The 57,671-nt window shown below is 42.2% G+C and carries 41 protein-coding genes and 1 pseudogene (1 of these 42 running past the window's edge); 24 read left to right on the top strand and 18 right to left on the bottom strand.

Annotation, left to right across the window (positions count from 1 at the left end):
- Nucleotides 1–66 precede the first annotated feature (66 nt).
- Entirely contained in the window at nucleotides 67–1,254 is a 1,188-nt protein-coding gene (locus Q9G97_RS04365; protein ID WP_371747909.1) for an ammonium transporter, read from the bottom strand.
- A gap of 616 nt (nucleotides 1,255–1,870) precedes the next feature.
- Between Q9G97_RS04365 and Q9G97_RS04360 the strand changes: the two genes are divergently transcribed.
- Nucleotides 1,871–2,860, top strand: a complete 990-nt coding sequence (locus Q9G97_RS04360; protein WP_305899863.1) for a D-cysteine desulfhydrase family protein — start codon at nucleotides 1,871–1,873, stop codon at nucleotides 2,858–2,860.
- Between the two features lie 139 nt (nucleotides 2,861–2,999).
- Here the strand turns inward: Q9G97_RS04360 and Q9G97_RS04355 are convergent, their stop codons facing one another.
- The gene (locus Q9G97_RS04355; protein ID WP_305899862.1) at nucleotides 3,000–8,054 is read right to left on the bottom strand and encodes a hypothetical protein; all 5,055 of its coding nucleotides are present in this window, start codon (nucleotides 8,052–8,054) and stop codon (nucleotides 3,000–3,002) included.
- Nucleotides 8,055–8,224: 170 nt separating this feature from the next.
- On the opposite strand from Q9G97_RS04355, the gene dinB reads away from it, so the two are divergent.
- The 7 genes from dinB (at nucleotide 8,225) to infA (ending at nucleotide 17,194) form a co-directional block, all read left to right on the top strand.
- Nucleotides 8,225–9,334: a DNA polymerase IV gene (gene dinB, locus Q9G97_RS04350; RefSeq protein WP_305899861.1), complete on the top strand. Its 1,110-nt coding sequence runs from the start codon at nucleotides 8,225–8,227 to the stop codon at nucleotides 9,332–9,334.
- A 134-nt stretch (nucleotides 9,335–9,468) separates the two neighbouring features.
- Nucleotides 9,469–10,692, top strand: coding sequence for a tRNA preQ1(34) S-adenosylmethionine ribosyltransferase-isomerase QueA (gene queA / locus Q9G97_RS04345; protein WP_305899860.1), 1,224 nt, complete (start codon nucleotides 9,469–9,471; stop codon nucleotides 10,690–10,692).
- Between the two features lie 190 nt (nucleotides 10,693–10,882).
- Complete coding sequence (locus Q9G97_RS04340; RefSeq protein WP_305899859.1) at nucleotides 10,883–12,889, top strand: FimV family protein; 2,007 nt, start codon at nucleotides 10,883–10,885, stop codon at nucleotides 12,887–12,889.
- A 120-nt stretch (nucleotides 12,890–13,009) separates the two neighbouring features.
- Nucleotides 13,010–14,710 (top strand): FimV/HubP family polar landmark protein, encoded by a 1,701-nt coding sequence (locus Q9G97_RS04335; protein WP_305899858.1) that lies wholly within the window; start codon nucleotides 13,010–13,012, stop codon nucleotides 14,708–14,710.
- 99 nt (nucleotides 14,711–14,809) lie between these two features.
- On the top strand, nucleotides 14,810–15,922 hold the full coding sequence (locus tag Q9G97_RS04330) for an asparaginase (protein WP_305899857.1): 1,113 nt from the start codon (nucleotides 14,810–14,812) through the stop codon (nucleotides 15,920–15,922).
- Nucleotides 15,923–15,969: 47 nt separating this feature from the next.
- Nucleotides 15,970–16,815, top strand: coding sequence for a tRNA pseudouridine(38-40) synthase TruA (truA, locus tag Q9G97_RS04325; RefSeq protein ID WP_371747908.1), 846 nt, complete (start codon nucleotides 15,970–15,972; stop codon nucleotides 16,813–16,815).
- Nucleotides 16,816–16,969: 154 nt separating this feature from the next.
- Nucleotides 16,970–17,194, top strand: a complete 225-nt coding sequence (gene infA, locus Q9G97_RS04320; RefSeq protein ID WP_007395612.1) for a translation initiation factor IF-1 — start codon at nucleotides 16,970–16,972, stop codon at nucleotides 17,192–17,194.
- Between the two features lie 252 nt (nucleotides 17,195–17,446).
- Here the strand turns inward: infA and Q9G97_RS04315 are convergent, their stop codons facing one another.
- The 5 genes from Q9G97_RS04315 to leuC all read right to left on the bottom strand — a co-directional run bounded on the left by Q9G97_RS04315 (nucleotide 17,447) and on the right by leuC (nucleotide 23,184).
- Complete coding sequence (locus Q9G97_RS04315; RefSeq protein ID WP_305899855.1) at nucleotides 17,447–18,541, bottom strand: L,D-transpeptidase family protein; 1,095 nt, start codon at nucleotides 18,539–18,541, stop codon at nucleotides 17,447–17,449.
- Between the two features lie 397 nt (nucleotides 18,542–18,938).
- Nucleotides 18,939–20,042: a 3-isopropylmalate dehydrogenase gene (leuB, locus tag Q9G97_RS04310; RefSeq protein ID WP_305899854.1), complete on the bottom strand. Its 1,104-nt coding sequence runs from the start codon at nucleotides 20,040–20,042 to the stop codon at nucleotides 18,939–18,941.
- A gap of 62 nt (nucleotides 20,043–20,104) precedes the next feature.
- Entirely contained in the window at nucleotides 20,105–20,893 is a 789-nt protein-coding gene (locus Q9G97_RS04305; protein ID WP_305899853.1) for a hypothetical protein, read from the bottom strand.
- 114 nt (nucleotides 20,894–21,007) lie between these two features.
- The gene (leuD, locus tag Q9G97_RS04300; protein ID WP_201572610.1) at nucleotides 21,008–21,670 is read right to left on the bottom strand and encodes a 3-isopropylmalate dehydratase small subunit; all 663 of its coding nucleotides are present in this window, start codon (nucleotides 21,668–21,670) and stop codon (nucleotides 21,008–21,010) included.
- Between the two features lie 95 nt (nucleotides 21,671–21,765).
- Nucleotides 21,766–23,184 carry a 3-isopropylmalate dehydratase large subunit gene (gene leuC, locus Q9G97_RS04295; RefSeq protein WP_305899852.1) on the bottom strand — a complete coding sequence of 473 codons (1,419 nt, stop codon included), beginning with the start codon at nucleotides 23,182–23,184 and terminating at the stop codon, nucleotides 21,766–21,768.
- 344 nt (nucleotides 23,185–23,528) lie between these two features.
- Here leuC and Q9G97_RS04290 point away from each other — a divergent pair, with 344 nt between their 5' ends.
- Complete coding sequence (locus Q9G97_RS04290) at nucleotides 23,529–24,401, top strand: LysR family transcriptional regulator (protein ID WP_305899851.1); 873 nt, start codon at nucleotides 23,529–23,531, stop codon at nucleotides 24,399–24,401.
- A gap of 551 nt (nucleotides 24,402–24,952) precedes the next feature.
- Nucleotides 24,953–26,452 carry a sodium/proline symporter PutP gene (gene putP, locus Q9G97_RS04285; RefSeq protein ID WP_305899850.1) on the top strand — a complete coding sequence of 500 codons (1,500 nt, stop codon included), beginning with the start codon at nucleotides 24,953–24,955 and terminating at the stop codon, nucleotides 26,450–26,452.
- A gap of 457 nt (nucleotides 26,453–26,909) precedes the next feature.
- Here the strand turns inward: putP and Q9G97_RS04280 are convergent, their stop codons facing one another.
- The 3 genes from Q9G97_RS04280 to Q9G97_RS04270 all read right to left on the bottom strand — a co-directional run bounded on the left by Q9G97_RS04280 (nucleotide 26,910) and on the right by Q9G97_RS04270 (nucleotide 30,461).
- On the bottom strand, nucleotides 26,910–28,355 hold the full coding sequence (locus tag Q9G97_RS04280) for an outer membrane protein transport protein (protein WP_305899849.1): 1,446 nt from the start codon (nucleotides 28,353–28,355) through the stop codon (nucleotides 26,910–26,912).
- A 324-nt stretch (nucleotides 28,356–28,679) separates the two neighbouring features.
- The gene (locus tag Q9G97_RS04275) at nucleotides 28,680–29,921 is read right to left on the bottom strand and encodes an OmpP1/FadL family transporter (protein ID WP_305900264.1); all 1,242 of its coding nucleotides are present in this window, start codon (nucleotides 29,919–29,921) and stop codon (nucleotides 28,680–28,682) included.
- Nucleotides 29,922–30,188: 267 nt separating this feature from the next.
- Nucleotides 30,189–30,461 (bottom strand): SlyX family protein, encoded by a 273-nt coding sequence (locus tag Q9G97_RS04270; RefSeq protein WP_201572600.1) that lies wholly within the window; start codon nucleotides 30,459–30,461, stop codon nucleotides 30,189–30,191.
- A 262-nt stretch (nucleotides 30,462–30,723) separates the two neighbouring features.
- Here Q9G97_RS04270 and Q9G97_RS04265 point away from each other — a divergent pair, with 262 nt between their 5' ends.
- The 6 genes from Q9G97_RS04265 (at nucleotide 30,724) to Q9G97_RS04240 (ending at nucleotide 37,072) form a co-directional block, all read left to right on the top strand.
- The gene (locus Q9G97_RS04265) at nucleotides 30,724–32,664 is read left to right on the top strand and encodes an ATP-binding cassette domain-containing protein (RefSeq protein ID WP_305899848.1); all 1,941 of its coding nucleotides are present in this window, start codon (nucleotides 30,724–30,726) and stop codon (nucleotides 32,662–32,664) included.
- A 560-nt stretch (nucleotides 32,665–33,224) separates the two neighbouring features.
- The gene (petA, locus tag Q9G97_RS04260) at nucleotides 33,225–33,809 is read left to right on the top strand and encodes a ubiquinol-cytochrome c reductase iron-sulfur subunit (RefSeq protein ID WP_305899847.1); all 585 of its coding nucleotides are present in this window, start codon (nucleotides 33,225–33,227) and stop codon (nucleotides 33,807–33,809) included.
- 22 nt (nucleotides 33,810–33,831) lie between these two features.
- Nucleotides 33,832–35,037: a cytochrome bc complex cytochrome b subunit gene (locus Q9G97_RS04255; protein ID WP_201573744.1), complete on the top strand. Its 1,206-nt coding sequence runs from the start codon at nucleotides 33,832–33,834 to the stop codon at nucleotides 35,035–35,037.
- Nucleotides 35,037–35,753 carry a cytochrome c1 gene (locus Q9G97_RS04250; protein ID WP_305899846.1) on the top strand — a complete coding sequence of 239 codons (717 nt, stop codon included), beginning with the start codon at nucleotides 35,037–35,039 and terminating at the stop codon, nucleotides 35,751–35,753. The genes Q9G97_RS04255 and Q9G97_RS04250 overlap by 1 nt, the downstream gene beginning before the upstream one ends.
- Nucleotides 35,754–35,956: 203 nt before the next feature.
- Nucleotides 35,957–36,571 (top strand): glutathione S-transferase N-terminal domain-containing protein, encoded by a 615-nt coding sequence (locus Q9G97_RS04245; protein WP_305899845.1) that lies wholly within the window; start codon nucleotides 35,957–35,959, stop codon nucleotides 36,569–36,571.
- Between the two features lie 63 nt (nucleotides 36,572–36,634).
- The gene (locus Q9G97_RS04240) at nucleotides 36,635–37,072 is read left to right on the top strand and encodes a ClpXP protease specificity-enhancing factor (RefSeq protein ID WP_201572591.1); all 438 of its coding nucleotides are present in this window, start codon (nucleotides 36,635–36,637) and stop codon (nucleotides 37,070–37,072) included.
- Nucleotides 37,073–37,162: 90 nt separating this feature from the next.
- Here Q9G97_RS04240 and dcd read toward each other — a convergent pair whose 3' ends face one another.
- The 8 genes and pseudogenes from dcd to Q9G97_RS04200 all read right to left on the bottom strand — a co-directional run bounded on the left by dcd (nucleotide 37,163) and on the right by Q9G97_RS04200 (nucleotide 45,407).
- Nucleotides 37,163–37,738, bottom strand: a complete 576-nt coding sequence (gene dcd / locus Q9G97_RS04235; RefSeq protein ID WP_201572589.1) for a dCTP deaminase — start codon at nucleotides 37,736–37,738, stop codon at nucleotides 37,163–37,165.
- A gap of 138 nt (nucleotides 37,739–37,876) precedes the next feature.
- Nucleotides 37,877–38,959 (bottom strand): DUF2804 domain-containing protein, encoded by a 1,083-nt coding sequence (locus Q9G97_RS04230; protein ID WP_305899844.1) that lies wholly within the window; start codon nucleotides 38,957–38,959, stop codon nucleotides 37,877–37,879.
- A 21-nt stretch (nucleotides 38,960–38,980) separates the two neighbouring features.
- Complete coding sequence (apbC, locus tag Q9G97_RS04225; protein WP_305899843.1) at nucleotides 38,981–40,219, bottom strand: iron-sulfur cluster carrier protein ApbC; 1,239 nt, start codon at nucleotides 40,217–40,219, stop codon at nucleotides 38,981–38,983.
- A gap of 125 nt (nucleotides 40,220–40,344) precedes the next feature.
- A pseudogene (locus tag Q9G97_RS04220) lies at nucleotides 40,345–41,085 on the bottom strand (magnesium transporter); the annotation flags it as partial.
- 324 nt (nucleotides 41,086–41,409) lie between these two features.
- Nucleotides 41,410–42,210: a 3-hydroxybutyrate dehydrogenase gene (locus Q9G97_RS04215; RefSeq protein ID WP_305899842.1), complete on the bottom strand. Its 801-nt coding sequence runs from the start codon at nucleotides 42,208–42,210 to the stop codon at nucleotides 41,410–41,412.
- 938 nt (nucleotides 42,211–43,148) lie between these two features.
- Nucleotides 43,149–43,949: a 3-hydroxybutyrate dehydrogenase gene (locus Q9G97_RS04210; protein WP_305899841.1), complete on the bottom strand. Its 801-nt coding sequence runs from the start codon at nucleotides 43,947–43,949 to the stop codon at nucleotides 43,149–43,151.
- 44 nt (nucleotides 43,950–43,993) lie between these two features.
- Nucleotides 43,994–44,623 carry a CoA transferase subunit B gene (locus Q9G97_RS04205; RefSeq protein WP_305899840.1) on the bottom strand — a complete coding sequence of 210 codons (630 nt, stop codon included), beginning with the start codon at nucleotides 44,621–44,623 and terminating at the stop codon, nucleotides 43,994–43,996.
- A gap of 70 nt (nucleotides 44,624–44,693) precedes the next feature.
- Nucleotides 44,694–45,407, bottom strand: coding sequence for a CoA transferase subunit A (locus Q9G97_RS04200; RefSeq protein ID WP_305899839.1), 714 nt, complete (start codon nucleotides 45,405–45,407; stop codon nucleotides 44,694–44,696).
- Nucleotides 45,408–45,736: 329 nt separating this feature from the next.
- On the opposite strand from Q9G97_RS04200, the gene Q9G97_RS04195 reads away from it, so the two are divergent.
- From Q9G97_RS04195 to Q9G97_RS04160, 8 genes are all read left to right on the top strand, one after another.
- On the top strand, nucleotides 45,737–47,215 hold the full coding sequence (locus Q9G97_RS04195; RefSeq protein WP_305899838.1) for a GntP family permease: 1,479 nt from the start codon (nucleotides 45,737–45,739) through the stop codon (nucleotides 47,213–47,215).
- 251 nt (nucleotides 47,216–47,466) lie between these two features.
- Complete coding sequence (gene metG, locus Q9G97_RS04190) at nucleotides 47,467–49,578, top strand: methionine--tRNA ligase (protein WP_371747907.1); 2,112 nt, start codon at nucleotides 47,467–47,469, stop codon at nucleotides 49,576–49,578.
- A gap of 37 nt (nucleotides 49,579–49,615) precedes the next feature.
- Nucleotides 49,616–49,906 carry a hypothetical protein gene (locus Q9G97_RS04185; protein WP_305899836.1) on the top strand — a complete coding sequence of 97 codons (291 nt, stop codon included), beginning with the start codon at nucleotides 49,616–49,618 and terminating at the stop codon, nucleotides 49,904–49,906.
- Nucleotides 49,907–50,085: 179 nt separating this feature from the next.
- Nucleotides 50,086–51,144 carry an ABC transporter substrate-binding protein gene (locus tag Q9G97_RS04180; protein WP_305899835.1) on the top strand — a complete coding sequence of 353 codons (1,059 nt, stop codon included), beginning with the start codon at nucleotides 50,086–50,088 and terminating at the stop codon, nucleotides 51,142–51,144.
- 114 nt (nucleotides 51,145–51,258) lie between these two features.
- A complete protein-coding gene (locus Q9G97_RS04175) occupies nucleotides 51,259–52,296 on the top strand; it encodes an ABC transporter substrate-binding protein (protein ID WP_305899834.1) in 1,038 nt (345 codons plus the stop codon).
- 371 nt (nucleotides 52,297–52,667) lie between these two features.
- Nucleotides 52,668–53,567, top strand: coding sequence for an ABC transporter permease (locus Q9G97_RS04170; protein ID WP_201572571.1), 900 nt, complete (start codon nucleotides 52,668–52,670; stop codon nucleotides 53,565–53,567).
- A gap of 168 nt (nucleotides 53,568–53,735) precedes the next feature.
- A complete protein-coding gene (locus Q9G97_RS04165; protein ID WP_305899833.1) occupies nucleotides 53,736–54,530 on the top strand; it encodes an ABC transporter ATP-binding protein in 795 nt (264 codons plus the stop codon).
- Nucleotides 54,531–55,150: 620 nt separating this feature from the next.
- Nucleotides 55,151–57,671, top strand: the 5' end (the start) of a protein-coding gene (locus Q9G97_RS04160; protein WP_305899832.1) for an ESPR-type extended signal peptide-containing protein. 19,856 nt of this gene lie beyond the right edge of the window; 2,521 of the gene's 22,377 nt are visible here — the first part of the coding sequence; its start codon is at nucleotides 55,151–55,153; its stop codon lies off the right edge, out of view.

Raw genomic sequence — 57,671 nt, 5'->3', positions numbered from 1 at the left:
AAAATAAAAAAAGCTAAATATAGATTTGCATCTATATCTAGCTAAGTCTCTAAAACGCTTAACGATCTAAAACCCGTTCTTACTATAAGTCGCTGATACTTTATGAATAGATAAATCGGCACCATCGAACTCTTCTTCTTCACTTAAGCGAATGCCGATTGAGTGCTTTAAAATCCCATAAACGATCAACCCACCAATGGTCGCAAAGAGCATACCTGCGACACTACCTATGATTTGCGAGATAAAACTAACGCCGCCAAGGCCGCCAAGTGCGACGCTACCGAAAATGCCAGCTGAGATACCGCCCCAAATTCCGCAGATACCATGCAAAGGCCAAACACCAAGGACATCGTCAATTTTAAGTTTGTTTTGCGTAATCGTAAACATATAGACGAATATCGCGCCTGATACCGCACCGATAGCCAGCGCCCCAAGTGGATGTACGATATCGGAGCCAGCACAGATTGCCACTAGACCTGCCAGCGCCCCATTATGCATAAACCCTGGATCGTTCTTACCTATGACAGTCGCAGCTAGCGTGCCACCTGCCATTGCCATTAGTGAATTGAGCGCGACTAGGCCTGAGATACCCTCAATACGCTGTGCGCTCATGACATTGAAGCCAAACCAGCCAACGATCAGTATCCAAGAACCCAGTGCCAAAAAAGGAATCGATGATGGCGGATGGGCATTGATACGACCATCCTTATAGCGTCCGCGCCGTGCACCTAGGAGTAGTACAGCGCTCAGCGCAATCCAGCCACCCATACCATGGACAACGACTGACCCTGCAAAATCATGAAAAGGCGCACCAAAGCTAGTCTCAAGCCAGTCCTGAAAACCAAAGTTGCCATTCCAAATGATGCCCTCAAAGGTCGGATAAACTATGGCGACAATGACAAAAGTGGCGATAAATTGTGGCCAAAGCTTGGCACGCTCAGCGATACCACCTGAGATGATAGCGGGAATCGCTGCTGCAAAGGTCAGCAAAAAGAAGAACTTGACTAGCTCATAGCCATTGAACTCGACTAATTCGCTGGCACTGACAAAAAAGCTCACGTCATAAGCGATATAGTAGCCAATAAAAAAATAGGCCATCGTTGATATGGCAAAATCACCCAAAATTTTGCTTAATGCATTGACTTGGTTTTTTTCGCGTACTGTACCCACTTCTAAAAAAGCAAAGCCTGCGTGCATCGCCAAAATCATAATAGCGCCAAGTAGGATAAACAATACATCGGTTGGGGTAATCATGAAAAGCCTTATGTGTCGATGATTTGAGGGTGATTAAGTATAATGTATAAAGGGTAATAGGCAGTTATTCTGACAGCATGACTTGCTTTTTTAATGATCTATCACACGTATCAAAAATACTGCCGATAAAATACTGCGCTAATTTTGCCTGAAATTAAAAGTTTTAACAAATCTAAAATAAACAGCAGCAGATAATTAACAATAAAATCATAATGTCTTAGGACGTGTCCTCATTTTGAAAATGGAGATAAAAACGAGATAAATAGCAGTCAAACAAGCAAAGTCGTACCGATAATATCGAGATATTAACAAGCAACTTGACGCCGTTTGGCAGAGATTTAGCCGTTTTTAGCCCATTTAACGGTCAAGGTTCAGATTGAGGACATGCCCTAGTATAAATGCGATGACTTTTAGTATTGGATGAGTGCCATCAGAGTATAATTATAGTGTCCTATTAAGATATACAACAGCCGTACTATAGTCGAACCACTCTTAAAGTGTGACAGCGTTAGACTCGCAAAGCCTACTGCTGTAGTACTTGCGCGCTGGCCTTATGCCACTTTTAAGTTTGATTGACTGTATCAAAATAAAAATTGAAGACTACAAAGAGCAATTTATGAATAAAGATCTGCCAAGACAATCACTAGGGTTTTTTCCAACACCGCTGATTGCGTTGACTCGACTGAGTAAAGCGCTCGGCGGGCCACAAATATATATGAAAAGAGATGACCAGACGGGTTTGGCACTCGGTGGCAACAAGACCCGTAAGCTTGAGTACATCATGGGTGACGCGTTAGCTCAAGGCGCTGATACGGTGATTACCGCAGGCGCTATTCAGTCCAATCACTGCCGGCAAACCGCCGGCGCTGCTGCACGTTTAGGCCTTGAGTGTCATCTGGTTTTAGGCGGCTCAGAGCCTGAGCAAGTCCAAGGCAATTTGCTATTGGATAAGATATTTGGCTGTCATATACACTGGTCAGGAGATAATCGCAAGGGTGAGGATATTCCTGCTTTGGTTAAGCAACTAAAAGCTGACGGCAAAAAGCCCTACGTCATTCCTTATGGCGGCTCAAATGAGCTGGGCGCTATCGCTTTTGTAGAGGCATTTAAAGAGCTTGAATCGCAGCGCCTAAGTATGGATATCTCATTGACACATATCGTCTTTGCCTCCAGCTCCGGCGCGACCCAAGCAGGTATGATGCTTGGCAATAAGATATTGGGTACAGGCTATCAAATCATTGGTATCAATATCGACAAGGGTGAGATGGATAACGTATCTTTTGATCAGCATATCGTTGCCTTGGCTAATAGTACGGCAAAACTGCTTGACACTCATCATGAGTTTTCAGCTAGCGATTTGATACTAAATGCTGATTACGTTGGCGATGGTTACGGTGTGGTTGGCGCTTTAGAGAATGAAGCTATCGAGATGACCGCGCAGACTGAGGGTATATTGTTAGATCCTGTCTATACAGGACGCGCGATGGGCGGACTGATAGATATGATACGTACGGGTCAAATTAAGCAAAGCGATAGCGTGTTGTTTTGGCATACAGGCGGCGCGCCTGCCCTATTTGCTTACGCTGGGGATTTGGATGTTGGGTAGGAGTGTTGATTGATTATTTTTAGTTAGCTAACTGAGATTTTTAGCTGACTAAAAATTTCAGTTAGCTATTAAGTTTTCGTAAAAATATTAACAGCGATCATGCAATACTTAGATAAGTAATTAATAGACTTTCATAATACTATTCATGATACGCTTTGTCCCAATCTGGATGAGTATCAGGTGCTAATATCTGTATAGTATTATCTGAAGTCGTGACTTTATTATATAAATACTTCCAAGCTTTACCTTGTATTGAAGAAACATTTGTAAAACTATCATCCGTATAACTAATAGTAGCATCGTCGAAGAATTGTAGAACACCTATTTTAAATATCTTATTATCCTTCAAGGAATATAGGTAAGTGCGGTCAAAGCTAGTAATAGCAATGCTATTACTAGCTGAACTTCGGTCGATATCAAAAACCCTTAAACTCTTATCAATCTGATTTAAACATATAATATCGTCGGTTATTTGCCATAGAATTACACCGCTATGACCTGCAGTTATTATTTGAGAGCCATCAAGACTAAAATTGCAGCTCGTAATAACTTCTTCTTCAAGAAAATGGCGTAAACGGCTGATGTTATTATCGTCGGTTATTTGCCATAGAATTACACCGCTATAGCCTGCAGTTACTAGTTGAGAGCCATCAGGACTAAATTGACAGCTCGTAACATTTTCTTCATCAGAGAATTTATGCAAGCAGCTGATATTATCGTCGGTTATTTGCCATAGAGCTACACCGCTATGACCTGCAGTTACTAGTTGAGAGCCATCAGGACTAAATTGACAGCTCGCAACATTTTCTTCATCAGAAAATTTATGCAAGCAGCTGATATTATCGTCGGTTATTTGCCATAGAGCTACACCGTTATGACCTGCTGTTACTAGTTGAGAGCCATCAGGACTAAATTTGCAGCTCGTAATAACTTCTTCTTCAAGAAAATGACGTAAACGGCTGATGTTATTATGGTTGGTTATTTGCCAAAGACTTGCACCTCGATATCCTCCTATCACTAGTTGAGAGCCATCAGGACTAAATTGACAAGTTTCAGTACCATATTCATCAGAAAGTTTATGTAAACAGATGATATCATTTTCGACTATTTGCCAGAGAATTACGCTGCTATGACCTCCTATCACTAGTTGAGAGCCATCAGGACTAAATTCGCAACTTCTGATAAAGAATTCATCAGAAAATTTATGCAAGCAGCTGATATTATCGTCGGTTATTTGCCATAGAGCTACACCGTTAAGACCTGCTGTTACTAGTTTAGAGCCATCAGGACTAAATTTGCAGCTCGTAATAGGTTGTTCGTCAGAGAATTTATGTAAACAGATGATATTATTGTCGTCAGTTATTTGCCAGAGACTTGCTCCTCTATGAGATCCTAGTGTTATACATAAACCATCACAACCAAAATCGCAGTTTTCAATACCATATTCATCAGAAAATTTATGCAGGCAGCTGATATTATCGTCGGTTATTTGCCATAGAATAGCACCGCTATGACCTGCAGTTATTATTTGAGAACCGTCAGGATTAAATTTGCAGCTTCTGATAAAAAATTCATCAGAAAATTTATGCAAGCAGCTGATATTATCGTCGGTTATTTCCCAAAGACTGGCTCCGCCATGACCTGCAGTTACTAGTTGAGAGCCATTAGGACTGAATTGACAGCTTCTAGTTAATCTCTCATCAGAAAATTTATGCAAGCAGCTGATACTATCGTCGGTTATTTGCCATAGAATGGAGCCGCTATGACCTACAGTTACTAATTGAGAGCCATCAGGACTAAATTTACAGCTCGCAATAACTTCTTCAAGAAAATGCTGTAAACAGATGACGTTATCATTGGTTATTTGCCAGAGACTTCCTCCTCTATGACCTGCAGTTATTATTTGAGAGCCATCAGGACTGAATTCGCAGCTCGAAACAACCTCTTCAAGAAAATGCTGTAAACAGATGACGTTATCGTCAGTTATTTGCCATAGAGCTACACCGCTATGACCTGCAGTTACTAATTGAGAGCCATCAGGACTAAATTTGCAGCTCGTAATAACTTCTTCTTCAAGAAAATGGTATAAACGGCTGATGTTATTATCGTCGGTTATTTGCCAGAGACTTGCTCCTCTATGACCTGCAGTCACTAGTTGAGAGCCATTAGGACTGAATTCGCAGCTCGTAACAACTTCTTCAAGAAAACGATGTAAACAGATGATGTTATTTTCGTCGGTTATTTGCCAGAGACTTGCTCCTCCCTCACCCCCTAGTATTATCTGTATACCATCAGGATGAAGGCAAGCTAAGTTTCCACTTGATTTTTCATGTATAAGTTGTTGTAAAATAAAAGAGTTATTTAATATCTTACTTCCATTAGAAGGAGTAACTAGATTTGAGTGCAGTAAGCTATAACTTTGCCATATGTTTGGAGTTAAACAATTATTGAATCTGTTTTCATGGAAAAGAGTTGTTTCATCTGTCCAGTCTTCAACCTTACATACGTCAAATTTATTTTGTCTAAAATAAGTATCAGTTAGATTCATTTTAGACAAGTCAGTAAAACTAAAACTACACTCTTCAATACTAGCATCAGATAAATTAATTTCACTTAAGTCTAAAATGTTATTTTCTAACTGTTTATCTAACTTAATATTAACTAACTTTAATCCTTGCCAGTTCGGTTTATCTAACACTGTAAATTCTTGATTTTCGCTATAAGCAAAATACCATATACCAAATGCTATCTGTCGACTATTAACATCACTGTCTACTTGCTGAAGCTGTTGCCAACGTTGATCAAACTTATCTTTTTCACTTTCTCGAATTGTTAAACGCCAATCTATAAGAAACTGAACAATCTCTTTACCAAGATTATCTCTATTAAAAATCAAATCAAATCCTTGCTCAGTATTATTACAATGAATGACACTATCGAATATACCTACAGCGACAAAAAACTCAAAAAATGAAGTGTGCGCAAAACGATATTCATCGTCATTGTCTCTTACTAACAAACTGGCGTTGTGTAAGTCTTGTAGTATTACTTCTGGGTCATACTGACCAGAGTTGAGTTTAATATTTAATTGCGGATAATCATTTCGATTATCTAACATCCAGTTATCTAAAGCATCTACATGTAGGGTTGTAATACCTTGTTGCCACAAATACAAAGCGAACCGTCCTAATAGTTTTCGTTTTTCATCTAAAGGTATTAAATGCTTCTCATTATCGCGGTAGCCAACTTTATCAAATAAAAGCTTATAAAGTGTTGACGCATTAATATGAGGATTGTTTTTAAATTCTTTTTGTAGCTCAGGTAATAAATCCCGAATAAGGTTCAGCATAAGCGGACGCTCGGACAGTCCTGATAAATCATGAACATTGTTTATAAATTTTAACGCCTTTTCTGCATCTGTCTTCCCAAGCCAATTAACAAGATAGCTTTGAATTTGTTCTTTCGTAAAGGGTAATAGGTAATAAATTTGGTAGTTTTTTATTTCACCTGCGCTGACACCTGCTTCATGACGATAATAAAGCTGGTGAAATGCATCTTGCTCCGCATAGTTTTTGAAAAAATGTGTTCGACAGCTGATCAAAATACGTGAATTAATTGGCACAGCGGACGATATTTTCTGACTGTTGTCTTGGTTTAAACGATTTAAATCTTGCTGATAGACACTTTTAGGAAATATTTCTAATAGTTTATTCAATAAGCCAGTTTGCTGCTGAGCATTCAGTTTTTGGCCTACCTCGTCAAAACCATCAAATATCAATAAACAAGGGTATTCATTAATAAACTGAATAATACTATCTCCCGATACTTTTTTAGTAACCCCAGTGCTACTAAGCATAGTTTCAAGCAGTGAATTGATAGGTTGAATAGCAATATCTCTCTGATTACTAAAAGCGTTAAGGAGCTTTTTTAAATCTAAATAGATAGGCAGGACAGGCGGACTGTCATAAATATCGTTTTTCGCTATCTTATCGTTATAATTATCCATTAGTTTTTTAGTTAACATCTGACAACTGGTTGATTTACCAGAGCCAAAATCACCTAATAAATAGAATAGACGAGTCTCCATATTTGCAGTATCTGTAGACCAGTTATACATGAGATCAACAATATCAATAGCTCCTTCATATTGATGTTGTTGAGTATTGCCTTTCAAATATTCTGGACTTTGAAAGGCTAAGTCTATGCTATTACCTGTATCTCGCAATGTATTTTTGACATCATAGTGTTTATCAAATTTAGGTGGGGTTGGATTTTTATTAAACCAATTGTATATATTTTCAACCAACTGGCCTACTAGCGTCTTTTTATTAGCAGGTGATGCACTAGTAAAAAAGTCTAAGCCGTTAATAAAATCAGTAGGTGGGATCATCGCTAGATTTTTTTGATATCTAGCATCCATTTCTCCATGGCTACAATCGAACGGAAGAACTAAGGCACGACGATTGGGAAGGTTATTGCCATCTTCTGTTAAATAGTAATCTATTTCACGCTTACAAGCTGTAGAGTGTAAATACTTATGCGTATAACAGATAACTGCCATAGGCGTTTCTTGGCACATTGCATCTTGTTGTTCAGTTTGATCCTCACCTAGCTCGAAGTCTTTATAGTCAGTGAAGAGCGATACTCTAGGACTATTCTGAAATTTAGCAGGTGGATTTTTAAGACTATCTTCTAACATGGTGGCGAACTGTCTTTGAGCGTTAAGCTCTTCTTTGTTTGGTTCCCACGAATAGCTAAATAACACCTGTCTTTTACTTTCTGTAGGCTTTGCACTTGCCTTTGGCGATACTAACTTATCACCGTCTAACTTATTATGAGCATTACTTTGCTTAATAAATTCTGCTGTCTGCTGATTGAGATTGTCATTCAGTTTTTCTTCATCAATAGCTATTACCACACTACTTTTACTATTCTTGATTTCAATACCTAGATTATTATCACTGAACTCTTGATTGAGCATGCTCATACGTTTACGAAAATTCTCAGAGGTTACTTGACCCATATCGCTTTCTGTTTTTTCAAGAAGAATAGGCTTATCTAGGTTTAAACTTTTAGTCTGATCAATTAGCTCAACAATCACCTCCCATTGTCTTAAAACTGTATTGCCTAATAACTCTTCATCCTTAAGAGTTTGAGTTGTACTATCCAAATACTTTATTTTTTTATCCATCATCTTGAAATATCCTTCTATCATAGTTGTTATTTAAGAGCAGTGTATACCATGTATTATAAAAAGTAAATCACATTTTTCACGTTTTTTCACGTTTTATTCCGTGTATGATATTGCAGTATCATAATAATTCTCCTATTAAAAAAACTGTCATATCAGGTAAAATAAAACCTATGACTACCGATCCTAATGCACCTGAAACCGACCTAATACCCCCAATCCAGCGTAAGATCATCCATCTCGATATGGATGCTTTTTATGCCAGCGTTGAGCAGCGCGACTTTCCTGAATTGCGTGGCAAGCCTTTAGTGGTTGGTGGCGATCCAAAGGGTCGTGGTGTCGTTGCAGCCGCCAGTTATGAAGTACGTAAGTTTGGCGTACGCTCAGCGATGTCTTGCTATGAGGCTCGTAAGCGCTGTCCTGAGGTGCTCTTTGTACGCCCACGTTTTGAGGTTTATCGTGCGGTCAGCGCCGATATTCGTGCAATTATGCACAGTCTGACGCCACTAGTTGAGCCACTATCTTTAGATGAGGCTTATATCGATGTCACAGGATTGACAGTGCATCAAGGCTCGGCGACGTTGATGGCGAATTGGCTGCGAGCGCAGATATTAGAGCATACAGGGTTGACCGCGTCGGCTGGCGTGTCTTTTAATAAGATGCTCGCCAAAATTGCCTCTGATATCAATAAACCCAATGGCACAGCAATTATCACCCCTGCCGATGCCGATGCTTTTATTAGCACGCTACCGATTGAGCGCTTTCATGGTATTGGTAAAGCTACAGCGAAGCGTTTACATGCCATGGGTATCAGTACGGGTGCAGATCTTAAGCGTATGTCCGCTACGACTTTGGTCAATGAGTTTGGTAAACGCGGGCAGTTTTATCATGATATCGCTCATGGCCGTGACACACGTCCTGTCAAGGCTGAGCGGCAACACAAGTCCGTCGGCTCTGAGACCACTTTTCATGATAATTTAACGGGTGATACAGAGCTACTAGCGCAAATATATGAGCAAAATTCAGATGCCTATACGCAGATGCATAATAAGAAGCTAACGGGCTATACGATCACGCTAAAAATTAAGTACGCAGACTTTACTCAGATTACCCGCTCGCACACCTTATCAACCGCCTTTGATAGCGCTGAATCCGCTCACTATTGGCTGGACAAACTGTTCGCTGATATTCCACGCGAGTTGCCTATTCGTCTAGTTGGTGTGACTTACTCCTCTCTTGCGCCAGCCGCCCAAACCTTGCCACAACTAGACTTATTTGATTAGTTAAAGCTATCTTATATAAACCATCATTTATAATCACTTAGGCTATTTTTTAATAAAAACACTATCTACTATAAGTTTTCACTTCTGCTTTCTGCTACAATTACGCCAAAATAACCTTATATTTACTGACCTTTATGACTGCATCCAACCTAGTAATTTCTAACACCCATTCTAACCTTTCTACTGATAATAGCGATTCAGTACCTTTAGACTACCTAAGCGTAGCTGATTACGATTATGAGCTGCCAGATGAATTGATCGCCCGCTATCCCCTAGCCCAGCGCTCAGCGTCTCAATTGTTGTACTTGCCAGCGACTACTGTCGTTAATGATAATCAAAATGCACACATAGAAGATCATACCTTTACTGAACTTGCCTCACTATTGAATGCAGGTGATCTAATCGTCTTTAACGACACTAAGGTAATGAAAGCACGACTGTTCGGTAGTAAAGACACAGGCGGCAAAGTTGAGGTATTGATTGAGCGCTTAGTCGATAGTGCGGATGTTGAAAGTCTTATCGATAGTGTCCTTTTTAATAATGACGATAAGATAATAGAAAGATTTGAGCATGTCGCTCTATGTCATGTAAAAGCCAGTAAAGCGCCAAAGCTAGGTCAGCACTTGTCTTTAGCAGATAATAATATGCACGGCGTGATGCTAGGACGTCAAGAGAACTTGTTTATCTTAGCCTTTGATGCGCCTATTTTGCCTAACTTAGAGCTATATGGCGAGCTGCCGATACCGCCCTATTTTGAGCGTCATGCTGACGAGACAGACAACACTCGTTATCAGACTGTCTTTCACGATCCAGCGAAGCTTGCCAGCGTCGCCGCACCTACTGCTAGCCTACATTTTGACGAGCAAGTATTAGCAATGTTAGCTGATAAAGGTATTCATACCGCTTTTGTGACTTTGCATGTCGGCGCAGGTACTTTTGCCCCTGTTAAAACCGATAATTTACTCAATCATACGATGCATAGTGAATACGCGCACCTGCCACAAGCTACCGCAGAGCTGATTAACCAAACTCATGCCAATGGCAAGCAAGTTATCGCTATAGGCACTACCGTTACTCGTGTGCTTGAGAGCGCCTATTTGCATACGGCCAAAGACAATCAACCTTTATCCAGCTGGTCAGGTGATACCGATATCTTTATTTATCCAGGTTTTGAGTTTAAGGTTATAGACAGATTGCTGACTAATTTTCATTTGCCAAAGTCTACTCTTCTGATGTTAGTAGCTGCTTTTTCTGGCAAATCAGCTATTGAGCAAGCCTATCAGCACGCTATCGAGCACAAATACCGCTTTTTTAGTTATGGTGATGCGATGTTATTGGATAAAATAGCTATCAGATAAAAATATGAATTTTCATAGTCAAAATAATTTTACGGTTAAAACAATAAGAGGTCATATTACTATATTGCTTAAATAATAACCTAAATCACTATATGTAAGCATACGAATAAAATTGTATTGTTATCGTAGTCGCAATAGCTTATTATTAATAAATATGTCTAACCATTCTTGAGCTATATAAGGGCTGCGCATGTCTTGGTATCTACCTCATCACCTAACCAGTATGCATCTACCTTTTATGCGTCTGTCAGCTATGCATAAAGGCATATCGGTTGGACTGCTTTGTTCTGTTGGTACCGCTGTGATTCTGCCTGCAGCTCAAGCTGCGACTATGGGTAAGACAGTGATAACCTCTGTACAGCATCAGCCTTTGACTGCCAGTATCACTGTGACGAGTATTCGCTCAGCAGATTTTTCAGCCCGTTTGGCAAGTCCTATCATCTATCAGCAATTAGGTCTAACGCCTCAGCCCTCTATGTCTGTCAGCTTTGTACCCACTTCTGCTACCACTGGTACTGTCGTTATCACCAGTACTCAGCCCATTACTATGCCCTTTACTGATGTGGTATTAGCTCTAAGTGATCAAGGTCAACGTAAGGTTATTCCCAAAACCTTGTTGATGCCTTTGGCTACTAACGTTTCAATCAAGCAGTCGAGCTCTATCTTAGCGACTGCTAAAAACCCTGACCACTCTACCCTTATCGTCAACGCTCATACTGCTAACCCACTAATAGTAAAGCGCGGTGCACCGCCAATACTGGCTAATGTCAAATCTGTAGAGCCTGTCATACAGGCTAATAAAACGGTTACTCTACCTGTTAATAACAGCGCTTTATTATCGGACAAAAACACCGATAGTCCGCAGATATTAGTGGCCAGCCGTAAAGCGCCCCCGTCTTTGTTTGCTAGTCCTAAGCCAGCAGAGCCCGTATATAACGCTGGCCTACCTATTGATCCGCCAGTTAAAAAGAGCCCTTCGTTAGCAGAGTCGAATACCAGCAGCCCGCAGATTATAGCGAATAGTCGTCAAATATCGCCGCCAGCGTTTGTAAAGTCTAAGCCTGCACTTGCAACGTCCAAGATAGTGAAACCTATCTCTAATACCAGTCAGCCTATTGAGCTGTCGGTGAAGAAGAGTCCTTCTTTAGCAGAGTCAAATGCCAGTAGCTCGCAGATTATAGCGAATAGTCATCAAGTATCGCTGCCATTGCTTGCAATACCCGAGCCTATATTCGTAAAGTCCAAAACAGTAGAGCCTAGCTTTGATACCAGTCAGCTTATTGACCTATCTGTCAAAAAGAGTCCTTCGTTAGCACAGTCTAAGACCAGTAGCCCACAGATATTAGTCGCCAGTCGTCAAGCGCCACCGCCCTTGTTTGCAAGCCCTAAATCGATAGAACCTGTTTTTAATGCCAGCCAGCCTATTGAGCTACCAAGAAAAAAGAGCCCTTCATTAGCAGAGTCTAACACTAGCAGCCCACAGATATTAGTAGCCAGTCGCCAAGCACCTCCGCCTTTATTTGCTATCCCCAAAACTCAAAAGACTGACATATTAGTGCAGTCTAGAGTTCCTCATAATACTATTAGTATTAATGAGCATAGAATAAATACTATCTCTACTATTCGATCTCAAATAGATATAGATCCAGTTGTCCCTTTAATTGCTATTAATAACACCTCTGATACTATCAGTAGCTCTGACGTTAGCGCAGACCGTATCATTGAGCTTGCATCTGTAGCCAAAATCGATAACGAGCAAAGACAACCAGCTAGTCGCTTAGCTTCATACCCTAGTCTCAATACTCAAATTAGTCGCAAGATAATGACTATAAACTTGAATTTTGATGAGGCATCTTCTGCAAAAACGATCTCTACTAAGGATCATACTCAGAACCGATTATCATCACCTTTAGCTATTCAAAACCTGTCAACGCCTAGCTATATTGTACAAAAAAATGATAATTTATGGGTGATCTCGCAGCAAGTTGCAGAACAAAATAACCTTGATGTTTTGATGGTTATGAATCAAATCAAGACACAAAATTTAAATGCATTTATCAAAAAAGATTCAAATCATCTCAAGGTTGATGCTAAGCTAGATCTTTCTCATTATGCTACGGTTCCTTCTCAACAAGGCTTGCAAGCTGCCATTGCGGATAAAAGACAGCAACGTTCAAACTCCAATAAAACGGTCTAATTTTTGCAATAAAAATAAAAACAACAACGCACTATTTTTATAGCGTGTATCACTCATTATGCAATTAGCAATTACTTAGCCATTTTGCTAAAATCAGCGCTCATAGGCGTGGGAGTATTTATGGATAATATGCTATATATCCTTGCAGTATTGGTTATCATCTTGTTGCTAGCTGTATTAGTGATGCGCAGAAGACAGGCGCGAAATCTCACATTTTTAGGCGATAGCCGTAAGATTAAGAATGATAGATCATATAAAGGCTTATCTGGCCTTGAAACAAAAACTTTGAATAATGATAGTATCGCTACTAAGTTTGACAATGTCACGATTGCTGAGCGATTCATGGATCAACAGCGCTATGATAAAGCTATTGAAACCCTAAAGCGTGGTCTCATTGAAAAACCTCACGATGACTCTTTATTATTAAAGCTATTAAACGTCTACGTTGTATCCAATCAGTATCAAGATTTTGATCGGGTCTATCATATTCTACAAGCGCAAGGCGATCCAGAAACCATTGAACAGGCGGATCAACTAAAAGAGCTTATAAGTGATAGGCATACCACGTCATTTGAGGATTCCCTTTCTGATGATATGTCGTTAGATAGCTCCTCGTTTGTTGACTCTCCTAATGAAGAATCTGCTACTGATTCTTTTTTGCATGAGGATATGTCGCTAGATTTTGATAGTGATCAAACATTTGGTGATAGCCAACCCGCTGATACTGATACTGATACTGAAATCGATCACCGTGACAGCAGTAATGATTCTTTTAACCTAACTTTAGATGACTTAGAAGCGACAGATACTTCTAACGATATGCCTGAAGATACGAATACTTTTAAAGATAATGATCTATCAAACATTGATATAGATGGAGCAGACTTATCTACTAGCTCTAATAATGCCGCTAATATAGATGACGACTTTACTCTTGATTTTGAAACTATCACTGAAGAGGAAACAGAAGATCTTCTAGCGGATGAGCATTCAATAGATGTCAGCACTAATAGTGATTCTGAGGCGCTAGATTCAGCGGACGACTTCACCTTAGATTTAGAAGATTATGCCACAGTACTTAGAAGCGATGCTTTGGGCGAAGACCAGCCGATTATTGAGCACAGTATAGACGAGCAAGGTATAGACGAACTCAGTATAGACGAATTTAGTTTTGACTTAGAAGAAAGTGATAATAGTCTTGATAATTTTGATAGTATTACAGGCCCTGTCTCAGATAATGCAATAAGTGATATTGATAATGAAAGTCATGTCATATCTAGCGATGATACTGCTATTATTGATTCCGATAACTCAAGCTTAGATGATGAACAAACCTTTGATTTTACTGTTGCTGATAAACCAGCTAGTGATAAATCAGATACCAATAAGCCAATTACTGATGATATCGCTATAGATACGCCTAGCACGATAGATGCTCTAGGAGCATTGTCACCAGCTATTAACGACGAAAAATCAGTCGGTAACGAATTACTCGACGATGATATGATGTTCGATGATCTGGTATTTGATGATAATAATGGTCTGGATGTTGAAGCCGTGACAGATTCTTCTAGCCCTGTCAGTACGCAAAAAATCATCCTTACTAATAATCTAGCTCCAGTAACGCTTGGTGCCATACTTACTAGCGATTTTGATTATGTAAAAACGTTAAACAGTTATCAAGTCACCTTAGAGTTGGCAGATCACTATTTGCAGCTGGGTGAATATGATAGTGCTAAGCGCCTGCTCACCGAAGTTATTACTCAAGGTAATAGTGAGCAACAACAAAAAGCCAAGATGTTATTGGCTCGTACTGCATAAACTGCTTAGAGACTGTACAAGATCTAACTTCGATTTATAATCAGCACCTTTTGATTCGATCATAAGCTGCTGATTTTTTATTTTATAGCGATACTTTTTATGGCATTACCTATTATGGCACCACCTGATATAAGCACAAACTCCGCCCCTGTGCAGCTGATTTATGCTGGTGGCACTTTCGGTAGTTATGGTCGTCCGCTAGCGCCTCTAGCAGCTGATGAGTTCTTACCTGCCCTGCAGACTTTGCTAAGTGAGCAAGCGCAAGCAAGCAATTTGCCAGTCATATCGTGGCTAGATAACGCTCTAATCAAAGACAGTAGCCAGCTGACGCCAGCTGATTTTGTGCATTTTTATAAGCTATTATTACAAGCTTACGCACAAGGGTCTCGGCGCTTTATATTAATTACAGGTACGGATACATTAAGCTACTTAGGTGCTTTTTTATCAGAGGCATTTGCAGGGTCGGATATCTGTATTGTAGTGACGGGTAGCATGCGACCATTACTTGATAGTGAGGTGCTACAAAGCTATCAAGTCGATCAAAGTAGTGATGCTTGGGATAATCTGACAGAGTCTCTACGCGTGGCTAGTGCTGGCGTATCTGGCGTTAAGATCAGCTTCGGTGGTGAGTCTTGGCCTGCTCAAACCGTGCAAAAGATTCATAGTCACGACTTTATGGCCTTTACGGGTCACTCGCGAGCCGCCTATCCTGCCAATAGCTATATCAAAATCTTTGCCGATATCCGTCGTCAGCATTGGCTAGATGATCAAAGCTTAGTAGCCAAAGACATAGAAGATCGCGCTCCGAAAGCTGCTGTTCATGCGTTATATTGTCTACCCAATGACACCTCCATTCTTACCAAACAGCTGCAAGCTTTAATAGATACGCCGCCTTGTGGCATTATATTATTAGGATTTGGTGCAGGTAACGTTCCTTATTCCCCCGATTTAGCCGAAGCCCTGCAAGCAGCTTATAGCCAAGGCCATATGGTAATCTGCGCCAGTCAATGCCCGTTCGGCGGGGTCAGCGATAGCTATGTTGCAGGTAGCTGGCAATATGACTATTATGTCATTGCTGGTGGTCGCTTGACCATCGCGGCTATTTACGCCAGATTATTGTGGTTGCTACTGCGTTATGATAGTCCTGCAAGGCGCAGGCAACGCTGGTCTTATGATATTAATCAAACCAGCACCACTATCAAAAAACGTTAAACTCAGCTAGGCTCTAAATAAATTTAAACTTTAGCTAGATAATGACTATGTCCGAACCTATGATCATTGAAGACCCTACTATAGAGACACCCACTTATACTCTAGCAATCGCTATTGAGTTTTTGGGTACGCATTATCATGGCTGGCAGCGGCAACAAGAGGTACTCGGTGTTCAGCAAGCCTTAGAGACTGCGATTAGCAAGGTCGCTAATGAGCTTGTTGAAGTAGTAGCGGCAGGTCGTACTGATGCCAGCGTTCATGCCAGCAACATGATTGCCCATTTTGTCACCCATGCTTATAGGCCTGCACATAATTGGTTACGTGGGGTCAACAGCTTACTACCTGATGATATTGCTGTACGCTGGGTGCAGCCGATGCCAAGCGACTTTCATGCACGCTTTAAAGCGATTGCTAGACGGTATCGCTATATTACTCTGAACCAGCCGCAGCGCCCTGCTATTCTCAATCATCAGGTCACTCATATTTATGAGCCACTTGATCTAGCAGCGATGCAAACCGCCGCCGCTGACATAGCAGGTACTCATGACTTTAGTAGCTATCGCGCCGCTGCTTGTCAGTCCAATCAGCCTGTACGCAATGTCAGTCACGCCAAGCTGTTTCAACACGGTCAATTTATCGTTTTTGATATCCAAGCTGATGGGTTTTTACATCATATGGTGCGTAACCTTATGGGGGTTCTATATGCTATCGGTCGTCATGATCTGCCAGCCACAAGCTTTTTAGAGATACTAGCAAAAAAAGATCGCACCCTTGCCCCGCCTACCGCATCTGGTGATGGACTATATTTTATTAATGCCTATTATCCTGAGCACTTTCAGCAGCTATTGCCAAATGCACCCCTAACGCCTATTTGGCTCAATCTGCCTGATTAGTCTACAGGTCGATTATTTGAGCCAGTAAGCGCTAAACTGTGAATCAGCATACATATCACTTACATACTGTCAAGTAAAAACCCTTAGTTTTGTTGCTTTAAGGCATCAAATTACGTATAATATGGGCTTATTTTTCATTGATTGACATAAAATTATGGCTAAAAAAGACGACATTATTGAATTTGAAGGCGAAGTTATTGACACCCTTCCTAATACTTTATTTAAAGTTCGCTTAGAAAACGGACACGAAATCATTGCTCATATCTCAGGTAAAATGCGTAAGCATTACATCCGTATCTTGACAGGTGATAAAGTCAAAGTTGAGATGACGCCCTATGACTTATCAAAAGGCCGTATCACTTATCGTGGTAAGACTTAATACGGTATATAAACTAAAACATATAAGCTACTAGTAAGCGTTTTATCCAGCTAACCCAGCCAGCAATCATTGATTTATAGCTGGATGACCCAGAGGATAATAATAAAAAATACCCGCTTATTTAATTTGCTTATCGTAGTAAAAATGCTGAATTGTCCAATAAAAAATACCGCTAATAATCAGCGGTATTTTTTTGTCTATAGTATTGTGACGAGTAACACTATAGTCGTTTAAAACTGCTCCAACGATAGCTTATTTGAATTCAACCGTCGCATCATTATTGATCGTACCTAATAATGCCAGCGCATCCCAATTGGTCAAACGGACACAGCCTGCCGAAGCTTGGCGGCTGATGCGAGCAGGATCAGGTGAACCGTGAATACCATATGAAGGTTTGCTCAGGCCAATCCATACGATACCTACTGGGTTATTCGGACCTGGCGGGATAATAGACTTGTCGCCATCATCACTACTATAAGTATAATTGGGCTCATGTACTTTTACCTTTACACTATGCGTGCCAGATGGTGAAGGCGTTGAAGTACTACCTACCGTCGTCGGATAACTGGCAACTAAATCACCTTTATCATCATAAGCGTATAATGTCTGGGTGGTTTTATCAGCGACTACGCGGCTGACAGGTTTAGTATTGGGGTTACCTGGATTATAAACGGTTATAGTCTCACCAGCGCTAAAGCTCGCATTGGGATTTAGCGATTTAAGGTACTTTTCATTGATATGGAACTTCTCAGCTAAACCCTCAGTGATGCTCTCATAATACATACCATCCAGCTCAGCTTTTGCCTCTGCACCAGCAGGGATAGTCGTCGTCTTAAAGTCTACATCATCACTAGTGAGCTTATAGCTGACTAATACAGGCTGACGAGTTAGTCGCTCACTGGCGGTCAGTGCTTGCCACGTTTCATCATTTAAATTATCCGTTACTTGCAAGTTATTCTTTTTTTGGAACGCTTGCATGGCTTTACGAGTATTTTTACCCCAATAGCCATCTACTGCGCCGACGCCATTTTGATGCCAATTTAACAACGCTTGCAGTTTAGTACCAAAGCTGCGATCTATTTTCGCATTCGGTTTCCAATCTGAGTTATTAACTTGTTGGGCAGATTTGGATAATCCATCTGTGGTGTATTTGATAGTCGGTAATAAGTTATTTAAGGATTTCACCGTTTTGCTATTACCGCTGAGCGCTTGACTAACCCCATTGGTTACTGGGCTACTGTCGTTATTATTAGCATTTGTAGTCGCTGCCATAGTAGGACTCATAAACAGCAAAGTAGACAGACTTATTGCAGCTACAGCACTGCTAATCTTAGTTAATGCATACATATTATTTTCCTCAAGCAAGTTTGATGATATATATTATTTTTATCTATTTTATTAGCTTATCAATCATGCCATAGGGCTGTGTGAGCATATAACAGTGTTGTGTTAATAACCGCTCATCCATAGGGTATCTGTGTTAAAAACCATGGTTCAAGTACATGAATGATGCATAAAAAAACCTATAAACAGCATCGCTATTTATAGGTTTAAAATAATATGACTTTAGACTATAGTTGAATCACTTTAAAACCGATGCAGTGCAGCTGGGATTAATTTTGCGCAGCCTCTGTCAGCGTAGACACAGCACGCAAGGAAAATTAATACCAGTTGCACGTTAATATTAGCGTATCGATTTCATTTCGAACTGACTATTATAGTTTTAGACTAAACGGCTAGCCGCCTAAACTAATTTAGCCAACACGGCCTGACCCATTTGTGTGCAGCCAACTTGCGTCAAGCCTGACTCACTGCTATCCAAGATATCTACCGTGCGTAGGCCATCATCTAACACATCACTGACGGCTTGTTCAATAGCTTGTGCTGCTTGCTCTTGCTTAAAGGTGTAGCGCAGCATCATCGCCACCGATAGAATAGTGGCTAATGGATTGGCTTTATCTTGCCCTGCAATATCAGGCGCTGAACCGTGGCAAGGCTCGTACATGCCTTTGCCATCTTTGTCTAAGCTGGCTGATGGCAACATACCGATAGAACCTGTAAGCATCGCGGCTTCATCAGATAAAATATCACCGAACATATTCCCCGTCACCATGACATCGAATTGCTTAGGGTCACGAATGAGCTGCATACAAGCGTTGTCCGCATAGATATGTGATAACGCCACATCGCTATAGTCCGCCTCTTGCATAGCTGTCATCGTCTGCTTCCATAGCTCAGTCACTTCTAGCACATTAGCTTTATCCACTGAACATACCTTTGCGGGTGTTCCTGCTGCTTTTGCACGAGTTTGTGCCAGCTCAAAAGCGACTTTACCAATACGCTGAATCTCACTGGTGCTATAGACCATCGTATTATAGCCTTGCTGCTCGCCATTCTCTAACGTGCGAATACCGCGCGGCTCCCCAAAATAAATACCGCCTGTCAGCTCACGCACGATTAATAAATCCAAACCTTTGATGATCTCAGGCTTAATACTAGAAGCGTTCGCTAACTGCGGATAGAGCTTTGCCACACGTAAGTTAGCAAATAGTCCCAGCTCGCTACGGATCTTAAGTAGGCCACGCTCAGGTCGCTTGCTACGCTCTATACTGTCCCATTTAGGACCACCAACAGCACCTAACAATACTGCGTCAGCTGCCCGCGCACGAGTGAGTGTCTCCTCTGGTAATGGCTCACCAGTAGCATCAAAAGCAACGCCGCCTATCAATCCTGATTCAAGCGTCAACTCTAGATTGAATTTTTTATTAACGGCTTCTAAGACGTCAATCGCTTGGGTCATAATCTCAGGACCGATACCATCGCCTGCTAGTGTTAAGATCGTTGCCATATAATTCCTTGTGAATAAATGATTCAATAAGTGATAACTGGTAAATCAGTCAAGCGCTATGATTAACTTTTAATGCTCATCTCTACAAACTCGCCTTGATTAGCACTGTCTAGCTGCTTACAAAAACGACGCTGCAATACTCGATCTTTTAGCAAATCAATACATAAGGGCGTCGCTGAGGCGTTATCCAATAGGCTACCATCATTTTTAGTAGGTTTTTGGCGATAGGCTTGCAACAGATAGATACCCTGCTCTTTAAATTCGTCAATCAAGGCAAAGCGCTCAACATAATCCATGTTATTTTCAGGATAATAATTGACATGTACTTCACGCTTAATTGGTTTTACACTCGCATAGTAGTTAATTAAGCCCGGTATGCCAGATGCAGATAGCGCTATCAGTTTTACTGAATTATTATCTGTCAGCAGTATAGTCTGGGCTTGTACTTGCGCTTTTTGAGCTTGATTAAGCTGGTTATATGGCAAGCCAAAAGTATTAGCTATAGGCACTAAAAGAGCAGGATTAACAGGCTTATGAGTGTCTTCAGAGATTATTGCTGTATTATCGATTTTGATAATTTCGCAGTGGTAAGTCCCTGCACAGGCAATATTAACCTCGTTATCAAGGGGAATTATTTGCCCTGCCCATACCTCGGCTTCATTGGCATTTTCTATCTTGTTATAGCCTGACAACGTTTGACAACCTGACAATGTCAATACAGATAGTGCCAACACAGATAATAAGCTAGAAACTACTGCCGTCCTGCTGAATACAGCACAGCCAAACAAAGTATCGTATTTTGCATTCATAATAGTAGTGACTGCCTCTATCAATAAAAGATTGCTTTTCATTCTAGCTACATTGTTAACATAACTCAACGCTACGATAACAATTGCATACCTTTATTTGTATTCTTTGATATTAGCAGTCCGATAAGTATAGTGCTTATAGACGATAGTTAATATTTAGGCGTGTACCTCATTGAATATCCATGGCGTCTTTTGTAACATTTTGGCTTCATAGACTTTAATAGCATCGCTTTGCTGCAATGTTAAGCCGATATCATCAAGACCATTTAGCAAGCAATGTTTGCGAAAAGCGTCGACTTCGAATGCATACTCTTCACCCGTAGGCGCTATCACCACTTGACGCTCTAAATCAGCGATGAGCTCATAGCCCTCAATGGCAAAGGTGGCTTGCATGAGTTTATCAACGATGGCTTCGTCAAGGACGATAGGGAGCATACCGTTTTTAAAGCAGTTATTATAAAAAATATCAGCAAAGCTCGGTGCAATTATTGTACGAAAGCCATATTCTGATAAAGCCCAAGGCGCATGTTCACGGCTTGAGCCACAACCAAAGTTACGACGAGCCAGCAAAATATTTGCCCCTTGGTAACGCGGCTGGTTCAAAATAAAGTCAGGGTTTAATGGGCGATTACTATTGTCTTGGCCGCCACTCAAAGAAGGCACGCCTTCATCTAGATAGCGCCAGTCATCAAATAAATTGACACCAAATCCTGTACGTTTGATGGACTTTAAAAACTGCTTTGCAATGATCTGATCGGTATCGACGTTAGCGCGATCCATTGGGCAGACGATGCCTTGTTGTATATTATAAGCTTGCATAAATTTTCTCTATTCTAAGGATTAATGTCACTCTAAATAAATAGCTAAGCGTTTATAAAAAGCATATTTAGCTAAATTTACGGATCAACAACAGATCAGAAAGTCCGCACATCGACAAAATGACCTGCCAACGCCGCCGCTGCCGCCATTGCAGGACTGACCAGATGCGTACGCCCGCCACTACCTTGACGCCCCTCAAAGTTGCGATTAGAAGTCGATGCGCATTGCTCCCCTGGCTCAAGCTTATCGGCGTTCATCGCTAGACACATTGAGCAGCCAGGCTCACGCCACTCAAAACCTGCATCAGTAAACAGTGTATCTAGCCCTTCTGCTTCTGCCTGTATTTTTACTTGACCTGATCCTGGTACGACGATGGCCTCTTTGATCGTGCTTGCCACTTTGCGACCTTTTATCACCGCAGCGGCATCGCGCAAATCTTCGATGCGTGAGTTGGTACAAGAGCCGATAAACACTCGATCGAGCTGGATATCAGTGATTTTTTGTCCGCCTTGCACACCCATATAAGTATAAGCCCGTAACCAGCCTTCCTCTTGTGCGGCATCTAGTGCTTGATCCGGTGTCGGTATCGACTGAGTAATATCTACCACCATCTCAGGTGAAGTGCCCCAAGACACTTGCGGGGCAATGCTACTACCATCAATCTCAACTAAAGTATCGAACACTGCATCGTCATCTGAGTAAAGCGTACGCCAATACGCCTCAGCTTGATCCCACTGCGCGCCTGTTGGTGAATAAGGACGACCTTTAGAGTATTCGATAGTAGTATCATCGACAGCAACCATACCGACCCGCGCGCCCGCTTCGATCGCCATATTACAGACGGTCATGCGACCCTCCATACTCATATTCTCGAAAACCTCGCCAGCAAACTCAATCGCATGACCTGTGCCGCCAGCCGTGCCTATGTGAGCGATGATAGCCAACACCACATCTTTTGAGGTAACGCCAGCGCCAAGCTTGCCATTGACACGAATTTGCATATTTTTCATCTTGACGGCGATCAAGCACTGAGTGGCTAATACATGCTCAACCTCAGAGGTGCCGATACCGTGCGCCAAGCAGCCTAATGCGCCATGAGTGGCAGTATGCGAATCCCCGCAGACAACGGTCATACCAGGCAATACCAGACCTTGCTCAGGGCCAACCACATGCAAGATGCCTTGACGCGCATCATTAATCATAAACTCGGCAATGTTGAACTTGGCGCAGTTGTCATCTAGAGTAACTACCTGCAAGCGTGACACTTCATCCTTAATACCAGATACTCCTTGTAAGCGCTCTTTAGCCACTGTCGGTACATTATGATCGGGGCTGGCAATATTAGCAGACAAACGCCATGGCTGGCGATTAGCTAGCTCTAAGCCCTCAAACGCTTGCGGAGTTGTGACTTCATGCAACAGATGACGGTCAATATAAATTAGGCTTGAGCCATCATCACGCGTACTGACTTCATGAGCTTGCCAAAGTTTGTCATATAAGGTTTGAGCTGCCATATTACTATCCTTTATAGGTTGCTAACTGCTTAATTACTGATGACTAATAAATAGGTACTGAATAGAATAATTGCTAATGAAGTACTTTAGCTTTTTCATACTGATCACTATAAAACATGAAGAAGATGTTGCCTTGCTATAATCTAAAACCACAAATAGGTCAATATTCTAAGTTTTATTATAAAAATGTCAAAAACAACTTTGATGTCTTGTGATTATAACAGTCTAATCCTATAATAATAATTGATGATTTTTATCTATTCACAAACTTTTATTTCTATAATATTATTATAAGATATCATAACTTTTATTTATAGCTTACTTTTATAGCTAAGGATCTTAGATTGAATACTACTAACTTGATAACTTTCGTAACTGTCATGCAGATAGGCAGTATCTCAGGTGCAGCAGAAAAGCTGTTTATCACTCAACCCGCTGTCAGCAAACGTATCAAAAACTTGGAAGATGAGTTCAAAATCACCCTATTTGATACCGTAGGTCGAGGTATTGTGCCGACTCAAGCAGCAAGCGAGATGCTACCTCATGCCAAGCGCTGGCTGGAGGACTATGAGAATTTTAAAATAAACCTTCAGCATGCAGAACATATCGTTTCAGGTAAGTTGGTGATCGGTACCAGCCATCATATCGGCCTACATCATTTAGCACCTGTGCTAAAACACTTTATCCAAAGTTACCCAGCGGTGCAGTTAGATGTGCACTTTGTCGATTCAGAACAAGCTCACAAAGCAGTATTGGACGGTGACTTATCACTGGCATTTATGACCCTACCACCAGTATACGATAAACGTTTGACCTATCGTACCCTTTGGTCGGATCCGCTGTTTTTTATGACAGGCACCCTATCACCACTTGCCAAAAAAACCAATGTCACTTTGGAGCAATTGGCGCGCTACCCTGCTATTTTGCCTTCGGCCAACACTTTTACCAGTCAAATAACGCTTGCCGAATTTGCTAAACACAATCTAAAACCCTATGCCACTATGAGTACCAATCCGCTCGAATCTATCCGTATGCTAGTATCAGTAGGATTGGGATGGTCTGTGCTGCCGCAAACGCTCATTAGCCAAGACCTTGAACGTATCGATATGGCTAATAATGTCGAACTGCAGCGCTATCTAGGGGTGGTCATCAATCCAAAACTAACGCCTTCGAGCAGTGTGCTGGCTTTATTAGATCTGTTGTCACCGATAGATTAGCAAAAACGTGACGATTTGTGGTCACTAATTAAAAATTATTGATAAACAATAGTTGGTAAAATTATTCATAATATTGACTTTTACCAGCATTGAGTTTATTGTTTATGTAACACCTTATTGCAGCTTGGTAATAAAACCTGTATAAACTGTCTTTTAGTCTTACTAATTAGATTTTGTTTATACTATATTTGCAATAATTTATACTATATTTGCAATAAATAGTATCGTTGTCTAATAACACAACAGCTGCAATAATACATTCTAACATTTTTATTGGTTTTGATACGTAGCTGTAATAACGGTTTGCTCCAATGGTTCTCATGTATAAATGCTCATCAGGGAGAGGTAGCCCAATGACGACGTTTGATAGATATTTACAGTACTTTCAATCGTACAAAACTATTAGTAAGTACTTAAGTGATAAGTAAAAAGCCATTTCGTCTGACTTAATGGCTTTTTTTGTTTTTAAAAATCTCAATATTGAGTAGATACATGAATATTCCATGTATCTACTCAATATTAAAGCCACGCAGTTGGCTAAGGAAAGTTTTATGAACGGAGTTTCGAGTGGCGTACTGATATCGCTTGCCGCCTATTTTCTAGTGATGATTGGGATTGGCGTCTATGCTTACTTTAAGCAAGCCAACGATACTGAAGGTTATATGCTGGGCGGTCGTAGTTTGGGTCCAGCAGTAACCGCTCTTTCCGCCGGTGCATCAGATATGTCCGGTTGGTTATTACTTGGTCTGCCAGGTTATATGTATTCTGACGGTGTCGTCAGTATTTGGATCGCTCTAGGTCTTACTCTAGGTGCGTTCTTAAACTATATTATTGTTGCACCTCGTTTGCGTGTCTATACTGAGGTTGCGGGTAATGCGATTACCTTGCCAGATTATTTTGCAAATCGCTTTGAAGATAAGTCACACATGTTACGTGTCTTTTCAGCGATAGTCATTATTTTGTTCTTTACCGTATATACTGCAGCCAGCTTAGTTGGCGGTGGTAAGTTGTTTGAAAGCTCGCTCAACCTTCCTTACAGTACTGGCCTATGGGTCACTGCAGGTGTGGTTGTTGCTTATACCTTATTTGGTGGCTTCTTAGCGGTCTCAATGACTGACTTTGTGCAGGGCGTTATTATGCTATTTGCCTTGGTCATCGTGCCTATCGTTGCCTTTACTGATCTTGGTGGCGTTGGTGTAGTTACTGAGTCGGTTAGAAACATTGATCCAAGCATGCTCAATATCTTTACAGGTATGTCTTTCCTAGGTATTGTTTCACTGATGGCATGGGGACTGGGTTACTTCGGTCAGCCGCATATTATCGTTCGCTTTATGGCGATTCGTTCTGTGAAGGATGTACCGACAGCACGTAATATCGGTATGAGCTGGATGATTGTTAGTTTGATCGGTGCTTTGTCTACTGGTTTTGCCGGTCGCGCTTATGTGCAAAAAACGGCGATGACCTTGGACGATCCTGAGACTATTTTCTTAGTATTCACGCAGTTCTTATTCACGCCACTAGTATCAGGTTTCTTATTAGCGGCTATTTTAGCGGCGATTATGAGTACGATTTCATCACAGCTATTAGTAGTATCAAGCTCATTGACTAAAGATGTCTATAAGCTATTCTTGGATAGAGAAGCATCAGAATCTCGCCAGGTAATGGTTGGTCGTCTCTCTGTGATATTGGTCGCGATAGTTTCTATTATGTTAGCTTCTGATCCAGATAGCTCAGTCTTGACCTTAGTGTCTAATGCTTGGGCGGGCTTCGGTGCAGCATTCGGTCCATTAGTTATCTTTAGCTTGATATGGCGCGGTATGAACCGTAATGGTGCTGTTGCTGGTATGGTCGTCGGTGCATTGACGGTTATTCTATGGATATACGGCCCATTCGAGATGAATGGCATGGCGCTTAACTCATGGTTATATGCTATTGTTCCAGGCTTTATCTTAAGCACCATCGCAATCTTTGTCGTCAGTACCGCAACAGGTGGTCCAAAGCCTACGGTTACAGCGACCTTCAAAGAGATGGAGCTTAATCTAAACAAATAAGTCGTATGTACTTATCATAAGTCATAACTACAAACTTCGTTACTACTCTAGTAGCGAGGTTTTTTATTGGCAGTTTTAATAGTGTAAACAGCTTCTATTGATAGAAATATAGGATGTTCTAATAGTGCCTGATATATTGCCTACCTCCAGCTAACCACTTTGCAAAGGTATGACCTCTTGTAAGCAGTCAATCTTAAATAGGCAAATTACTGTCGGCTGAGGCTTTTAGCCCAGCGCTTTTGCTTATGTTGTTACTTATCTACTTTACCTTTCAAAAACATAAGTTCTATTTCAGTGATAAGTTGTATGATGTGCAATGATAAAAACTATAGGTAGTAAAGCTAATGCGCTGGATATGCTTAGGTTTTGAATGATGTAGATAAATAACAGCCATAAAAAAGCGACCCCTTAGGATCGCTTTTTTATTTTCAAATGGTTTCTACCACAGACTTAAAGCTTAGAAGCCTTGCTTAGCTTGATAAGAGATCTTCGCCCCTAAGATAAAGCCGTCGTTATCTTCAAAGTCAGCAACGATTTTACCTGATGGTAATCGGCCTTGTGCATCACCGAACCATAAGTATTTGCCACCAGCGGATACTGCCCAGTTCTCAGTTACATTATACTTAGCACCAAGACCGACGCTGTAATAGCCCTCGATAGGACCTAACGAAGTGGTTGGATCACCAGCACCACTATCCCAACCTACTGTACCACTAACTGCAAGCGCTGGCGCTAAACGCTTGGCAATACCGACTTCTACTTGATACTGGTCGTCATCATAATCGACTAAAGCTAAGCCGTCAGGACCAAAACTGCGTTTACTAACGCCATTATATAATGGTGGCACGATAGAGAAGTCACTCCAAGGTACCCAACGCACTTTAGCTGTTGCTAACGTGGTTGGATTCAGACCCGTTTGAAAATCAAAGTTAATTGATTTTGGAGTAGTGATTTGATATTCATTAACTTGAGTGGCCGCAGCTGGATTGCCTGCCAATGTGCCTGCTAGCGGATAAGTTTCAGATATCGTTACATCATGATCAATCTCTGAGCGATACGTCAAAGCTGCTTTTAAGGCGATCTCAGGCTTACTATAAGCAATACCGGCTATATAGCCATAATCCATATCAGGATTACTGTTTGAGGTATAACCACTAGCTGGACCATAGGCTAGTCCGCGAAGTGCCACTTCAGCTTGAATACGCTGGGCGACTGGACCACCATATATCTGGAAGTTTTTATTAGCGCCAAACTTCATACCTAATAGTGCGGTTAAGTTTTCACTACGTACTTCAACGTTAGTATTTTCACCAGCTGTACCAAACTCACCATTTACAATACCGACTGCTGGAGCTAAAGTTTGTAAAGTAAACAGTTCCGTAGGGGTCAAAGGACGAGTGGTTGATGCTAGTTGGAGATTATTTACTGTGGTTTGCGCCGATGCAAAGTCACTAGCTGCTGCTCCAAATGGTCCACCTGGACCAATAGCACCTCCAGAAATAGCTGCAATAGTAGCATCACGATTGTCGCCAGTTTGAGCTACAAAATTGCCTTCAGTATATTCAGCAGCAGCACCAAATGGCTCATCATATAAAATACCAATACTAAAGGTATCATTGATATCTGCTTTTACGCCATAACGAAAAAAGTCATAATCTTCAGCAATATCACCAGTATTACCGCCTTCAACATAAGTATTGCTAGTAGGAATCACGTTAGCACTGTCTTTGCCACTGACGTCGGCATCAATATACGTATATACCGTTTCAGCATATAGGCCATCTTGGAAAAAAGCTGTAACATCTTGACCTGAACGATCAAGGCCGGCTGCACTAGCCGCACTAGCGACAGAAAAAGCAGCAACTGCTACCGCAAGGGTTTTTAAGTGAAAGGTAGGGCGCATTGTATCTCTCCAAACATCCGCATTGTTTTGCCGTTAGTATAATTAAGTTGTTACTAAATATAAAAACGGCGTCCTGAATTGAATAGTAATGGCTTTCTGACACTAAAACAACAATTAAAGTACTTTATTTCTCTAATATGACTACACAGTACAAATACTATTTATAAAGATGTTAAGAATCTATCGCTTAAATAACGATTTTTTATAGATATAAAAAAGCGACCCCTTGGGATCGCCTTTTAGATTAATAACCATTGTAATAACCGCAGCCGCATATAAATCAACTGTATCAATAAATGTTGAGCTTATTGCTCAGTCTATAAGTTATTGCTTGGCTTGATAAGATAGCTTTAGGCCGAGTGCATAGCCATCATTATCCTCAAACTCTCCAACGATGGTTTTTGAAGGTATCTGACCCTCTGCATCACCAAACCACAAATACTTACCGCCAGCAGATACGGCCCAATTCTCAGTGACGTTGTATTTAGCGCCAAGACCTACGCTATAGTAGCCGTCAATAGGGCCCAATGAGGTTACTGGATCGCCAGCGCCGCTATCCCAGCCAATATTACCGGTTACTGCTAATGCTGGCGTCAGACGCTTAGCAAGACCTAATTCCACTAACCATTGATCTTTATCATAGCTTACTAACGGCAAACCATCAGGACGATAGGCAGGATTAGCAGTACTCACCTCATTATATAATGACGGTACAATGGCAAAGTCACTCCATGGCACCCAGCGTACTTTTGCAGTAGCTAAAGTCGTTGGGTTGATACCCGTTTGAAAATCAAAGTTTACAGATTTAGGCGTTGTTATCTCAATATCACCACTTCTGTTTGTTGGAAATGCAAACGGTCCACCAGCTACTGGTGGTATAGAGCCACCTACTACCGTTGCCAAGGGATAAATTTCAGCAGCATTCGAGGTATGCTCAATCTCAGAACGATAAGTCAATGCGGCTTGTAGTGCTATTTCAGGCTTGCTATACGCTATGCCAGCTAGCCAGCCATAGTCTTGATCGGTACTGATATGAGTCGTATAACCGTTAGCTGCTTCATAAGCTGTACCGCGCAACTTGACATCTGCTTGGACACGTTGGGCGACTGGGCCACCATATATTTGGAAGTTTTTATTGGCACCAAGTTTTGCGCCAAGGATACCAGTGAGGCTTTCAGTACGAACTTCAACATTAGTACCTTCGCCATTTCTAGGTGAAGCAGGATTTTTATCGACAAAATTACTATCGCCTTGATAGTCGGCTGCTGCGCCAAACGGCTCGTCATATAGCACGCCTACACTAAAGATGTCATTGATATCCGCTTTTACCCCATAACGAAAAAAGTCATAAGACTCAGCGATATCATCGATATTATTACCTGAGGCGTCGTTACCTGTCACGTCAGCATCTAGATAAGTATAGCTGGCCTCGGCATACAAGCCATCTTGTAAAAAGGCAGTGATATCTTGACCTGAACGATCAAGACCCGCAGCATTAGCCGTGCTAGCGATAGAAAAGGCGGCGATAGCCATAACAATATTTTTCATCGGAAAAGCGTTCTGTATAATAGTTTTCAATGTAACCCCCAAAATGATTCTTTAACACCTTAATTAACACCCTACTCCAACATGTGGTAACAGAGCAGCATTATAACCGAAGGATGTTAATGGCTTTTAGAGCGTAAGACAACTACAAAAGTGCGCTATTTCCATGTTATGACCAATCAGTCATGAGAGATATATTTATCTAATAAATAGATAATGACTAATAGCACAGCATTTATTCTATTACTGACTGTGCTATTGCCTACTCTGCTGTTATCTACTCTGCTATTAATAGTGCGGTGGTCTATCAGCCATGACATCAAACGGCGCAATACCTTCATCAGCACTTTGACCCTCAATTTGTTTATAGACCAGTTGCAGCTGTCGTTGCAGATCTCGAATATGTTTATCCTGCTGGGTAATAACGTGATCCAGTCGCTCTACGGTCATCTCAAGATGGGCCATACTCATTTGTAGCTCAATCATTTGCTCACTGAGTTCGGCTTGGGGCTGGTTTTGCAGCTTGGTATCGGTTGTAGGCGGCACGATTGCTTTATTCATAGTGTTCTCGATAATGGTTATAATACTTATATGATGATAGAACCCATGGGATGAGAGTTTTTATTATCCTGCTTTGTAGTAATAAAAATAGTGATAAGGATAAAGTTTTTGGCATTACGTCAAAGTCACCTGAGGTCATGTTATAATGCGAGCGCTTTAGCGATAGCTATTATTTTGCTAAAACGGCTATCACTATCTACTCTATTTTGACCAAAAATTTTTACTCAATAACTTTTTACTCAACACAAGCATAAGACAATTTATGGCACTGATACATTTAAAAGATATTCATCTCGCTTTTGGCGTGGCTCCTGTTCTTGACGGCATTGATTTTAGCATTGACGCGGGTGAGCGTGTGTGTTTAATCGGTCGTAATGGTGAAGGCAAATCCACTTTATTTAAGCTTATCAATGGTAGCTTGCAGCCAGATAGCGGTGAGGTTATCACTAGTAGCAGTGTGAGCGTCGCTATGCTTGAGCAAGACGTCCCTGAAACTAGTGGTCGCATATTAGATATCGTTATGGGTGGTAGTCGCCGTACCGCGGATTTGCTGATTAAGTACAATGAGCAGACGGATCTATGTGCTGATGGCGATATGGATGCTTGTGAGCGCATGGCGACTTTGCAACACGATATTGATGCGGTGCACGGTTGGGATTTGGAACGTGAAGCAACCCGATTAATTACTACCATGGGCTTAGATCCTAACGACGACTTATCGTCACTATCAGGCGGACGTAAGCGTCGGGTGTTACTGGCAAGATCACTGGTGACGAAGCCTGATGTATTACTGCTCGATGAGCCGACTAACCATTTAGATGTTGATAGTATTGAATGGCTTGAGCGCTTTTTATTAGAATGGCAAGGTTTGACTTTACTATTTGTCACCCATGATAGAGCCTTTGTTAATAAATTAGCGACGCGTATCGTTGAGTTAGATCGTGGTCTATTGACCAGCTATGATGTGACCCAAGGCGCAAAAGGTTACGCACGTTATCAGGAGCTCAAAGAGCTACAGCTATTGGCTGAAGAGAAAAACAATGCCAACTTTGATAAAAAATTAGCGCAAGAAGAAGTCTGGATTCGTCAAGGTATCAAAGCCCGCCGTACCCGTAATGAGGGACGCGTGCGTGAACTAAAAGCATTACGTGAAGAGCGTGGCGGACGTCGTGAGCAAGTCGGCAATGTCAATATCACCATGGATACTGGTGAAAAAAGCGGTAAGCTGGTCTGTAAAGTCAAAGACTTGCATCTTGAATATGACGGTAATGTATTGGTTGATAACTTTAGCACCACTATTATGCGCGGCGATAAAATTGGTATCATCGGGCCAAACGGTGCAGGTAAAACCACTTTAATTAAAGCCCTGCTTGATATGTCTGATGATGAAGTGACCCAAAGCGGTAAAGTAGAGCTGGGAACTAACTTGAAGATTGCCTTTTTTGATCAGTTGCGCGATCAGCTAGATCTTGAGGCAAGCGTGGCACAAAACGTCTCAGAAGGCTCAGACTTTGTAGACGTTGGTGGCCGTAGAACTCATATTATGAGCTATTTACAGGACTTCCTGTTTGCCCCAGAGCGCGCGCGTACCCCTGTCAAGGCTTTATCAGGTGGTGAGCGTAACCGAGTGTTGCTCGCCAAGCAACTACTCAAGCCTGCTAATATATTAATCCTCGATGAGCCAACCAATGACTTGGATATGGCGACTCTTGAGCTATTAGAAGAGTCTGTCGCCAGCTTCAACGGTACTATTATATTGATTAGCCATGATCGCTCTTTTATGGATAATGTGGTCACCTCCACTTGGGTCTTTGATAAAGATGCAGACGGTAAAGGTGTGGTCGATGAATATGTTGGCGGCTATCAAGAATATTTGATACAAAAAAACCGTATGCAAGCAACCAAAGCCGCTAAAGCTAATAGCGATGCGAGCAAAGCCAAGCCTACAAACAAAACAGCTATAGCAGCTAAACCAGACAAAGCTAGCAAAAAGCTCAATTTCAATGATCAGCGTGAGCTTGATAACTTACCTAAGCAAATTGCTGATTTGGAAGCGGAACAAGCTCAACTACAAGAGCAATTAGCTGACGGCTCATGGTTCATAAATGACTTTGATGCCGCAACAGTAGCTAGTGAACGTTTGCAAGCTATCGAAGACGAAATGATGAGTAAGCTTGAACGTTGGGAAACGCTTGAGAGCTAAATGGTTGCAATCATAATTAGGGTCTGTTGTTGCGACTACTATGTCGCAACTACGGGTCGTTAGCATTGCAAACTTTTAGTTTAAATGGATGTTAATTGGACAACATCTTCCATTTGCAGCGTTTAAACTTCGAGAGTTTGCCACTATTATGGTTATAGCAAAAATGATGAAATAAAGATAAGCTTCGGTAACTTTTTATGCGTCAAGCTTACGCAATTATATGGAAAGTTAGTGAACATTGTCGTCATTTCTAGTATCATTCGCTGTTACTAAATATCCTTATAACTTATAAGGTGATTAGCTTTATTTTAATCGACTACATTAGCCTGTCAAAAACTTATAAAAGGTAGAAAAGCGCTTTTGTAATATTCAACAGCTTAATGTAGTCCATTAAGACTGCTTTATTTTTAACACAATAATTTATTTTATGACCGAAATAGCTTAGAATAGCAACAATTAGCAAGATTAGGCATAGCCAATGTGGCGTTTATATCGTTTATCTTAAAGCCATAAAACCCAGTGTGGGATAATCCCATTTCATTCACCTGGAGAAAGTACAAATGAGCCAAGCCGAAGGCGTTAATGTACAACGCCGTAGAGTTCTTATTGCCTCAACTGCCGCAATTGGCGCAGCTGGAGTCGCAGCTGTTGCGACTCCTTTTGTGCGCTCTTGGTATCCAAGTGCCAAAGCAGAAGCCGCTGGAGCGGCGGTAACTCAAGATATAGGTTCTGTCGAAGAAGGTCAAATGATCGTCATCAAGTATCGAGGTAAGCCTATCTTTGTGGTTAAACGCACAGAGGAGATGCTAGGTACTTTGGAATCAGTCAAGCCTTTGTTAGCTGATCCTGATTCTGATGCCTCACTGCAGCCTGAATATACCAAAAATATTACACGCTCACTTGAACCATCAATATTGGTGGTTGAAGGCGTGTGTACGCACTTAGGCTGTGCACCGAACTATCGCCCTGATGTAGGTGCGGCTGATCTTGGTGGTAACGATTGGTACGGTGGATTTTTCTGCCCTTGTCACGGATCCAAATACGATTTATCGGGTCGGGTTTATAGTGGTGTTCCAGCACCACTTAACTTACCTATCCCAGATTACAATATGGATGGTAGCATCTTGACGATTGGGGAGGCTTAGTATGAGTATTGGCAAAAAACTTATGCATTGGGTGGACGCGCGTTTTCCAGCGACTGAAACCTATGAATACCATATGTCAAAGTATTATGCACCAAAGAACTTCAACTTTTGGTACTTCTTTGGCGTACTGTCTATGGTGGTATTGGTCAATCAGCTAGTGACTGGTATTTGGCTTACGATGATGTACAACCCAAGTGCTGAAGGTGCTTTTGCGTCAGTTGAATACATCATGCGTGATGTAAAAGGTGGTTGGCTGATCCGTTATATGCACTCAACGGGTGCCTCGGCGTTCTTTGTCGTGATTTATTTGCACATGTTCCGTGCATTGCTATACGGCTCTTACCAAAAACCGCGAGAGCTTATTTGGCTCATCGGTATGGGTATTTATCTAGCCTTAATGGCGGAAGGTTTCTTCGGTTACCTACTACCTTGGGGTAACATGTCATTTTGGGGCGCACAGGTTATTTTGAACCTTCCTGCTGCTTTGCCTGTCATCGGTGATGGCCTAGCTGAATGGGTACGTGGTGATTATATTATCTCAGGTATCACACTCAACCGCTTCTTTGCTCTTCACGTTGTCGCTATTCCGCTAGTATTAGTCGGTTTAGTCTTTATGCATCTAGTAGCTTTGCATCATGTGGGATCGAACAACCCAGATGGTATTGATATTAAGAAGCTAAAAGATAAAAACGGTGTGCCTTTAGATGGTATCGAATTCCATCCGTACTACACTGTGCACGATATGATCGGTATTGTCGTATTCTTTATTTGCTTCTTTGCAGTAGTGTTCTTCTTCCCAGAGGGCGGCGGATTTTTCTTAGAGCCACCAAACTTTGAGGCGGCAAACGCTCTAAAAACACCGGCTCATATTGCACCAGTATGGTACTACACCCCGTTTTATGCCATTCTTCGTGCGGTTCCTGATAAGCTCCTAGGTGTTGTGGCTATGGGCGGTGCGATTGCTGTGCTGTTCTTGATACCGTGGTTAGATAGATCTCCTGTACGCTCTATGCGCTACAAAGGTATATTATCTAAGATTGCCTTGACGATATTTGCTATTAGCTTTGTGGTGCTAGGCTATTTAGGTGCGACTCCTGCAACGCCTACTGCAACGATTATGGCTCGGATATTCACGGTCTTGTATTTCTTATTCTTCTTATTGATGCCGTTTTATACTTCTATTGAGACGTGTAAACAGCCACCAGAACGCGTTACCGGAGGTCACTAATGAGCACCTTAATTAAATCCCTAGCTGGTTTAGGCTTAGGCGCAGCATTAATGTTGAGTGCTGGTAATGCGATGGCAGAAGGCGGTGGTGAGTGTGGTGATTTCGTCAATGCAGAAGGCTATACTGAGCATTTAGCTTGTAGCGAGGCCCCTATTGATTTTACCAATAAAGGCTCACTACAAAACGGTGCAAAGATGTTTATGAACTACTGTGCTGGGTGTCACTCAGCTAAGTATGTTCGTCATTCACGTATTGCCAAAGACTTAGAGATTCCACCAGAGCTTGTCGAAAAGTATCTTATGGTTACCACCGATCAAATCGGTGACCATATTAATGCTGAGATTGATCCTGAAGTACAAGCCTCTTGGTTCGGTGCAGCGCCTCCTGATCTATCGCTTGAGACTCGTCTGCGTGGTGATGACTGGGTGTATACTTACCTGTTGTCATTTTATGAAGATCCAAGCCGTCCTTGGGGTGCTAATAACTTAGTACTAAAAAATGCAGCGATGCCTCATGTATTGCATAATCTGCAAGAAGACTTGAGTACTGAAGAGTTTGAATCTGAGGTCGGTGACTTGGTTAACTTTATGGCTTGGATGGCAGAACCTGTCCGCCATGACCGTCAAGTAATTGGATTTTTCGTGATTCTTTTCTTATTAGTATTATTGATCCCTGTTTACTTACTAAATAAAGAGTTTTGGAAAGATGTTAAATAACTTTATTTAATAGACTATTTAGTTTTATGGTCGATTTTATTGTAAATTCAAAGAGGCATTACTTCGGTAGTGCCTTTTTTGATGGCTATACATTAAGATTTTGCTCATTAAAGCCGATAGACGAGGTAGGATTACGCTTACACCTTGCCAAACCCCTTACCTTGGTTTAGGATGACAGCCTTAACCATTACCTTTAGGCTGCTATGATCGACGCGAATGACATTCCAAGTAGTCAGCTGATTTTGTATGCTGATGATGGCTACGATAGTCATGTGGTGCGCCTATTACTTGAAGAAAAAAAGCTGGCTTATTATCTATCACGCCTGCACTCTGAGCGTCCAGAGGATTTGACTGAGCTTAATCCTTATCATACTTTGCCAGTGCTACAACAGCGTGAGATTGCGCTGTATGAGATCAATGTAATCTTTGAATACTTAGAAGAGCGCTATCATGCCAATAAGCTACTGCCTGAAACGCCACAAGAGCGCGCGCAGTTTCGTCAGCTGGCGTGGCGCATTCAACGTGATTGGTTGGTACTTGGTAGACGATTATTGATGCATCCTGATAGTTTTAATAAAGCGCAAGCAGGACTGGCTAAAAAACAACTTGCTGACTCTCTGATTACCTTATCGCCATTATTTGCACATAAGTCTTATTTTATGGCCGATAGCTTTGGTTGGTGCGATGTACTACTTGCGCCACTGCTTTGGCGATTAGAGGAGATGGATATCGAGCTGCCACGCGCTATTAGCCGTCCTTTATTCGACTATCAAACGCGTTTGTTTGATCGAGAAAGTTTCCGAAAAAGCGTAAAATAGTATGTCTACCAGCGTAACTATAAATAAGTAATCTTTATAACCTATTAGTACAGGAGCTATAAAATGAGTGATACCACCTCTATTGCCCCAACTCGCCCTTATATGGTGCGTGCGATTTATCAATGGATAGAAGATAATGAGCTCACCCCTTACCTGATGGTCGATGCGACTGGTGATAATTTACAGATTCCTGTTGAGCATGTACAAGATGGACGTATCGTGCTGAACATTGCTAGTCGTGCTACGGGTAATATGAGTATGGAAAACGACTATATTAATTTTAGCGCGCGCTTTGGGGGTGTCTCGCAAGAGATATGGGTACCATTAACTGCTGTTTTGGGTATCTATGCAAAAGAGAACTCACAGGGGATGTTCTTTGACCCTAATGAATATGACAATTATGAGCCAGGAGAAGACTCGACGTCGACATCTGCTAAAGCAAGTAGCCCAGCTGCTAAGCCTAAGCGTGATAACAAAGCAGGCTTAAAAGTTCTAAAATAGTAAATAGCGTAATCCATAAAAAAGCTAGGCGTAATCAATACGTCTAGCTTTTTTTATGTCGACCTAAAAGGGATACGATCCTAAAAACGATTATGTTCTCGGCAACGTGACACCACGCTGACCTTGGTACTTACCACCACGATCTTTGTAGCTAGTCTCACAAACATCATCGGCGTCACTTTGGAAAAACAGCATCTGTGCTACGCCTTCACCCGCATAAATACGTGCTGGCAGATTGGTGGTATTACTAAACTCTAACGTCACATGCCCTTCCCACTCGGGCTCAAGTGGAGTGACATTGACGATGATGCCGCAGCGCGCATAAGTAGATTTGCCAAGGCAGATGGTGAGCACATCACGCGGAATGCGAAAGTACTCAACGGTACGTGCTAGCGCAAACGAGTTTGGCGGAATAATACATTCGTCGCCTACAATATCGATAAAGCTTTTTTCATCAAAATTCTTGGGATCGACTACTACTGAATGCACATTGGTAAAGACTTTAAATTCAGGCGCACAGCGCACGTCATAGCCATAGCTTGAGGTACCATAACTGATCAAGCGCTCGCCTGCATCGTTAAAGCGTACTTGACCTGCCTCAAACGGCTCAATCATCTGCTGAGTTTCAGCCATTTCACGAATCCAGCGGTCAGATTTAATAGACATTTTTATCCTTAAGATTGATTATCGTATTTAATTTATACATTTTGAGCGTTTTTTGATGATGTTGATTATACGGAATTGATTGGTTGATTTATAGACTTTGCAGCAGATAAAATAATACATTGCTCCGCTTTATACAGCTTACCACTTAGCAAAATGATCTTCTGCCAGTCCTAATACTTTATCCAATCGAATCACTTGCTCTTGCAAGCGTATCTCACCGCTATATTCACCGATCCACTGCTCAAAGATACTAGCTACCACACCGAAATCATCCGTCTTTTTGTAGACAGTAATAGGCGTAAATCTTAGATCAATATCGATGTTGCTCCAACCTAGATTCTGATGATAAATGTGCCAACTATTCTGTGCTGATGAATCAAAATCTTTACGTACAAAGAGGACGGGTGGTAGATGATAGATCTCTCCATCAAGCCAGCAAGCATTTTCGCTCGCTCCCGTCTCATTGACGCCCATCGATAGGTTCAATGCAAAATGACGACCCTCTGCCAAATAGCTATTGATACAAGCCCAAAACCAATTGGTCTCATGGCGCATGTAGCCAAGCGTCCAGTCTAGATTAGCTATAGTAGTTTCACTAAATCTCACTAGCTCATCTTGATGATTAGCAGTCATCTTCGAAGAAGTCTTAATTAGCAGCTCACCTACAATGGTAGTAAACGGTTCTTTTTGGGTAAAGGTCCAACCCCGCCTACCCGTCGGTGTACAAATAGACAATGGCTGAACGTTACGAGTTAGCTCAGCGGCCAGCTTTAGATGTTGACTATCTAGATCGACACTTACTTGCATCGGGTCAAAGTCCAAGGTCAGACTGAGCTTGCTGTGAGAAAAGCTCATTTGTCCTTGATAATGATCACCTAAAAAACGGGCCTTATGAGTCAAAGGTTGCAGCGCCTCGCAGACTTCCAACTGTTGAGTTGTGTCGTTATAAAGGTAAACAAAAGCACTAGTGGCCAGCTTGATTGTCGCTAAAGCTAGGCAAATTCGATATGGCGGCTCAATAATTTGGATAAAGCAAAACTGATTAACCTTTAGATCTTTGCGCCAGTCTGGTAACCGCTTTTGCGAGATAAGATAGCTTTGATAGTTGAGATAGTTAATATTTTGAACTTGTTGGAAAATACCAAAAACTGGCTGGCCATCTTCAATCAAATTATTAATTATGGGCAAGCTGGAATGATTAAAATCTTTCACTACACCCATAATTCTCTCCTCATGTTATCTCTAAAAAATCCGCTTATCATCGACAGGCTTGGCAAATTTATCGATATTAGTTTCAATATTCTTAGCAATGCTTATATAGTAAGGTGCAAACTCATCATTAGCCAATACGCTAGGCTCTCCTTTATCGACTTGCGCGCGAATACCGCTAGCTAATGGCAGCTGACCTAATAACGGCACTTGATATTGCTTAGCAATAAAATCTCCGCCACCTGCGCCAAAGATAGCTTCAGTAGTGCCGCAATTGCTACAAGTATGCAGCGCCATATTCTCAACGACGCCAAGCACGGGAATACTGGTCTTATTAAACATCTCAATACCTTTTTGGGCATCGAGTAGCGCGACATGCTGCGGCGTCGTGACAATGACTGCGCCAGTGACAGGAATACGCTGGGCTAGGGTCAGCTGAATATCGCCTGTCCCTGGTGGCATATCTATCACTAGATAATCGAGCTGCGGCCAATTGGTCTGGTTATAGAGCTGCATCAAGGCACCAGTCGCTTTGGGACCTCGCCATGCCACAGGTGTATTATCGCCATCGAGCAAGCTACCGATAGAGAGCATCGCAAGGCCATGGGCGTCAATAGGTACGAACTGCTCATTCTCAAGCTCAGGCCTGACACTAGCGACACCGAGCATAGTTGGCATACTTGGGCCATAAATATCAGCATCGAGCACGCCAACACGATTACCGAGCTGTTGTAGCGCCAAAGCAATATTGACCGTTGTGGTCGACTTACCGACGCCGCCTTTGCCAGAGGCTACGACAATAATATGACGGATATGGGGATGCACTGGCAGCGATGCTTGGGTCGGCGGGGCTTTTGCACTTGGTACTTCAATACTTGGTGCTTTGATATCAGACATCGGTGCGGCATTGGCTTGGTTACCCATTGCATCAGTCGTTTTTGGTATTGGCTTTGCTGTCTGTTTGGGCAACGTTGAGCTACCACCTTTGGCGGGTGGTGGCAGACGCACATTCATATGAATGGCTTTGATACCGTGCAAATGTAGTAGCGAGCCAAGCTCTTGCTGAATGACTTCAGGATCACTATCTTGCGGTAAACGCAAGTCTAGAGTCAGCTCATCATCATTGCGATCTATACCTGTTACCATTTGTGCAATACTCACGTTATTGACATGATAGCCCAGCAGTACTTTGTCAACCGCACTATCACGCTCCGCTTTTTGTTTTGCAGTTTCAGCTCTTTGCGGGTTTATTTTTTTTATAAAGTTAAACATAGTGACCTTTATTGATTCGTATTTTTGAGATAGAGTAAGATAAGAAATAGGGTAAGATAAATGGTATAGGGTCAGTGTAGCCGAATTAACCCTATAAAAAAACCACAATGCTAGTGTAACTACGATCAACCCACCACTAAGAATTTTGAGGCTATAAATAAGTAGATAAGCACGCCCGAAGCATCACTTATTGAGGTTATCAAAAGGGCACTAGAAGTAGCCGGGTCAAAGCCTAACTTATTCAGTATAAACGGTAAGCTCATTCCAACCATACTGCCAATCATGACTACCGAAACCATGCTTAATGCTAGCACTAAGGATACGATGGCATCACCGCGAATATAGCCAATAATAGCGACCGCAACCGCCATAGTAGCGCCGAGTAGTAATGCAACTAAGGCTTCTCGGCCTAATAGTGAGAACCAGTCGCGCATCACTACATCACCGGTCGCTAGCGCCCTGACCATCAAAGTAGCCGATTGGGAGCCAGCATTGCCACCGCTATCGACCAATAGCGGCAAGAAGGATACTAAGACTAAGTTAGCGGCTATCAGATCCTCAAAATTGACAATACTAAACCCTGAAAGCAGATTACCAAATATCAATAATACCAGCCAAAAGACGCGTTTACGATAGAAGACGGTAATGCTAGCGTCTTTTAGACGCCCGACCATAGTAGTGACACCGCCCGATTTATGAAAGTCATCAATCGCTTCATCACTCGCTACATCCATAGCATCATCGTGGGTAACAATACCTACTAAAGCACCACTATCGTCAATAATTGGTAGGGCAATTAAGTCATAACGTGCTACGGCTTTTGCTACATCTTCTTGATTGTCATTTACGTGACAAGACACTAGTGAGCGCATCACTTATATTTAGCGCAAGAGCGTCATTTTTCATTGATTCTTACTCCATGCGCTTCAAGAGCGTTTTAGTGCATACATTAATAAATAGAGTAGTCAATATATAGGCTACAAATAAGACGTCTATCATAGCGCTTTGCCATATATAAACAAGCATCGCCATTCATTAGTGATCCTCAAGACTTAAAAGTCTAAAAACAGGGCCATAAAAAACCACAACGCCAGTAGTCTGATGTTGTGGTTCTCAAATTATGCGACTTGTTATGCTACTTATAGCTACTACTAAGTGTGCAAGTATAGTAGCTATTATTTAAATAATATTTATCTCATACACCAGCCGTGGCTGGCATTGATAGACTGACCGGTGAATACATTCGTTGGGAAAGCAGCCAAAAACAATGCTGTTTGCGAGACATCTTCGATAGTGGTGAATTCTTTATTAAGGGTATTCGCCAGCAAAATATCGTTGATGACTTCATCTTCGCTAATGCCCTTTTCGGCAGCTTGCAGTGGGATCTGATCGTTGACCATAGCGGTTTTTACAAAACCTGGTGAGATCATATGCGCGCGAACATTATGCGGCGCACCTTCTTTGGCAACCGCGCGGCATAAGCCTAATAATCCGTGTTTTGCGGTGATATAAGGCGCTTTAAAAAGTGAGGCATCATGGGCATGGATGGAGCCGATATAGATGATCGTACCGCCTTTATTATCTTTATACATATGCTCTACAGCAGCTTTGGTCGTCAAAAAGCCACCATCTAAATGAGTAGCTAACAGGTTTTTCCAATTGTCAAAAGTCATCTTAGTAATAGGGTTAATCAGCTGAATGCCCGCATTAGAGACTAAAATATCAATACCACCAAAGGTATCTATTAGCTGCTTGACGCCATCGTTAACAGCATTCTCAGATCTGACATCCATATCAATTGCAATAGCTTTGCCGCCCGCTTTGGTGATGATATCGACAGTCTGTTTTGCGCCATCGACATCGATATCAGCCACACCGATAACCGCGCCAGCCTTGGCATAAGTTTCTGCGATATCACGGCCAATCCCAGCAGCGGCTCCTGTGATTAGAGCTACTTTACCAGTTAGATCTTGTTGTACTTGGGTCGCCATATATTTTCCCTTTTATGGTCAGTGGTTGTTGATATACAGTAAAACTAGCTACTTATATAAGTTATAAGTTTGACTGTATTTTTGAAGCTTAAGTTTTGAAGATTAAAGTTAAAGAAATAAACAATAGCAATCCATTTGCTGTTATTTAGGAGGATCAAAATTAGGAGATATTCTTTGTTGTTATAGGGTATGTCCTCATTTTGAAAATGATGAGAAAAAGGAGATAGATTTTTGCCAATCAAAGTAAATTTTGCAGAGAATATGAATATATTGTCTACAAATTTTCAAAGAGTGGCGAGAATATAGCCATTTTTAGACCATTCAAAAGGTTTTGTTCAGATTGAGGGCACGTCCCAATATTTATGACTGTTTTTTAACTGAGTTTTGAACGAAAAATACAGATAATGATTTTGTTAAAGGCGGATTAATTAGAAGCAAAGTCATTAGAGGCAAGGTTATTAAACGCAACTGTTTGCGCACACTTTTCTATGAAGTGTAGGTCGCAACATTTAGTTACATTAATGACTAATAGCCAAGAAAAGCCGATAAACGTAAATACGAATAAAGAGTGAAGATGATCAGTAAGATGAATCAGCGGGTAATTCGAATGAGCAGATTTTTAGGCTAAAATCGATAGTATGTGCTAAGCGGTGTGATCAAATCGTATAGAGGAGTAGATATGAATAAACTGGCTCAATTAAATGATATAACAGCGGTCTTTATAAGAGTATTACAGTGAACACCTATAAACTGAATTTAGGTGACCCCTTAATATAAACTATTTATCGAATTATTACAGGTTAATTTGCAATAATTATCCATTGAATAAGTTAGCTTAGCAATAACTAAAAGTTATTGCTAAGCGTTGTGTCTTTATAGGTTGCCTCTTACAAGGGTAATAGTTATCTAGAATGCGACGGTCTATAAAGCACGTGATACTAGTTCATAAACCAGCCATGACTGGCCACTATAGACTGACCTGTAAATACATTAGTAGGGAATGCGGCTAAAAACAGCGCTAACTGGGCAATATCGGTCACTGTTGTAAACTCTTTGTCCACCGTATTGACGAGCATAATATCATTGACGACAGCCTCTTCACTAATACCCTTCTCGGCCGCTTGCTCAGGAATTTGCTTTTCGACTAATGGGGTTTTTACAAACCCAGGGCAGATCACATGCGAGCGCACATTATGCTCAGCGCCTTCTTTGGCCAGCACACGGCACAAACCAAGCAAGCCGTGTTTGGCAGTAACATAGGGCGCTTTGTACATGGAGGCTTCATGAGAATGTACCGAGCCCATATAAATGACCGTACCCCCTTTATCGCCACTATACATATGCTTTAGTGCCGCTTTGGTGGTCAAAAAAGCCCCGTCTAAATGAATATTCAGCATCTTTTTCCAATCAGAAAATGCCATCTTATCTATTGGATCAATGATCTGAATACCCGCATTGGAAACTAAAATATCAATGCTACCAAAAGCATCAACTAAGCTTTGTACGCCAGCATTGACTGCCTCCTCAGAGGTGACATCCATCTCAATCGCCAATGCCCGTCCACCAGCAGCTTCAATAATATTAACTGTCTTTTGTGCGGCATCAAGGTTGATATCAGCAATACCAACAGCAGCGCCAGCACGAGCGTAAGTCTCGGCAATATCGCGGCCGATACCACTAGCAGAGCCTGTGACTAAAGCGACTTTACCACTTAGATCTTTCTCTAATGTCGTGGTCATAAGTTATCCTTATCATAAATTGAGCAAAATTTATTGAGCAGTGATTATTGAGCAATGACTACAGGGGTTTTTGCTTGCAGCTCTTCAAAGCTGACGTCATCTGCCAGCTCAACCAACTGTAACCCTTGATCAGTGACATCTAACACTGCCAGCTCAGTGATAATACGATCTACCACCCCTTTACCCGTCAGCGGTAACTCACAATTGGCAAGGATTTTAGGGTCGCCATGCTTATTGACTTGCTCCATCAGTACAATGACTCGCTGCACACCTGCGACTAAATCCATCGCTCCGCCCATGCCTTTTACCATCTTTTGGGGGATCATCCAGTTGGCCAAATCCCCATGCTCTGAGACTTCCATCGCGCCCAAAATTGCCAAATTGACATGGCCACCACGTATCATCGCAAATGATTCTGAGCTACTAAAATAGCTAGCGCCAGACTCAGCCGTGACGGTCTGCTTGCCTGCATTGATAAGATCAGCGTCGACAGCCTCTTCATCTGGAAACTCGCCGATGCCCAATAGACCATTCTCTGACTGTAGCCAAACATCCATACCTTTTGGAATATAGTTCGCGACTAAGGTTGGTAGACCTATGCCAAGGTTAACGTAGTAGCCATCTTGTAATTCTTTGGCAGCGCGCTGCGCCATTTGCTCTCTTGTCCATGCCATGGTGTCATCCTTATCTATTACACTATTTTGTTAATTTACCGTTATAAGATTGCTAACTGAGCTTTGTCTATTAAGCCTTGTCGACAGCTTTAGTCGTTGTTTTTTCAATGCGCTTTTCAGGGCTATCATTGAGCACAATACGCTGTACAAAAATCCCTGGCAGATGGATCTCATCTGGATCAAGCGCCCCAATCTCTACAATCTCCTCTACTTCGGCTATCGTAATCTTACCTGCCATTGCACAATCTGGATTAAAGTTGCGCGCGGTTTTGTTAAATATTAAATTACCCGCTTTATCCGCTTTTTGTGCTTTGACTAATGACACATCAGCGACTATTGAGTGCTCAAGCACGTAAGTGCGCCCATCAAAATCACGGGTTTCTTTACCTTCAGCGACTTGCGTACCGACACCAGTTGCCGTATAAAATGCAGGAATACCAGCACCGCCTGAGCGCAATTTTTCTGCCAAGGTGCCTTGCGGAGTCAGCTCGACTTCTAATTCTCCTGCCAGATACTGACGCTCGAACTCTTTGTTTTCACCGACATAAGAGGAGATCATTTTTTTGATTTGACGGGTTTGCAGTAGCAACCCAAGACCAAAATCATCGACGCCAGCGTTATTACTGACACAAGTCAGATCTTTCACGCCGCTATCGCGTAGGGCTTCGATCAAAGCCTCAGGAATACCGCACAGCCCAAAGCCACCGATAGCCAAGGTTTGTCCATCTTTGACAACACTCTCTACAGCCTCTTTGGCACTGCTATATACTTTTGATTGACTCATAATGCTCTCCTTGCAAATGTCATATTTATTATAGGAACGTGCTACGCATGATAATAATTAAAGATTGGTATAAAACAAAATAATACCCATTATCATAAAAACCTCGATAAAGCGTGAGGTAACTTAGCACAATATTTTCGCAGCGACTAGCGAATAAATTTTGCAAATCAAAAGCCTTGTATGACTCTCTTAGGTAGGCCGTTAAGAATACGGATATCCACTATATATATGTTAATTATTGGATAATAACGCTGTATTTGATTTTCATTGACCTCCATCCGCAGGCAGGGCATAATCGGCGTTTTGAAGCTTGCCAAGGAGAGGCGCTCATGTTTAGCATACTTGCTATTGTTATTACTTTGTTATTATTGATGTTCTTCGCTTATCGCGGTTATTCGGTGTTGATTCTAGCACCTATCATGGCAGTTTTAGCCGTGTTTTTATCGGGTGATTTTTTGAGTAGTATCCCTGCTTATACTGACGTATTCATGTCAGCACTAAGTGGATTTTTGCTCAAATTCTTTCCTATTTTCTTGCTTGGCGCTTTGTTTGGGCGCTTGATGGCAGACTCAGGTGCAGCGACGGCGATCGCTAATACTGTTGTCAAAAAGCTTGGTGCCAGTAAGGCCATCTTAGCGGTCATTCTAGTCTGTGCTATTTTGACTTATGGCGGTGTCTCATTATTCGTTGTAGCCTTTGCTATTTATCCGATTGCTAAAGATTTATTTAAGGCGGCTGATATTCCCAAGCGCCTAATACCAGCGGCTATTGCCCTTGGCTCATTCACCTTTACTATGACCGCCCTACCAGGCACGCCTGCCATTCAGAACGCTATTCCGATCCCTTACTATAATACCAACGTGTTTGCTGCGCCTATCCTAGGTATCATCGGTGGCACGATCATGTTTATCTTTGGTTGGTTATGGCTACAGTCGCGCGCTAATAAAGCTCAAGCCGCAGGTGAAGGTTATGGTATCCATGACGATGATATCGGTGTAGGCGGTGTTGGTGAGAGCCAAAGCAAGACTGCTACGCTAGAGGACAGTGCGCAAAGTAACATCGCGCAAAGCAACTTAGCCAATCAGACTGAAGCTCGTAACACCCATCAGACCTCGTTTGCTATTGCGATGATTCCATTAATATTGGTTATTGGTCTCAACGCTCTACTGACTTATATGATTTTCCCAGCAATGGACTTTGCTAGTTTACAGGCCCAGTTCCCTGATCTAAATATTCAAGGATCGCTTGGCTTATGGTCGATCATTATCTCGCTCGTTATTGCCTGTGTGGTACTTATTATCTTACGCTTAGGCCACTGGAATGATCTGCAAAAGACCATTAACCGTGGTACTTATGATTCTATGCTGCCTATTTTTAACACAGGCTCAGAGGTCGGTTATGGGGCGGTTATTGCTTCATTAGCAGGTTTTCTTATTATTCGCGATAGTATCTTAAATCTAAGCCCTGACAATCCCCTCATCTCAGAAGCGGTGGCGATGACCACCCTAGCTGGTATCACAGGCTCATCCTCAGGTGGTTTGAGTATTGCGTTAACCACACTTGGCGAGGATTATTTGCGTATGGCGGTTGCCGCTGGTATTGATCCAGAGTTGATGCATCGAGTTGCTGTGATGGCGGCAGGTGGCCTTGATACTTTGCCACACAGTGGCGCGGTTATTACCTTGCTGGCGATTTGTGGCCTAACCCATAGACAGTCTTATCTCAATCTAGCTATGGTCACGATAGCCATTCCCTTATGTGCGGTGGTGGCGGTTATTGTTTTAGGTACGATGTTTGGGTCGTTCTAAAATTACAATTGTGAGTATAATTTTCAAACCCACCAAGCTAGCTGGCTTGGTGGGTTTTTTAATGTCCAATCAATGCCTACCAATAATAGTGATTTCTTACCTTGATATTCAATTGCTGACACGTTTAGGGCAAATTACGGTATCATAGGCGCAATTTTTTAATTTTACAGTCTAATATCTGCTAAGTGTCTAAGATAAAGCCGTACAGACGCTAAACGCAACAGTGATACAACTCAATTAAGGTGATAAAAGTGCGTGAGATTCTAGTGACCAGTGCCCTGCCCTATGCCAATGGCTACATCCATTTAGGCCATCTTGTAGAATATATTCAAACGGATATTTGGGCACGAGCGATGAAGGCGCAGGGCCATCAAGTGACTTATGTGTGTGCTGATGACGCGCATGGTACGGCTATTATGCTCAAGGCTGAAGACAATGGTATTACGCCTGAAGAGCAGATAGCGACGGTCAAAGCCTCTCACGAAGCGGACTTTGCCAAGTTTTTGATTGAATTTGATAATTATTACTCGACCCATTCAGATGAGAATAAGCATTTCTCAGAGCTGATTTATCGCCGTCTAAACAGCGCAGGGCACATCTCAACCCGTGATGTTGAGCAGCTATTCGATCCCGAGAAGCAGCTATTCTTAGCGGATCGCTTTGTCAAAGGCACATGCCCAGAGTGCGACGCGGCTGATCAGTATGGCGATAACTGCGAAGTATGTGGGACTACTTATGATGCTACTGAGCTGAAGAATCCACGCTCAACGCTATCAAATGCAACGCCTGTATTAAAGATTTCTAAGCATTATTTCTTTGATTTGCCTGAATTTGATCAGTTCTTGCAAGATTGGACGCGCACTGACAATCGCCTGCAACCATCAGTGGCGAATAAGCTACAAGAGTGGTTCGATGCCGGTCTTGCCAGCTGGGATATCTCGCGTGATGCGCCCTACTTCGGTTTTAAGATTCCCGATACCCCTGAAGATGAGCCTGATAAATACTTTTATGTTTGGCTAGATGCGCCCGTCGGTTATATGGCCAGCTTTAAGAATTTATGTGAGCAGCGCAAAGGCACTGACAAACCTTTAGACTTTGATCGTTATTGGCTGCAAGAAAATGAGCATAAGACTGAGGTATATCACTTCATCGGTAAAGACATTGTCTATTTTCATGCGCTATTCTGGCCTGCGATGCTGGCAGGTAGTGAGTTTCGTACGCCAACGGGCGTATTCGCTCATGGATTCTTGATGGTCAATGGCGAGAAAATGAGTAAGTCGCGCGGTACTTTTATCAAGGCCGAAACTTATGCTGAACACTTGCATCCTGAGTATCTACGTTATTACTTTGCTAGTAAATTGTCTGACAAGGTTGAAGACATTAACCTTGATCTAGAAGACTTTATGCAAAAGGTGAATTCTGATCTTGTTGGTAAAGTAGTCAACATTGCCAGTCGTAGCGCTGGATTCTTGGTCAAAAAATACGATGGTATGCTATCAGAGGTTTGCGCTGAGCCGCGTCTATTAGAAGACATCACTAAGACAGGCGATGAAATTGCCGCCGCTTACGAGAATCGTGAATTCTCAAAAGCGATGCGCTTAATCATGCACTGCGCGGATAAGGCCAATGAGTATATCGATGAGAAAAAACCTTGGTCATTAGCTAAGCAGGAAGGAACGGAGCAGGAAGTACAAGACGTCTGCTCGGTTGCGATCAACATCTTCCGTCAATTAATGGTTTATCTTGCACCTGTATTACCTGAGCTGACCGCTAATGCCAAAGGTTTCTTAAATATTGATAGCTTAAGTTTCCATAGTCGTAACGAGTGGTTATTAGGTCATCAAATCAACAAGTTTAAACCGCTTATGCAGCGCATCGAACAAAAAGATGTTGATGCAATGGTTGAAGCCTCAAAAGCATCGCTAGGGTCTACTTCTGACGTCACAACCGCTCCTGCACCTACCAGCGGCGCTACTATTGAAAACGCTAAAGATGCTCAGGCTAAAAGCACTGACAGCGATACTGAGCAAACCGACTATATCGGCATCGATGATTTTAGTAAGGTTGAAATGAAAGTTGCGCACGTTCTCGACTGTAGCTATGTCGAAGGCGCGGATAAGCTCCTGCAATTTACTTTAGATGTCGGTGAAGATCGTCCACGTAACGTATTTAGCGGTATTCGTAAATTTTATGAGCCAGAACAACTGCTGAACAAAAAAGTGATTTGCGTGACTAACCTCGCCCCGCGTAAAATGAAGTTTGGTATCTCAGAGGGTATGGTGCTGTCTACGGGTAATCCCAAGACTCAGCTGACCGTTGTTACCTTGCCTGATAACTGTGTGATTGGTGATGTGTTGGCTTAAGACTAACTTAATAATGCTTTGATAAAAGAGAACCGCTATGGTGTTGCTTAGACTATTAGCCGATATTCTCCTATATTTAGCTTTGGGCTCACTTGCTTATTGGTATTTTACCGCAGATATGACTGCCCTACTTATTGCCATTGCTAGTGGGGTCATCAGCTTTTTACTATTTATGATAACTACGGATATTAGACAGTCGCAGCACAAGCGTAAGCACAACATTGATGCTTATGATATTTGGAATTGGTGGTTTTTCGTTGAATTGCTTGAGATACCATTGCGATTACTTGTTTGGCTACTTAAAAGCTTATGGCGAGTCTTTGATTGACCGCTAATCAATGCTTTGACCCTTGTGGCTTAATTTTTTATTGCGCTTAGTTACATTACTGTCATAATATAGCCACTTAGATCAAAAAATTGATTGTTAATAAACCAGTACATGACAGCTATTTATTGCTCTATTATATGATTAACCTGCACTTTCTAATTTAAGAGTTAACTGAATATATGACTATTGCCACGACTTTACGCCTAAGCTTATGCGGAGCTACTATCAGTGCCATCAGCATGTTGGGTCTTATAGGATGCTCAAACTCCTCTACCGAAACGACAGTAAGCACTGATGACAGTAGTACCGTCGCAGATAAACCTGCCAAAGCGATAGCCATCACTCAAATCGTTGAGCATCCCTCTTTAGATGATATGCGCCGCGGTATTATCGATGAGTTGGCAGATAATGGCTATGTTGAAGGTAAGAATCTAGAGGTTAACTTTCAAAGTGCGCAAGGTAATACGGCAACCGCAGGTCAGATTGCCAAGCAGTTCGTTGGCGACAGTCCCGATGCTATCGTGGCTATCTCCACGCCATCTGCCCAGTCTATTGTCTCAGCGACAACGACGATACCTATCGTCTATACCGCCGTATCTGATCCATTAGGTGCCAAACTTATTAATCCAGATGGCAGTCCTTTTCAAAGTAATTTGACGGGATTATCTAGTCAGTTGCCGTTAGAGCCACAGCTGGATCTACTACAACAGCTCAAGCCTGACCTTAAGACTATCGGTTACGTCTATAGTCCAGGTGAGGCCAACTCCGTATCATTACGCGATGATCTCAAAGCGGCCCTGCCAGCACGCGGATTGAAACTGCTTGATATTCCTGCTAATCGCCCAACCGATATCGGTATGGCAACTCGTAGTCTACAGGGTCGTGCTGAGATTATTTATACTTCATTCGATAATAACGTAGCCTCCGCTTTTGAGGCGATGACCCAAGCGGCTAATGAGCTGCGTATGCCTATCGTTGCCTCTGATGAGTTCAGTGTGCAGCGCGGCGCTACAGCAGCACTTGGCGTGAACGACTATGATTTTGGTCGAGTTACAGGCAAGATGGTCTATCGAATATTGAATGGTGAAGCGGTAAACACTATCAAGCCGCAGGTCATGAATGATCTGACGCTGTATGTCAGTCCAAAACATGCCAAAGCGCAAGGCGTTACCTTGTCAGCGGATATGCTCAAAAAAGCTATCGACGTTGATGCTAAAACGGCTAAAGCAGTTGAATAAATAGCGAAGCTAGGAAGCTAAGCTAGGATCTAAGCTAAGTAAATTAAAAGCTTTATTTTTGATTATCATTTTATCTATGTATGGAAGCATCTTTTACCTTTAGGAGTGATACCCATGTTATATCAAAATTATGTTGGTCGTTTTGGCAAAGCCTTATTATTAGGCGGTGTTTGCGCGGGCTTGCTTGCGGGCTGTAATCAAGCACCAACAGACGATCCTGATACTGTCGATGGCGCTGTAGGTGGCGACACCAGCTTGGCTATGAAAAACGTAGCTATCACGGCTATCGTTGAGCATCCAGCGCTAGATGATGTCCGTAAAGGGGTCATTGATGAGCTTGCTGAGCAAGGCTTTACCGAGGGCGAAAGCTTGACGGTTAATTTCCAAAGTGCCCAAGGTAATACTGCAACCGCAGGTCAGATTGCCAAGCAGTTTGTCGCTGATGAAGCTGATGTTATCGTCGCTATTGGTACACCATCGGCGCAATCTGTAGCTGCCGCTACTAGCACTATCCCGCTAGTATTCTCAGCAGTGACGGATCCAGTAGAAGCCAAGCTCGTCCCTACTCTTGATGGCTCTGGTACTAATGTCACTGGTGGTTCTGATGCGCTTCCTTATGAGCCACAAATTGAATTGATGCGTCAAATTATTCCAAGTCTGAAAAACGTCGGTTATGTCTATAGCCCAGGTGAAGTTAACTCAACGATTATCTTAAAGAATTTGAAAGAGAAATTGACTCCACTAGGTATTAATGTCTTAGAAGCGCCTGCTCAGCGTAGTAATGATATTGCTATGGCTGCTCGTAGCTTAGAGGGCAAAGTCGATATGATTTATACCTCAACGGACAATAACGTCGTCTCCGCTTATGAATCCTTGTATCAAGTCGCTAAAGAAAGTAAAATTCCGCTGATTGCTTCTGATACCAGCTCAGTTGAGCGTGGCGCTGTTGCAGCATTGGGCGTTGATTATTATAGCTTAGGTCGCGAGACAGGCAAAATTGTCGCTCGTATCTTAAACGGTGAAAAAGCAGGTGATATTCCAGTCTACACGCCGCAAATGCTGAATCTATATGTCAGTCCAAAGAACGCGAAAGAGCAAGGTACTACGTTGCCACAAGCGCTTATTGATGAAGCCAAAGAAGTGCTAGAATAAGTCGCTTGTTATCAGTGGCTTTGCGCTAGCTCTATTTGATTAGTGCTAGCTTGGCTTTAAACGATGATTTTATGAGTTAAGCATAATTATCGTCTGTTTTGACGCTATAATAGCGTTCTATGACTATATACATAGATATATATGGAGACAAGCTCAGCTATAACGTCTTAGGCTGGGCTTGTTTTTTATAGATTTTAGAATAAATACTTATGATTATCTGTTATTGTAACCTGTTCTGGTTCACCCTAACTGCAGATTGTTTGATCTGTTAAATTCACCGCTCAGTGGTTTGGCTCGTAGGATCTATAAAGGTTATTTATTTATAAATCATTTTTAATGCCAAACGCTTGATTATGACTTATTGATTACTTATGTCTTTAATTGCTTTTTTTGGTGCGCTTGAGAGTGGTCTAATCTACGGTCTAGTGGCGCTTGGCGTGCTGATCTCATTTCGTACTTTGGACTTTCCTGATTTGACCGCTGACGGTAGCTTTCCATTAGGCGGTGCGGTCGCTGGCATCTCTATTGTGGCTGGGGTCAATCCTTGGTTAGCTTGTCTTTTCGGTATGCTGGCAGGCTCAGTCGCAGGTATCGTGACCGCTTGGCTACACGTCAAGCTCGGTATCTTGCAGCTATTAGCCAGTATCTTAGTGATGGTCGCGCTATATTCGGTCAACCTACGTATTATGGGCGCGCCGAATTTGCCACTGCTAGGCGAGACTACCGTGTTTAGCTCGCTAGTCACTGATGGAAACGGTTATTGGATGCGCTGTTTGATCATCGGCGCTGTAGTCATTATTGCCAAGCTCTTATTAGACTGGTTTTATAGTACAGAAACCGGTCTATCTATGCGCGCTACAGGCTCTAACTTACGGATGGCACAGGCACAGGGCATCAATACCTCGTGGATGACTATCACAGGTATGGCGGTCTCAAACGGGTTGATTGCTTTGGCAGGAGCGCTGTTTGTACAGACTCAAGGTGGCGCTGATATCTCCATCGGTATCGGTACTATTGTTATCGGTCTAGCTGCGGTTATCATTGGTGAGACGATTATTCCAGCCAAGCGTATTTGGTTAATCACCTTGGCTGTCATCCTAGGTGCGGTACTGTACAAGCTATTTATTCAGGTAGCACTATCCAGCGACTCCCTACGCAGTATCGGCTTTGGGCCGCAAGACTTAAACTTGATCACTGCCCTATTGGTCGTCATTGCCCTAGTCTTACCAAAAGCTAAGGGTAAGTTTATGAGTCGTAAATTACGAGTCTGAGAATTAGCTTATGTCTTATAAGCAAACCCTAAAATAAGTCTATTACATAGTAATTAAAGCGCAGCCAAGAGATGCATTATTAATTAGGTTTAGTCATATCATTCTATCGTAGCTATAACAATTAATAAGCGCTCATTGGCCAAAAAGCAAGCAGAAGGAATAACGATTATGATGCAAGCTAAAGATTTGCGCTTGACCTTTAATCCAGGCACGCCCATCGAAAACCCTGCATTGCGCGGTATCGATCTCAATATTGCTGACGGTGAATTTGTGACCGTGATTGGTACCAATGGCGCGGGTAAATCGACTTTTTTAAACGCAGTCAGTGGCACAACGCGAGTCGATAGTGGTTCTATTTTATTAAACGGCATCGATGTCACCAAAAAGTCTGCGCATCAGCGCGCTCATTGGGTTGCCCGTGTATTCCAAGACCCGATGGCAGGGACTTGTGAGGCGCTGACCATTGAAGAGAATATGGCATTAGCCTATAAGCGCGGTGGCAAGCGCGGGCTTAGTTTTGCGCTAAACCCCAATAACCGCGATCTGTTCAGAGAAAAGCTCTCCGTCTTAAAGCTTGGACTTGAGAACCGTCTTACCGATAGAATGGGTCTGTTATCGGGTGGTCAACGCCAAGCGGTCAGCCTGCTTATGGCTTCCCTGCAACCGTCCAAAATCTTACTACTCGATGAGCATACCGCAGCGCTTGATCCCAAGACTGCGGCCTTTGTATTAGAGTTAACGGACAAAATCGTCACCGATAATAATCTGACCACAATGATGGTGACTCACTCTATGCAGCAGGCGCTAGCCCACGGTACACGTACGGTTATGTTGCATCAAGGACAAGTGGTACTCGATGTCGCTGGCGATAAGCGCCAAGGTATGACCGTCCATGATCTGCTCGATATGTTTGAGCAAACGCGTGGTGAAAAAGTCGATGATGATAGTTTGATTTTGAGTTAATATTTATCCCAACGTATATAGTAATAGATGCCTACCTTTGAGTAGGCATTTTTTATGGCATTAACATTCAATGGTGTCAAAAATTGTCAGTTTGACAGAACTCTATGTCGATGTAGCTATCGATGTAGGGTTTTGTTATATCCAAAATCTCGATAAAAAGCCCTTTATTGTATATTTTTCACCTAGCCAGTGTGTCTTGAGATATGGCATAACAATTGCATATTTAAATTAGACACTATAACCGAGTAAAAGAGATTATCAGTGACAAAATCTGGGAAAATTAACACTAACCTCCTGATTAAAATACATAAATTCTTATTTAGACAACCTTATTGAATTTAAATATCAAGGGGAAATTCTATCGATTATCCGACGAACGGTAGTAAAACGTCTATGAAAGGTGATAATATTTTGTAATTAGAAGTATTTTTATCAAAGCAATGTGTTTCATTAGTATAGATATACCACTCAAATCTTACAGATCATACAAACAATTACGCTCTTAGTTCAGCTTTATTTAGAGTCTTAATTTTATTTTATTAATTTAGAAAATACTAAAAACGTATCATTTTTATCTCTAAAACTATTAGTAATCACATCACTACATGGGAAGTAATGTTATGAATCGCAATTATAAAGTTATCTGGAATCGTGCGCTTGGCTGCTTTACCGCTGTTGCAGAATATGCTAAGAGCCGTGGCAAGTCATCTAGTGGTTCGATTAGCTCAAGATCAGGAGCATCGGCAGCGATCGACTCAGGTGCCAAATTATTACGCTTGACGGCGATATGTGCAGGGATTGCAGCCTCTGGGTTTAGTATACAGGCGGTAGCTGACTTTAGTATTCAAGCTAATACGCAAGCTGCGGAATTTATAGGTGATGGAGAGACGGTTACTTTTCAGGACGGCAACAGTAACATTAAGATTACCCGGTCTGGCAACACGATTTCTATCGCCACCTCGCAAGACCCAAATTTCGCTACAGTCACAACTACGGGCAATGCCAATGTAGGTGGTACGCTTAACGCTAATGGTGGCCTGACAGTTGCCGGTAATAAAACAGTAAGCATGGGCAATAACCAAGTGACCAATGTCGCTGATGGCACAGCTACAAAAGATGCCGTTAATTTCGGTCAGTTGGATGCGGTTAAAACAACCGCGACAAACGCTAATCAAGGCTGGAATATTCAAGCAAATAATGGTACCACACAGACGATTGCTCCTGGAGCTACGGTAAATTTCACTAACGGTGCTAATATTGCAATCACCCGCAACGGTAATACGATTTCTATTGCCACCTCTTTAAACCCAAGTTTCAGTACAGTCACGACTACAGGTAACTTAGTGGTTGGTGGTAATCAGACAGTAGCAGGTACCTCTAGCATTACTGGCACACAAACTATCGGCGGTATGCTCAGCGCGAATGGCGGCTTGACCGTTGCTAGTAACAAAACAGTAAGCATGGGCGGCAATACGGTTACTAACGTCGGTGATGGTGATATCACTGAGACTAGTACGGATGCCATTAATGGTGGCAATCTTTATAACCAGCTGTTTACAACGTCAGACGGTATACGTTATTTTCACGCTAATTCTACAAAAGCCGATTCACAGGCTATTGGCGATGATTCGATAGCTATTGGCCCGACGTCTATAGCTAGTGGTATTGGTAGCTTTGCAGCCGGGTTTGGCGCCACCACTAGCGCTACAGCAGATAACAGTATTGCCTTAGGTAGTAGCGCTAGTGCCGATTTAGACTCTGGAACTGCTATAGGTAATCAGGCGCAATCTAAAGCTGAGAACGCTATTGCTATTGGTAAGCAAACCTTAGCTATAGGTAAAAACTCAACCTCGATTGGGGCAACTGGTGACCCCATTACGACTTTGAGCTTAACTGATAACAATACGGACTTGACAGCAATCAATGGCATTTCAGTAACAGCGACTGGGACACCGCTGAGTACTGATGGTACCTATAACCCTACAGCTGTAAGTAAAATTACTGAAATTGCTGGAGTTGCTGTTGATGATGCTGGTGTCAATCAGTTCATTACAGCACTAAAGGCTGGTGCCAACTTTGCATCAGGTGATAACAGCTTATCACTAGGCGTGGGTACCATCGCCGCTGGCAACTCCAGCGTTGCTATTGGTGATAGAGCTAGTGCTGCAGTCGATGCGGTAAGTATTGGACGTAATACAGTTGCTACAGGTAGCGCCGTTGGCATTGGTCCTGGCGCGACTGCAGCTGGCGCGAATAGCTTCGCTGGTGGCAAAAATGCTCAGGTAACGGCTGCTGGTAGTAATGCAGTAGCCATTGGTAACAATAGCCAAGCTGGACGCGGTGAAGCTCTGAATCCAGGTACAAGTCAGACTCTTGATCCCAGTGGCAAGAGTGCGGTAGCTATCGGCAATGGTGCTCAAGCCCAGATGGACTACGATGTGGCTATGGGTAAGGGCGCTGGCGCTGGATCGTTTGGGCTACCATCTGCTGATATCAGCAACGTTTATATCGGTGAAGAGGCTGGCTCGGGTGTGTTTGGCGGTGGACGTAATGTGGCTGTCGGTGCTAGAGCTGGTAAAGATCGTGCCGACGATAGTGATGAAAATGTCGCTATCGGTAATGAAGCTGGTCTTGAACGTGGAGGAAGTTTCAATATTGCTCTTGGTAACCAAGCAGGTAGCAGTAGTTCAATAGGTGCAACGGGAGCACTGTCGACTGATGATAGTATCTCTATAGGTAGATCATCTAATGCGTCGGCTAATGGTGCATTAGCTATGGGTGCCAACGCCGCTGCATCCGGAGAGAATAGTCTAGCACTAGGGATAAATGCCTCAACCAAAGGTTCAGGTTCTATAGCGCTCGGTGGCGGTTCGACTGCTGATATAGCGATTAACGTACCCTCAGCTACTGCTTATCTAACTGGTCAGACAGCCAGCTCTATCTTCTCCATCGGTAGTGAAAATACTGGTACGTTTCGCCGCATCATTAATGTCGCAGGTGGCGTAAAGAATACAGATGCTGCCAACGTTGGACAATTAAAGGAATTAGGCACTGAAGTGCAAGGGTTGTTTGGTGATGATGTTACCGTAAACCCAGATGGCAGCTTGTCATTCAGCCGAGATGGTGAAAACACGCTATCTG

This window comes from Psychrobacter sp. M13 (assembly GCF_030718935.1).
GTDB lineage: Bacteria > Pseudomonadota > Gammaproteobacteria > Pseudomonadales > Moraxellaceae > Psychrobacter > Psychrobacter immobilis_G.
This window is presented reverse-complemented; position numbering and strand designations above follow the sequence as displayed.

What these genes read in the sequence shown, in the direction of transcription:
- Q9G97_RS04205 (WP_305899840.1), bottom strand. Translation starts at nt 44,623, where the DNA reads ATGGCATGGACAAGAGAGCAAATGGCGCAGCGCGCTGCCAAAGAATTA.
- Q9G97_RS04210 (WP_305899841.1), bottom strand. Translation starts at nt 43,949, where the DNA reads ATGACCACGACATTAGAGAAAGATCTAAGTGGTAAAGTCGCTTTAGTC.
- Q9G97_RS04250 (WP_305899846.1), top strand. Translation starts at nt 35,037, where the DNA reads ATGAGCACCTTAATTAAATCCCTAGCTGGTTTAGGCTTAGGCGCAGCA.
- dcd (WP_201572589.1), bottom strand. Translation starts at nt 37,738, where the DNA reads ATGTCTATTAAATCTGACCGCTGGATTCGTGAAATGGCTGAAACTCAG.
- Q9G97_RS04270 (WP_201572600.1), bottom strand. Translation starts at nt 30,461, where the DNA reads ATGAATAAAGCAATCGTGCCGCCTACAACCGATACCAAGCTGCAAAAC.
- Q9G97_RS04215 (WP_305899842.1), bottom strand. Translation starts at nt 42,210, where the DNA reads ATGGCGACCCAAGTACAACAAGATCTAACTGGTAAAGTAGCTCTAATC.
- leuB (WP_305899854.1), bottom strand. Translation starts at nt 20,042, where the DNA reads ATGGCAACGATCTTAACACTAGCAGGCGATGGTATCGGTCCTGAGATT.
- Q9G97_RS04265 (WP_305899848.1), top strand. Translation starts at nt 30,724, where the DNA reads ATGGCACTGATACATTTAAAAGATATTCATCTCGCTTTTGGCGTGGCT.
- Q9G97_RS04170 (WP_201572571.1), top strand. Translation starts at nt 52,668, where the DNA reads ATGTCTTTAATTGCTTTTTTTGGTGCGCTTGAGAGTGGTCTAATCTAC.
- Q9G97_RS04180 (WP_305899835.1), top strand. Translation starts at nt 50,086, where the DNA reads ATGACTATTGCCACGACTTTACGCCTAAGCTTATGCGGAGCTACTATC.
- Q9G97_RS04340 (WP_305899859.1), top strand. Translation starts at nt 10,883, where the DNA reads ATGTCTTGGTATCTACCTCATCACCTAACCAGTATGCATCTACCTTTT.
- dinB (WP_305899861.1), top strand. Translation starts at nt 8,225, where the DNA reads ATGACTACCGATCCTAATGCACCTGAAACCGACCTAATACCCCCAATC.
- queA (WP_305899860.1), top strand. Translation starts at nt 9,469, where the DNA reads ATGACTGCATCCAACCTAGTAATTTCTAACACCCATTCTAACCTTTCT.
- Q9G97_RS04305 (WP_305899853.1), bottom strand. Translation starts at nt 20,893, where the DNA reads ATGAAAAGCAATCTTTTATTGATAGAGGCAGTCACTACTATTATGAAT.
- Q9G97_RS04315 (WP_305899855.1), bottom strand. Translation starts at nt 18,541, where the DNA reads ATGTATGCATTAACTAAGATTAGCAGTGCTGTAGCTGCAATAAGTCTG.
- truA (WP_371747908.1), top strand. Translation starts at nt 15,970, where the DNA reads ATGTCCGAACCTATGATCATTGAAGACCCTACTATAGAGACACCCACT.
- Q9G97_RS04195 (WP_305899838.1), top strand. Translation starts at nt 45,737, where the DNA reads ATGTTTAGCATACTTGCTATTGTTATTACTTTGTTATTATTGATGTTC.
- Q9G97_RS04240 (WP_201572591.1), top strand. Translation starts at nt 36,635, where the DNA reads ATGAGTGATACCACCTCTATTGCCCCAACTCGCCCTTATATGGTGCGT.
- Q9G97_RS04175 (WP_305899834.1), top strand. Translation starts at nt 51,259, where the DNA reads ATGTTATATCAAAATTATGTTGGTCGTTTTGGCAAAGCCTTATTATTA.
- apbC (WP_305899843.1), bottom strand. Translation starts at nt 40,219, where the DNA reads ATGTTTAACTTTATAAAAAAAATAAACCCGCAAAGAGCTGAAACTGCA.
- Q9G97_RS04360 (WP_305899863.1), top strand. Translation starts at nt 1,871, where the DNA reads ATGAATAAAGATCTGCCAAGACAATCACTAGGGTTTTTTCCAACACCG.
- leuC (WP_305899852.1), bottom strand. Translation starts at nt 23,184, where the DNA reads ATGGCAGCTCAAACCTTATATGACAAACTTTGGCAAGCTCATGAAGTC.
- Q9G97_RS04335 (WP_305899858.1), top strand. Translation starts at nt 13,010, where the DNA reads ATGGATAATATGCTATATATCCTTGCAGTATTGGTTATCATCTTGTTG.
- Q9G97_RS04185 (WP_305899836.1), top strand. Translation starts at nt 49,616, where the DNA reads ATGGTGTTGCTTAGACTATTAGCCGATATTCTCCTATATTTAGCTTTG.
- putP (WP_305899850.1), top strand. Translation starts at nt 24,953, where the DNA reads ATGAACGGAGTTTCGAGTGGCGTACTGATATCGCTTGCCGCCTATTTT.
- Q9G97_RS04245 (WP_305899845.1), top strand. Translation starts at nt 35,957, where the DNA reads ATGATCGACGCGAATGACATTCCAAGTAGTCAGCTGATTTTGTATGCT.
- petA (WP_305899847.1), top strand. Translation starts at nt 33,225, where the DNA reads ATGAGCCAAGCCGAAGGCGTTAATGTACAACGCCGTAGAGTTCTTATT.
- Q9G97_RS04230 (WP_305899844.1), bottom strand. Translation starts at nt 38,959, where the DNA reads ATGGGTGTAGTGAAAGATTTTAATCATTCCAGCTTGCCCATAATTAAT.
- Q9G97_RS04355 (WP_305899862.1), bottom strand. Translation starts at nt 8,054, where the DNA reads ATGATGGATAAAAAAATAAAGTATTTGGATAGTACAACTCAAACTCTT.
- Q9G97_RS04330 (WP_305899857.1), top strand. Translation starts at nt 14,810, where the DNA reads ATGGCATTACCTATTATGGCACCACCTGATATAAGCACAAACTCCGCC.
- Q9G97_RS04165 (WP_305899833.1), top strand. Translation starts at nt 53,736, where the DNA reads ATGATGCAAGCTAAAGATTTGCGCTTGACCTTTAATCCAGGCACGCCC.
- Q9G97_RS04280 (WP_305899849.1), bottom strand. Translation starts at nt 28,355, where the DNA reads ATGCGCCCTACCTTTCACTTAAAAACCCTTGCGGTAGCAGTTGCTGCT.
- leuD (WP_201572610.1), bottom strand. Translation starts at nt 21,670, where the DNA reads ATGCAAGCTTATAATATACAACAAGGCATCGTCTGCCCAATGGATCGC.
- Q9G97_RS04200 (WP_305899839.1), bottom strand. Translation starts at nt 45,407, where the DNA reads ATGAGTCAATCAAAAGTATATAGCAGTGCCAAAGAGGCTGTAGAGAGT.
- infA (WP_007395612.1), top strand. Translation starts at nt 16,970, where the DNA reads ATGGCTAAAAAAGACGACATTATTGAATTTGAAGGCGAAGTTATTGAC.
- Q9G97_RS04255 (WP_201573744.1), top strand. Translation starts at nt 33,832, where the DNA reads ATGCATTGGGTGGACGCGCGTTTTCCAGCGACTGAAACCTATGAATAC.
- Q9G97_RS04365 (WP_371747909.1), bottom strand. Translation starts at nt 1,254, where the DNA reads ATGATTACCCCAACCGATGTATTGTTTATCCTACTTGGCGCTATTATG.